52 protein-coding genes, 5 tRNA genes and 1 pseudogene are annotated in these 55440 nt (G+C 41.4%); 32 read left to right on the top strand and 26 right to left on the bottom strand.

Annotation, left to right across the window (positions count from 1 at the left end; genetic code table 11):
- The 3 genes and pseudogenes from JU57_RS12015 to ccoG form a co-directional block, all read left to right on the top strand.
- A pseudogene (locus JU57_RS12015) lies at window positions 1-181 on the top strand (IS982 family transposase); the annotation flags it as partial.
- 109 nt (window positions 182-290) lie between these two features.
- Window positions 291-989 carry a recombinase family protein gene (locus tag JU57_RS12010; protein WP_051906843.1) on the top strand — a complete coding sequence of 233 codons (699 nt, stop codon included), beginning with the start codon at window positions 291-293 and terminating at the stop codon, window positions 987-989.
- The gene (gene ccoG, locus JU57_RS12005) at window positions 979-2346 is read left to right on the top strand and encodes a cytochrome c oxidase accessory protein CcoG (protein WP_037961439.1); all 1368 of its coding nucleotides are present in this window, start codon (window positions 979-981) and stop codon (window positions 2344-2346) included. The genes JU57_RS12010 and ccoG overlap by 11 nt, the downstream gene beginning before the upstream one ends.
- Before the next feature lie 146 nt (window positions 2347-2492).
- On the opposite strand, the gene rplT is transcribed toward ccoG, so the two are convergent.
- The 7 genes from rplT to glmM form a co-directional block, all read right to left on the bottom strand.
- Window positions 2493-2846 carry a 50S ribosomal protein L20 gene (gene rplT, locus JU57_RS12000; protein ID WP_037961431.1) on the bottom strand — a complete coding sequence of 118 codons (354 nt, stop codon included), beginning with the start codon at window positions 2844-2846 and terminating at the stop codon, window positions 2493-2495.
- 114 nt (window positions 2847-2960) lie between these two features.
- The gene (gene rpmI, locus JU57_RS11995; RefSeq protein WP_037961427.1) at window positions 2961-3155 is read right to left on the bottom strand and encodes a 50S ribosomal protein L35; all 195 of its coding nucleotides are present in this window, start codon (window positions 3153-3155) and stop codon (window positions 2961-2963) included.
- Between the two features lie 127 nt (window positions 3156-3282).
- Window positions 3283-3798, bottom strand: a complete 516-nt coding sequence (infC, locus tag JU57_RS11990; RefSeq protein WP_037961424.1) for a translation initiation factor IF-3 — start codon at window positions 3796-3798, stop codon at window positions 3283-3285.
- The gene (thrS, locus tag JU57_RS11985; protein WP_037961422.1) at window positions 3795-5612 is read right to left on the bottom strand and encodes a threonine--tRNA ligase; all 1818 of its coding nucleotides are present in this window, start codon (window positions 5610-5612) and stop codon (window positions 3795-3797) included. Before thrS ends, infC begins: the two co-directional genes overlap by 4 nt.
- Before the next feature lie 52 nt (window positions 5613-5664).
- A tRNA-Val gene (locus JU57_RS11980) sits at window positions 5665-5740 on the bottom strand.
- A gap of 79 nt (window positions 5741-5819) precedes the next feature.
- Complete coding sequence (lspA, locus tag JU57_RS11975) at window positions 5820-6269, bottom strand: signal peptidase II (RefSeq protein ID WP_037961419.1); 450 nt, start codon at window positions 6267-6269, stop codon at window positions 5820-5822.
- Window positions 6262-7602, bottom strand: a complete 1341-nt coding sequence (gene glmM / locus JU57_RS11970; RefSeq protein ID WP_037961416.1) for a phosphoglucosamine mutase — start codon at window positions 7600-7602, stop codon at window positions 6262-6264. Before glmM ends, lspA begins: the two co-directional genes overlap by 8 nt.
- A gap of 121 nt (window positions 7603-7723) precedes the next feature.
- Between glmM and JU57_RS11965 the strand changes: the two genes are divergently transcribed.
- From JU57_RS11965 to prfA, 4 genes are all read left to right on the top strand, one after another.
- Window positions 7724-8101 carry a DUF6394 family protein gene (locus JU57_RS11965; protein ID WP_037961414.1) on the top strand — a complete coding sequence of 126 codons (378 nt, stop codon included), beginning with the start codon at window positions 7724-7726 and terminating at the stop codon, window positions 8099-8101.
- Between the two features lie 9 nt (window positions 8102-8110).
- Window positions 8111-9811, top strand: a complete 1701-nt coding sequence (locus tag JU57_RS11960; protein WP_037961411.1) for an NAD-binding protein — start codon at window positions 8111-8113, stop codon at window positions 9809-9811.
- 125 nt (window positions 9812-9936) lie between these two features.
- On the top strand, window positions 9937-10212 hold the full coding sequence (rpsT, locus tag JU57_RS11955; protein ID WP_025343336.1) for a 30S ribosomal protein S20: 276 nt from the start codon (window positions 9937-9939) through the stop codon (window positions 10210-10212).
- A 36-nt stretch (window positions 10213-10248) separates the two neighbouring features.
- Window positions 10249-11316, top strand: a complete 1068-nt coding sequence (gene prfA, locus JU57_RS11950; protein WP_037961408.1) for a peptide chain release factor 1 — start codon at window positions 10249-10251, stop codon at window positions 11314-11316.
- A 3-nt stretch (window positions 11317-11319) separates the two neighbouring features.
- Here the strand turns inward: prfA and JU57_RS11945 are convergent, their stop codons facing one another.
- From JU57_RS11945 to coaE, 3 genes are read right to left on the bottom strand one after another with little or no spacing between them, the layout of a single operon-like run.
- Window positions 11320-12039 (bottom strand): glucosaminidase domain-containing protein, encoded by a 720-nt coding sequence (locus tag JU57_RS11945; protein ID WP_037961406.1) that lies wholly within the window; start codon window positions 12037-12039, stop codon window positions 11320-11322.
- 4 nt (window positions 12040-12043) lie between these two features.
- Window positions 12044-12787 carry a diaminopimelate epimerase gene (gene dapF, locus JU57_RS11940; RefSeq protein WP_037961404.1) on the bottom strand — a complete coding sequence of 248 codons (744 nt, stop codon included), beginning with the start codon at window positions 12785-12787 and terminating at the stop codon, window positions 12044-12046.
- Complete coding sequence (gene coaE, locus JU57_RS11935) at window positions 12768-13373, bottom strand: dephospho-CoA kinase (RefSeq protein ID WP_037961401.1); 606 nt, start codon at window positions 13371-13373, stop codon at window positions 12768-12770. Before coaE ends, dapF begins: the two co-directional genes overlap by 20 nt.
- Window positions 13374-13467: 94 nt before the next feature.
- Between coaE and purM the strand changes: the two genes are divergently transcribed.
- Both purM and JU57_RS11925 read left to right on the top strand, forming a co-directional pair.
- Window positions 13468-14463: a phosphoribosylformylglycinamidine cyclo-ligase gene (gene purM, locus JU57_RS11930; protein WP_037961398.1), complete on the top strand. Its 996-nt coding sequence runs from the start codon at window positions 13468-13470 to the stop codon at window positions 14461-14463.
- Complete coding sequence (locus JU57_RS11925) at window positions 14463-15248, top strand: YdcF family protein (RefSeq protein ID WP_037961395.1); 786 nt, start codon at window positions 14463-14465, stop codon at window positions 15246-15248. The genes purM and JU57_RS11925 overlap by 1 nt, the downstream gene beginning before the upstream one ends.
- Window positions 15249-15263: 15 nt before the next feature.
- Here the strand turns inward: JU57_RS11925 and JU57_RS11920 are convergent, their stop codons facing one another.
- The 7 genes from JU57_RS11920 to rsmA are packed head-to-tail and all read right to left on the bottom strand — an operon-like array spanning window position 15264 to window position 23094.
- Entirely contained in the window at window positions 15264-15542 is a 279-nt protein-coding gene (locus JU57_RS11920) for an EscU/YscU/HrcU family type III secretion system export apparatus switch protein (protein ID WP_025343329.1), read from the bottom strand.
- Complete coding sequence (locus JU57_RS11915) at window positions 15539-17248, bottom strand: flagellar hook-length control protein FliK (protein WP_037961392.1); 1710 nt, start codon at window positions 17246-17248, stop codon at window positions 15539-15541. The genes JU57_RS11920 and JU57_RS11915 overlap by 4 nt, the downstream gene beginning before the upstream one ends.
- 42 nt (window positions 17249-17290) lie before the next feature.
- Window positions 17291-18493, bottom strand: coding sequence for a replication-associated recombination protein A (locus JU57_RS11910; RefSeq protein ID WP_037961389.1), 1203 nt, complete (start codon window positions 18491-18493; stop codon window positions 17291-17293).
- Window positions 18483-19292, bottom strand: coding sequence for a pseudouridine synthase (locus JU57_RS11905; protein ID WP_037961387.1), 810 nt, complete (start codon window positions 19290-19292; stop codon window positions 18483-18485). The genes JU57_RS11910 and JU57_RS11905 overlap by 11 nt, the downstream gene beginning before the upstream one ends.
- Window position 19293: 1 nt before the next feature.
- Window positions 19294-20259 (bottom strand): KpsF/GutQ family sugar-phosphate isomerase, encoded by a 966-nt coding sequence (locus tag JU57_RS11900; protein WP_037961385.1) that lies wholly within the window; start codon window positions 20257-20259, stop codon window positions 19294-19296.
- 8 nt (window positions 20260-20267) lie between these two features.
- Entirely contained in the window at window positions 20268-22283 is a 2016-nt protein-coding gene (locus JU57_RS11895; RefSeq protein WP_037961383.1) for a ribonuclease J, read from the bottom strand.
- A complete protein-coding gene (gene rsmA, locus JU57_RS11890; RefSeq protein WP_037961382.1) occupies window positions 22249-23094 on the bottom strand; it encodes a 16S rRNA (adenine(1518)-N(6)/adenine(1519)-N(6))-dimethyltransferase RsmA in 846 nt (281 codons plus the stop codon). The genes JU57_RS11895 and rsmA overlap by 35 nt, the downstream gene beginning before the upstream one ends.
- Before the next feature lie 147 nt (window positions 23095-23241).
- On the opposite strand from rsmA, the gene hisF reads away from it, so the two are divergent.
- From hisF to rlmN, 3 genes are all read left to right on the top strand, one after another.
- A complete protein-coding gene (gene hisF, locus JU57_RS11885) occupies window positions 23242-24000 on the top strand; it encodes an imidazole glycerol phosphate synthase subunit HisF (RefSeq protein ID WP_037961379.1) in 759 nt (252 codons plus the stop codon).
- On the top strand, window positions 23997-24545 hold the full coding sequence (locus JU57_RS11880) for a purine-nucleoside phosphorylase (RefSeq protein WP_037961376.1): 549 nt from the start codon (window positions 23997-23999) through the stop codon (window positions 24543-24545). The genes hisF and JU57_RS11880 overlap by 4 nt, the downstream gene beginning before the upstream one ends.
- 129 nt (window positions 24546-24674) lie before the next feature.
- Window positions 24675-25751, top strand: a complete 1077-nt coding sequence (gene rlmN / locus JU57_RS11875) for a 23S rRNA (adenine(2503)-C(2))-methyltransferase RlmN (RefSeq protein ID WP_037961373.1) — start codon at window positions 24675-24677, stop codon at window positions 25749-25751.
- Window positions 25752-25898: 147 nt separating this feature from the next.
- On the opposite strand, the gene JU57_RS11870 is transcribed toward rlmN, so the two are convergent.
- Both JU57_RS11870 and JU57_RS11865 read right to left on the bottom strand, forming a co-directional pair.
- A complete protein-coding gene (locus JU57_RS11870; protein ID WP_037961370.1) occupies window positions 25899-26513 on the bottom strand; it encodes a fumarylacetoacetate hydrolase family protein in 615 nt (204 codons plus the stop codon).
- A gap of 2 nt (window positions 26514-26515) precedes the next feature.
- Window positions 26516-27424: an RluA family pseudouridine synthase gene (locus JU57_RS11865; RefSeq protein WP_051906841.1), complete on the bottom strand. Its 909-nt coding sequence runs from the start codon at window positions 27422-27424 to the stop codon at window positions 26516-26518.
- Between the two features lie 117 nt (window positions 27425-27541).
- On the opposite strand from JU57_RS11865, the gene purB reads away from it, so the two are divergent.
- The 6 genes from purB (at window position 27542) to JU57_RS11840 (ending at window position 35106) form a co-directional block, all read left to right on the top strand.
- Window positions 27542-28870 (top strand): adenylosuccinate lyase, encoded by a 1329-nt coding sequence (purB, locus tag JU57_RS11860; protein WP_037961368.1) that lies wholly within the window; start codon window positions 27542-27544, stop codon window positions 28868-28870.
- Complete coding sequence (locus JU57_RS11855; protein WP_037961366.1) at window positions 28870-31236, top strand: ribonucleoside-diphosphate reductase subunit alpha; 2367 nt, start codon at window positions 28870-28872, stop codon at window positions 31234-31236. The genes purB and JU57_RS11855 overlap by 1 nt, the downstream gene beginning before the upstream one ends.
- A gap of 28 nt (window positions 31237-31264) precedes the next feature.
- Window positions 31265-31966, top strand: coding sequence for an aspartate/glutamate racemase family protein (locus tag JU57_RS11850; protein ID WP_037961363.1), 702 nt, complete (start codon window positions 31265-31267; stop codon window positions 31964-31966).
- Window positions 31967-32172: 206 nt separating this feature from the next.
- Window positions 32173-34278, top strand: a complete 2106-nt coding sequence (locus JU57_RS11845) for a ribonucleoside triphosphate reductase (protein WP_037961360.1) — start codon at window positions 32173-32175, stop codon at window positions 34276-34278.
- Complete coding sequence (locus tag JU57_RS14155; RefSeq protein WP_025343313.1) at window positions 34275-34439, top strand: anaerobic ribonucleoside-triphosphate reductase; 165 nt, start codon at window positions 34275-34277, stop codon at window positions 34437-34439. The genes JU57_RS11845 and JU57_RS14155 overlap by 4 nt, the downstream gene beginning before the upstream one ends.
- The gene (locus JU57_RS11840; protein ID WP_294877307.1) at window positions 34417-35106 is read left to right on the top strand and encodes an anaerobic ribonucleoside-triphosphate reductase activating protein; all 690 of its coding nucleotides are present in this window, start codon (window positions 34417-34419) and stop codon (window positions 35104-35106) included. Before JU57_RS14155 ends, JU57_RS11840 begins: the two co-directional genes overlap by 23 nt.
- Here JU57_RS11840 and JU57_RS11835 read toward each other — a convergent pair.
- The gene (locus JU57_RS11835) at window positions 35087-36436 is read right to left on the bottom strand and encodes a tetratricopeptide repeat-containing glycosyltransferase family protein (RefSeq protein WP_051906839.1); all 1350 of its coding nucleotides are present in this window, start codon (window positions 36434-36436) and stop codon (window positions 35087-35089) included. The two genes, JU57_RS11840 and JU57_RS11835, sit on opposite strands and share 20 nt — an antisense overlap.
- Window positions 36437-36633: 197 nt before the next feature.
- Here JU57_RS11835 and JU57_RS11830 point away from each other — a divergent pair, with 197 nt between their 5' ends.
- From JU57_RS11830 to JU57_RS11820, 3 genes are read left to right on the top strand one after another with little or no spacing between them, the layout of a single operon-like run.
- On the top strand, window positions 36634-37656 hold the full coding sequence (locus tag JU57_RS11830; RefSeq protein ID WP_037961357.1) for a ribonucleotide-diphosphate reductase subunit beta: 1023 nt from the start codon (window positions 36634-36636) through the stop codon (window positions 37654-37656).
- Window positions 37646-38401, top strand: coding sequence for a carbon-nitrogen hydrolase family protein (locus JU57_RS11825; RefSeq protein WP_037961354.1), 756 nt, complete (start codon window positions 37646-37648; stop codon window positions 38399-38401). Before JU57_RS11830 ends, JU57_RS11825 begins: the two co-directional genes overlap by 11 nt.
- Entirely contained in the window at window positions 38379-39038 is a 660-nt protein-coding gene (locus JU57_RS11820; protein ID WP_037961351.1) for a protein-L-isoaspartate(D-aspartate) O-methyltransferase, read from the top strand. Before JU57_RS11825 ends, JU57_RS11820 begins: the two co-directional genes overlap by 23 nt.
- A gap of 9 nt (window positions 39039-39047) precedes the next feature.
- Here the strand turns inward: JU57_RS11820 and recJ are convergent, their stop codons facing one another.
- From recJ to galU, 3 genes are all read right to left on the bottom strand, one after another.
- The gene (gene recJ / locus JU57_RS11815) at window positions 39048-40631 is read right to left on the bottom strand and encodes a single-stranded-DNA-specific exonuclease RecJ (RefSeq protein WP_294877285.1); all 1584 of its coding nucleotides are present in this window, start codon (window positions 40629-40631) and stop codon (window positions 39048-39050) included.
- Window positions 40624-42264, bottom strand: a complete 1641-nt coding sequence (locus tag JU57_RS11810) for a CTP synthase (protein WP_037961348.1) — start codon at window positions 42262-42264, stop codon at window positions 40624-40626. The genes recJ and JU57_RS11810 overlap by 8 nt, the downstream gene beginning before the upstream one ends.
- Before the next feature lie 150 nt (window positions 42265-42414).
- Window positions 42415-43284 (bottom strand): UTP--glucose-1-phosphate uridylyltransferase GalU, encoded by an 870-nt coding sequence (gene galU / locus JU57_RS11805; RefSeq protein WP_294877282.1) that lies wholly within the window; start codon window positions 43282-43284, stop codon window positions 42415-42417.
- Window positions 43285-43457: 173 nt separating this feature from the next.
- Here galU and JU57_RS11800 point away from each other — a divergent pair, with 173 nt between their 5' ends.
- The 7 genes from JU57_RS11800 to JU57_RS11770 all read left to right on the top strand — a co-directional run bounded on the left by JU57_RS11800 (window position 43458) and on the right by JU57_RS11770 (window position 52048).
- Entirely contained in the window at window positions 43458-45128 is a 1671-nt protein-coding gene (locus tag JU57_RS11800; RefSeq protein ID WP_037961346.1) for a methyl-accepting chemotaxis protein, read from the top strand.
- Window positions 45129-45553: 425 nt separating this feature from the next.
- Entirely contained in the window at window positions 45554-46306 is a 753-nt protein-coding gene (locus JU57_RS11795) for a class I SAM-dependent methyltransferase (protein WP_037961344.1), read from the top strand.
- Window positions 46294-47325 (top strand): ABC transporter substrate-binding protein, encoded by a 1032-nt coding sequence (locus tag JU57_RS11790; protein WP_037961343.1) that lies wholly within the window; start codon window positions 46294-46296, stop codon window positions 47323-47325. Before JU57_RS11795 ends, JU57_RS11790 begins: the two co-directional genes overlap by 13 nt.
- Window positions 47322-48362, top strand: coding sequence for an iron ABC transporter permease (locus tag JU57_RS11785; RefSeq protein WP_037961341.1), 1041 nt, complete (start codon window positions 47322-47324; stop codon window positions 48360-48362). The genes JU57_RS11790 and JU57_RS11785 overlap by 4 nt, the downstream gene beginning before the upstream one ends.
- A complete protein-coding gene (locus tag JU57_RS11780) occupies window positions 48359-49198 on the top strand; it encodes an ABC transporter ATP-binding protein (protein WP_051906837.1) in 840 nt (279 codons plus the stop codon). Before JU57_RS11785 ends, JU57_RS11780 begins: the two co-directional genes overlap by 4 nt.
- Before the next feature lie 103 nt (window positions 49199-49301).
- A complete protein-coding gene (locus tag JU57_RS11775) occupies window positions 49302-51521 on the top strand; it encodes a TonB-dependent receptor (RefSeq protein ID WP_294877278.1) in 2220 nt (739 codons plus the stop codon).
- Complete coding sequence (locus JU57_RS11770; protein ID WP_037961338.1) at window positions 51521-52048, top strand: FmdE family protein; 528 nt, start codon at window positions 51521-51523, stop codon at window positions 52046-52048. Before JU57_RS11775 ends, JU57_RS11770 begins: the two co-directional genes overlap by 1 nt.
- A 20-nt stretch (window positions 52049-52068) precedes the next feature.
- Here JU57_RS11770 and JU57_RS11765 read toward each other — a convergent pair whose 3' ends face one another.
- Genes JU57_RS11765 through ilvD form a run of 3 tightly spaced genes read right to left on the bottom strand, consistent with a single transcriptional unit; the run spans window position 52069 to window position 54605 of the window.
- A complete protein-coding gene (locus tag JU57_RS11765; protein WP_037961334.1) occupies window positions 52069-52275 on the bottom strand; it encodes a hypothetical protein in 207 nt (68 codons plus the stop codon).
- 9 nt (window positions 52276-52284) lie between these two features.
- On the bottom strand, window positions 52285-52923 hold the full coding sequence (locus tag JU57_RS11760) for a MarC family protein (RefSeq protein WP_037961332.1): 639 nt from the start codon (window positions 52921-52923) through the stop codon (window positions 52285-52287).
- Complete coding sequence (ilvD, locus tag JU57_RS11755; RefSeq protein ID WP_037961329.1) at window positions 52923-54605, bottom strand: dihydroxy-acid dehydratase; 1683 nt, start codon at window positions 54603-54605, stop codon at window positions 52923-52925. The genes JU57_RS11760 and ilvD overlap by 1 nt, the downstream gene beginning before the upstream one ends.
- Window positions 54606-54733: 128 nt before the next feature.
- Between ilvD and JU57_RS11750 the strand changes: the two genes are divergently transcribed.
- The 4 genes from JU57_RS11750 to JU57_RS11735 all read left to right on the top strand — a co-directional run bounded on the left by JU57_RS11750 (window position 54734) and on the right by JU57_RS11735 (window position 55141).
- Window positions 54734-54808 (top strand) — tRNA-Gly (locus JU57_RS11750).
- A gap of 29 nt (window positions 54809-54837) precedes the next feature.
- Window positions 54838-54924 (top strand) — tRNA-Leu (locus tag JU57_RS11745).
- A gap of 21 nt (window positions 54925-54945) precedes the next feature.
- Window positions 54946-55019, top strand: a tRNA-Cys gene (locus JU57_RS11740).
- Window positions 55020-55053: 34 nt separating this feature from the next.
- A tRNA-Ser gene (locus JU57_RS11735) sits at window positions 55054-55141 on the top strand.
- Window positions 55142-55440 lie beyond the last annotated feature (299 nt).

The raw sequence follows: 55440 nt of genomic DNA, 5'->3' as shown, positions 1-55440 counted from the left end.
GCGTAGAATCAGAAAAGGCGTTGAAACGGCCTTTTCTATGATAACAGCTAAATTTGGTAAAGTCATTAAGGCTACAACCATTGGTGGCTTTTTAACCAAGCTCAAACTTTTCATCACCGCTTATGCTATCAATTGCTTTTTGAAGCTTGCTGATGACAAAAAAGCTCTACTGTTTAACTAGCAGTTTGGGTTTTTATAAATAATGACGTAGAAATTCAATTTTATATTGACTTTCTACGTCAATGTCTGTATACTTTCGCTTATACTAATGATAAAAAGGTGACATTTTTATGAATATTGTCCTTTTAAAAAATAGAAGCGATGACGCACCCATCATCGTTCAGCAAAAACAGATCATGAAATACGCTCATCACCACGATCTCAAAATCGATACCACAGAGATTGAAAACTCCGACCCTACGTTGGAGCTGGAAGAGCGTAAAGAGTTTAAAGGTTTTTTACGATCTCTTTCCAAAAATGATCATATTATCATTTTTGATCTATCAACCTTTTCCAACAATATAGAAGAATTGATTAAAGTCTTTGAGTGTTTACTGACACGCTCTATATCGGTACACATTGCCGATGCCAATGTCTGTATTCATGTGGATGCTAAACCGTTGATGCTTCTAGAACTTCTGGTCAAGCAGAGAGAACTCAATCAAACACTGGATAAAGAGAAGACACAAGGACGACCAAAAGGACGTATGTCCAAATCTAAATTTGATATGTACCGTCCTCAAGTAATTGAATTACTTGAAAATCGCACCTCCATTAGCGAAATTGCAAAAATCTTACATGTAAGTCGTACTTCATTAAAAGATTATGTGAACTCACGAGGGCTGAAAGAAATTGTCAAAGCAAAAATAACCCTACTTCAATCATCTCGTAAACCACCACTTAGCCCTGCAAAATCGCCCATTGCAAAAGAGTGCTCGCTTATCAAGCAACCCATAGATCAACTCGAAGGAATACACGATGAATTGTAATAGCGATTGTTCAACTCAACCTACGTATTATAGATTGAAACGCTATATTAGTTTTGGCATCATTACACTTATTGCGCTAATCTTGCCATTTATTACTGTAGAAGGAAAGCACTTTTTCTTACTCAGTTTTGATAAAAAGCAGCTGCATCTTCTTTTCACTGCATTTGATATGCAGGAACTTTATTTGATGCCATTTGTCTTAATACTCTTTTTCTTGAGTATTTTCTTTATTACCACTCTTGGAGGACGCGTATGGTGCGGTTGGGCCTGTCCTCAAACAAGTTTTAGAATTATATTTAGGGATCTTATCCAAACAAAGCTCTTAGGAATTCATAAAAGCATTAAAAACAAACAACAAAAACCTGAAGGACAGCTCGTTAAACGCACTTTAGCCGTTATGATTTGGGCGTGTCTAGCCTTGTTGGCAGCATCCAACTTTTTATGGTATTTCATTCCGCCTGAAGATTTTTTTGTTTATCTACAAGATCCTCTTGAGCATACCGTGGTTTATGGATTTTTAATAGGTATAGCACTTTTTTTGATCTACGATATTGTCTCTTTAAAAGAGAATTTTTGTGTCTATATTTGTCCTTATTCACGTATCCAATCCGCTCTTTTTGATGAGAACACCCTTCAAACCATTTATGATGAAAAGCGTGGCGGAATGATTTATGATGAAAAAGGGCATAAACTCGGAAGTAAACCTCCTTTAGCAACCGATGATTGTACAGGATGTGAAGCGTGCGTGCGCGTTTGTCCAACCCATATTGATATTCGCAAAGGAATGCAATTAGAGTGTATCAACTGTTTAGAGTGTGCTGATGCATGTACTCCCATTATGGAGAAATTGGGAAAACCATCCTTGATTACATGGACCAGCTCAAATGCCGCTGAGAAGGGCGTGAAAACACACTATTTCCGCTTTCGAACCATTGCCTATATGGTAGCACTCAGTATTGCGCTTATCGGCTTATTTGCTATGGGAACGCAAAAAGAGTACATGCTCTTAAATATCAACCGTACCAGCCAACTTTATAAAATGGCAGACGATGGCAAAACCGTTGAAAATGTCTATACCTTCTTGTTTCAAAATACGGATTCAAAAGACCATCTTTATTATTTCGATATTTCCAATGATGATATAAAAATCGAAAAGCCCAGTGAACCTTTTTTACTCAAAGCCGGTGAGAAAATTAAAAAAGTTGTGATTCTTGTTTCCGTGCCTAAAGAGCTTAAAGTAGAAGGAGAAGATCTTCCTATTACAGTAAAAGCCTTTGCCGTTGATGCCAAAGAAACTATCATGGTAGAGCGCCACACGATTTTTATCTATCCTAAAAAGAGTGATGTTCAACCGTAAGTAAATCTATGTGTGTAAGGAGACTTTTCCTTACACACTCTTTTAATACTGCAATAGCTATTTATTTCTCAATTATCATAACAAAAAAGTGAGGGTGAAAAAGGAGGGGCTAGATGATGGATAAACCACCATCTAGTGTGTAAGTATTAAAGCGCTGCTTTTGCTTGTTTTACAACGGTTGCAAAGGCTTCAGGGTCATTCATCGCCATATCTGCAAGAATCTTTCTGTCTAAATCAATATTTGCTTTGTTTAGAGCATTGATGAAGCGTGAGTAGCTAATGTCGTTAAGTCTGCATGCTGCGTTGATACGTGTGATCCAAAGTCTTCTAAAATCTCTTTTCTTTTGTCTTCTATCACGGAATGCGTAAACTAAACTTCTTTCAATTTGTTCTTTCGCTTTTCTAAAGTGTTTTCTTCTTCCACTAAAGAAGCCTCTTGCCATCTTTAAAATTTTCTTGTGACGTCTTCTTCTGACGATACCTGTTTTTACTCTTGCCATGGTGTCTCCTTGACCAAATAAATCAATGTCGGTGTCCCGCTGGGGAACTTGCCCTCATAACGAGGGGAACATTACATGTAGGGTGAATGACTCTTGTCAAAAACTCTTTTGAATTTATGCTTTACAAAGCATTAATTTAACGGACTTCTCATCGCGTGCATCAACAGATTTAGCAACTTTCAAACCACGCATTCTTTTCGTTGGTTTTTTAGTAAGAATATGACTTCTAAAGGCTGCGCCTCTTTTGATCCTATTTTTACCAGCTCTAAAACGTTTGGCTGCACCGCGTACCGTTTTCATTTTCGGCATGCTTACTCCTTGTGATTATTCTAAAATCTAATGAGGAAATATCCCCCCCTAGCATTAGAAAACGGCTATAATAGCTTAATTTTCCTTAGAGGGGATTAAAAGAGTGAAAGATTACGATGAACTGGAGTTATTTTTTAGGAGTCACCAGCATATTAATATAGCGTCCTTCAAGCTTTGGAGCTTTCTCGCGCTCGGCGATGTCTTCTATCAGTGGCCAAAGGCTCTCTAAAACCTGCTCACCAATCTCTGGATTAGACATCTCACGACCTTTGAGGAAAACCCTAAAACGAACATGTTTGCCCTCTTCTAGAAATTCTCTAGCATGCTTGACTTTATAGTTAATATCATTAGCAGCAATTTTTACAGAAAGTTTGATCTCTTTGATCTCAATAATTTTCTGATTTTTGCGTGCCTCTTTTAACTTCTTTTCTTGTTGATACTTAAACTTACCATAGTTCATAATTTTACAAACCGGTGGTTTTGCATCAGGTGCAATTAAAACGAGATCTAATCCTAGCTCGTCTGCTTTCGCAAGAGCTTCATTTCTGGTAATGATACCATATTGTGTGCCATCATCGCCAACACATCTTACCTCAGCTGCCCTGATTTCGTCGTTTAGTATAACGTCTTTGTCTTTACTCAAAAGTGTACCTCACTAAGTTTATCCTTCATATTTGATATTAATGCTTCTTTTGTCAAATTATACTGTGTCCTCTCGCGTCTGTCTCTTACGGCAACGCTTTGTCCTTCAACTTCGGCATCGCCAATCACTAAAATCATCGGTACACGCATGGTTTCAGCGTTACGAATACGCTTATTGAGACTCTCATTTTTAGAAGAGACCTCAACATCAATGCCCTCTGCTATCAAAGCATTGGCTAATGTTTTAGCATACTCTAAATGCGCATCTGAAATAGGTACAATCACCGCTTGAATTGGTGCGATAAAGAATGGAAATTCTCCAGACGTGTGCTCAATCAAAATACCAATAAACCGCTCAAACGAACCTAAAATCGCTCGATGCAGCATGACAGGACGTGCATGTTCGTTATTCGCATCGACATATGAAATATCAAAACGCTCCGGCAAGTTAAAATCAACTTGGATAGTACCACATTGCCATTTACGTTTGAGTGCATCGGTAATTTTAATGTCAATTTTAGGACCGTAGAACGCTCCACCACCTTCATCAATGCCATAATGGATGCCATTTTCATCGAGTGCTTTTTTAAGCCCTTCGGTTGCAGCTATCCAGTATTTTTCATCGCCGATTGATTTTTCAGGACGTGTGGAGATTTCCATCTCATACTTAAATCCAAATGTTTTCATAATAGAATCGACAAAACTTAAAATTTCTAAAACATTCTCTTTAATTTGATCGGGTGTACAGAAAATATGCGCATCATCTTGGGTAAATTCACGAACCCTAAAGAGCCCATGTAAAACACCACTTTTTTCATGACGATGTACCACACCGTATTCAAAAAACTTAAGAGGTAAGTCACGGTAACTTCTTACTTCACTTTGGAACACTTTAATATGTCCTAAGCAGTTCATCGGTTTAATGCCGTACTCAGCCTCATCAATCACGGTAAAATACATATTTTCACCGTAATTTTGGTAGTGACCGCTTATTTTCCATGCGTCTGATTTTAAAATCTCAGGACCTCGTACTGGCAAGTAACCACGTTGACGGTGTGCTTTAAAGAGAAGTTGTTCTAGTTTGCTTCTTAATTTTCCACCATTAGGCAACCAAATAGGAAGACCAGCACCCACTTCATCATCAAAGGTAAAGAGTTTAAGTTCATTACCAATTTTACGGTGATCGCGTTTTTTTGCCTCTTCTATCATCGTGACATAATCTTTGAGACTCTCTTTATCTGCAAATGCTATTCCGTAGATACGTGTCAACATCTCACGTTTTTCATCACCGCCAAGGTAAGCCCCTGCAACTTTGATGAGTTTAAAAAATCTAAGATATTTGGTATTGGGAACGTGAGGGCCACGGCATAAATCTTCAAAATCCCCTTGCTTATAAATGGAAACTTCGCCATCAGGAATTCGAAGCAACACTTCTTGCTTAAGATCATCGTGTTCAAAATGTTTCATAACAGCCACTTTAGTCGTATAAATCTTTTCAATGGGTAACTTGGCATTAGCAAGTTCCGTCATCTTTTTTTCAATCTCTTTAAGATCAGCATCGCCGATCTTTTCATTGACACGAAAATCATAGTAAAAACCGTCTTCAATGACAGGTCCAACAAAAAATTGTGCATCTTTGTACAACGCTTTAATCGCTTGAGCCATTAAGTGCGCACAGGAGTGACGGATCACTTCAAGGGCATCTTTAGAGTTGTCAAATAAGATTTTGTCTTCGTAAGTCTTTGAGGAAGCAGTAGCAGTTTGGGTGTCGATGACAAGAGCGCCTTCTTTGTAGGCTATAACATCATTCATCATAATCAGATCCTTTTACTTGTATGAACTCCCAAACAGACGGGAGAACAAAAAATGGTGGTCGCGAGAGGATTCGAACCTCCGACCACTACCTTGTCGAGGTAGTGCTCTACCAACTGAGCTACGCGGCCACACAATTTAAGAGCTGAGATTATACCAAAAAAAAACGAAAATGCAACGTTTTTTATGAAAAAATCTTTACATGTAAGATTAAAACACTTTTTTAGACGCTCTCCATGAGCGGTATAAAATCAAAACCACCCCTACGTCGATCATGACATCAGCAAAATTAAACACCGCAAATTCAAAGCCATAATGCCAAAAGAAATAATCAACCACACCACCATGAATAAACCGATCAAAAATATTACTCAGCGCAGCTCCTGCGATAATTCCAATAGGAAGCGCGTACAGACGAAGTATCTCTTTATGAAAAAGTAGGTACATCCCTAGTCCACCCACTAACACTAACTGGATGTATTTAAGGTACTCTTCCAAAAAAGCAAACATCGAAAAGGCAACGCCTTTATTATAGGTTAGAATTAAAGAAAAAAATTCTCCCTGCCAGCGAAAGCCTTCTAAAAAAAACATTTTTATCCATTGATCCGTGAAAAAAATGAAACACCCTACTCCTAAAACAACGATCCCTGCTCTATTCATTTAAGGCACTTTTAAAAAATTTAACGGTTTTTTCCATCTGTTCTTCGAGTGTTTTTTCATCTTGACCTTCCAGTAAAATGCGCAGTAAATTTTCAGTTCCCGAGTAGCGAATCAGCACTCTGATTTTTTTACTTTCCAATTCTGAGACAAGGGCTGTGTATCCTTTGAGTTCGTTCAGAGGAATTTTATTGTCAATTTTAATATTTTGTTGTAACTGTGGATAAAGCTCAAAAGGATTGAGCAGTTGGCTCACTTTTTTCTTTTCTGTGAGCATACAGTGCATAACAGAAAGTGCTGCAACTAACGCATCTCCCGTTTTGGCAAAATCAGAGAGAATAATGTGCCCACTTTGCTCGCCTCCAAAGTTAATTTTTTCTCTGTACAAGGTCTCTAGAACATTTTTATCGCCCACATCACATCGGTACGTTTTAATCCCTGCTTTTTTCAAATAATCCTCTAACGCTTGGTTACTCATAACCGTAACACACACGCCTTTGTTAGCCAGCCTATTTTGGCTTTGCAAAAAGGTTGCGATCTTCCCTAAAAGCTTGTCGCCGTGAATAGGATTTCCATTTTCATCCACAACCACTAGTCTATCGGCGTCACCATCAAAGGCAAATCCCACATCCGCTCGCAAGCGTCTCACCTCTTCGCCTAACTCTTCAGGATGCAAAGCACCGCAATTAAGATTGATATTGCTTCCATTAGGATCATCGTGGATCATAATCACATCCGCACCCAGTTCATTGAAAATCGTAGGAGCCACTTTATACGCTGCACCATTGGCAGTATCAAGCACAATGCGCAGCCCTTTAAGGGTTAAGTTTTTTGGAAAAGAATTTTTGATCTGCACGATATAGCGTCCAATCACATCATCGACTCGTTTAGATCGTCCGATGTCAAATTCGATTTTTTGATTGGCTTCAATGAGCGCATCGTCAAAATAGATCTTCTCAATCGCCGCTTCTTCTACCTCACCAAGTTTATTACCTAAAGAGTCAAAAAATTTGATGCCGTTATCAAAATAAGGATTGTGCGATGCACTAATCATAATACCTGCGTCACAACGCATATCTTCGGTTAAAAAGGCAATGGCAGGTGTTGGCATAGGCCCAATTTGTCTGACATCGTATCCCACAGCCGTTAAGCCTGAGACAATCGCATTTTCGATCATATACCCACTGCGTCTGGTATCTTTTCCCACTAAGATTTTATTGGTAATGGAGTTTTTACGAAAATAGATCCCTGCTGCCATAGCCAATCGCATTGCCATAAAAGCACTCAGTTTTTTACCTGCTTTACCTCGTACACCATCGGTTCCAAAAAGTTTCATTGTTTTTCCTGTTTTCTCTTTACATGTAAAATGATACGCAAATTGTAACAAAACTTTTTTAATCTTTACATGTAAAGGGTATAATGGTACTTTAGTACCCTAACACCACGAGGAGAGATGAATGAATTTAGACAAAGTGATCTCTGGATTCTTTATTATTTTAGCCATGACGCTCAACTTTGGATTTTTTTACGGCGATTTGGGCGATCTGGAATTACACAGTAAATATGAACTTTTTGCCGCATTGATTGTCAACATTATCGCTACAACACTTAAAATTGGTGATAAAACGCAATTAGGCTCGGTACTCTTGGCCACCAGTTTGGTCGCCGATATTCAACTCATTGCTTCCGCAACGATTTGGACGGTTGCAACGTATGCTTACAGCATTGATCGTGAAGTGACCTCTATCATTATCAGCTTAAGTGGTGGTGCGTTGCTTGCCAATATTACCAGCGTACTGCTCTACATCGGTGATACGCTCAAATCTAAGCGCTAGAGACAATACGTGAAACACAGCTCACTCTGGCTCATTTTACAAAGAATGCGCACCCCTTTTTTGGTGATTATTTTCACATATACCCTTTCCATCATTGGTCTTTTGCTGATTGACGGGGTTGATAATGAGGGGAATGTGTATCATCTCACTATTTTTGATGCTTTTTATTTTATCAGTTACACCGCTACAACCATTGGCTTTGGGGAAACACCGTTTGTTTTTACCTATCCACAACGCATTTGGGTCTCGATGTCGATCTTCTTTACCGTAACAGGATGGTTTTACAGTGTGGGAACGCTCATCGCGCTCTTGCAAAATAAACTTTTTTTAGAAGAGTTTGAAAAAGCCAAATTTACACGTAAAGTGGCGTATCTCAAAGAGAAGTATATTATTATCTTAGGCTATAACAGCATTACAAGTGAAATTATTAAGAAAGCTAATGAATATGGTCTTCGTTCGGTTGTGATTGAAAAAGAGGAGCAAAAGAGAGATCATCTGCTTTTGGAAAATTTTACACCGCCAGTTTTTTGCCTCAATGCCGATGCGTACAACCCAGAAGCACTTGAGTGCGCAGGGATTAAGTCGCCTTATTGCCGCGCGATTGTGAGTCTCTTTGAAAACGATGCCCTCAATCTTCGCATCGCATTAACATCGAAAGTGCTCAACCCCGCTATCTTTATGGCAATCAAATCAACCACTAAAAATCAAACGGAAAATCTGATGGATGTGGGAGTTCAAATCATTGAAAACCCTTTTGAAATTATTGCAGAGCACATCCATATGGCAATCAATACACCCCATAAACTGCGACTGGTGCGCTGGATTTATGGTCTTAGCACTCTTTTCGATCCTCTTTTAAGTTTGCCTCGCGGTAAATACATTGTTTGCGGGTACGGGCGAATGGGGAAAAGTATTTATGAAGTCCTCAAACAAAATGATTTTGAGATTGCTTTTGCCGAAATTGATCCTCAAAAGATGTCCCATCCTCATACTGCCCTTCACGACCAACCGAAGATTCTGATTGGCGATGGTGACGATAAAGAGATCCTCAAACAACTGGGCATTGATAGCTGTGTCGCCATTATTGCAGGAACCGATGATGACACCAATAACCTTTCGATCTTAGCGACTGCCAAAAAACTGAATCCTCATATTATTACGATAGCGCGCGAAAATGAGCTCGAAGATTTTTCCATTTTTGAAAATTCCAATATTGATACGATCTTTATTCCTGCCAAAGTACTGATTAACAAAACGATAAATGCCATCTTAAATCCTACCTTGGATCTTTTCATTAAACATATTCATCGTTTAAACGAAGATGAGGTGATGAGCTTAACCAAAAAACTTTTAGAGATCAATTTGCATCCTCTGCTGTTTACCCTTAAAATCGATGAGGCGCAAGCACCGATGCTCACTCAAAACCTTCAAACAGTGACATTAAATCTCTCGTTGCTTAAACGATCGCTCAAAAACAGAAATTTTAATAACAACCTCATTCCTCTCATGCGTGTGCGACATAAAGAGGTTGAGATACTGCCTGATTGGGAAAGTTCTTTACAAAGAAATGACCTCTTTTTATTTGCAGGCGATGCTAATGCGCAAGATCATTTAGAGTACATTGCCAATAATTTTTATGAATTTCACTATGCTTATTATGGAGAAGAGAAGAGTTTTTTAAATAAACTCTGGCGAAAAAAGCCTCTTTAGGCTTAAAACCTCTAAAATGGACAAAAAGATTGCTCTTTTTATTTTAAAACGTCCTTAAAATAAGTTCTATTTAATATTTATTTTTATATAATCTACGCCTAAATTTAAAAACGAAAGGCTTATCTATGGCAAACCACAAGTCAGCAGAAAAGCGTATTAGACAAACGAAAAAACGCACTGAAAGAAATAGATTTTATAAAACTAGAATCAAAAATCTAACCCGTGCTGTCAGAGAAGCTGTTGAGGCAGGTGATCAAGCAGCCGCTGAAGTTGCGTTGAAAAATGTGAATAAAAACTTTCACTCTTATGCAGGCAAAGGTATTTTAACTAAAAATACAGCTGCACGTCGTGTCAGCAGATTGTCACAACTCGTTAATACGCTAGGTAGTGTTGCTGCATAACGTGCGGCAACTCCCTCTTTATTTTAGTCTCTTCTCATGCTGAAAGATAAATTACTCCCATTTCTTGAACGTTACAACGAGCTCTCAACACTTTTAAGTGATCCTAATATCGCAACCGATATTAAAAAAATGACCGCACTTTCCAAAGAGCAGTCAGGATTAGAGAAAATCAAAGATAAAACATTGGAATATCTTTCAACGCTAGAGCAAATTGAGGAGAATAAACTTCTTTTTGATGATGAAGAACTCGGTGAACTCGCAAAAGAGGAGCTGAGAGTTCTTGAACCTCGCAAAGAGGAGATTGAAGAGGAGATTAAACTTCTTTTACTCCCCACAGACCCTAACGATGATCGCAATATCTTTTTGGAAATTCGAGCAGGCACGGGTGGCGATGAAGCGGCTATTTTTTCGGCTGATCTTTTCAAATCGTATCTTCGCTATGCTGAAAATCGTGGTTGGAAAGTGGAAGTGGTCTCTTTAAGCGAAGGTGTCCTCAACGGCTATAAAGAGGTTATTGCGCTTATTAAAGGGCAGGGTGCTTTTTCACGCCTCAAATACGAAGGTGGTGTACACCGAGTTCAAAGGGTTCCATTAACAGAATCTCAGGGCAGGGTACATACTTCAGCAGTCACCGTTGCTGTTATGCCAGAAGTGGACGATGTTGAGATTGAGATACTGGAAAAAGACCTCAAAATTGATGTTATGAGATCCTCTGGAAATGGTGGTCAATCGGTTAATACGACCGATAGTGCTGTCAGAATCACGCACTTACCCACAGGCCTTGTTGTTGTCAATCAAGATGGTAAATCTCAACACAAAAATAAAGATGCTGCGATGAAAATTCTTAAAGCAAAACTTTACGATATGCAGATGCAAGAGCGTAATGCCAAAGAGAGTGAAGCACGAAAAATTCAAGTCGGTTCAGGTGACAGAAGTGCCAGAATTCGTACCTACAACTATCCGCAAAACCGTATTACAGACCACAGAGTAGGGCTTACCTTGTACCGTTTGGATGCCATTATGGAAGGTGGTTTGTACGATGAGGTTATTGACCCGATTATTACCCACTATCAGACAGAGCTTATGAAAGAAGCCAATCTCTAACGTCTATTTATCGTAGATCAAGAGATTGTTTTGCTCAATCATCTCTTTGATCATTTTGTTATACTCTTCTTTCAATTCAGAATAATTCACCATCGTCTTAGCCGCATCTATCCCCGTATACGCTTTTCCGCTGTTACGAGCAATGAGTCTTCTTTCACGAAAGAGGCTATAGGCATCATTGGTATTGAGATTGAGCATATAGGCGTTAACGGATTTTTGAAGCGAACCAAAAATACGAATCATATGTGTTTTACCAATCATTCGATTTTGAGGCATCAAACCAACACCCGAATAGGTCCAGTGACCAAAAAGGTTGTTCGCTTCTCTAGCAAATCGGCTCTTTCCCCAACCACTCTCAAGAGAAGCTTGCGCAAGGGCTAATGAGGTAGGAATAACATCAATGCGTTTGAAGTATTCATCCCTATCAAAGAGCGATTCTATGCCGTATTTATTGCGCAAAGAGATCAAATAGCCTACATTTTGCTGATTAAGCCCCCGAAACGCATCAGGCATCGCTTTGGCAAAAAAGTTGGTAATAAACTCTCGCTCTTTGCGAATCTCTTCATTGCTTCTATCCACAAGAATTTTCATCTGGCGAATAAATTCCTCTTTTTGTTTAGCATTGTCTTCAATCTGATAATACTCTGAAGATAAGCCTCCTGAATGAAGTACACTTTGCAAAAGCAAACACGAGGCGATCAAAAAAGAAGAAAATACTTTCACGAAATTAGAGTTCCAACACCGTTTCAAAGACTTTTTGAACGCTACCTTTGAAAAAAAGTTTTTGATCTACAATACGCAAACTGAGCTTATCCCCACTGATAGGGTAAATCGTAGCACTCGTCCCCACTAATTTTTGACGGTATGCACTGTAAAAACATGCCGCCATGCCCGTACCACACGCCAAAGTCTCATCTTCAACTCCACGCTCATACGTTCTTACATGTAAGGCATTTTTTTCAAGTGTGGCGTAATTGACATTGGCATTGTATTTGTAACGCATTTGACGTGCAATGACTTTGTCAAAACAGTCCATATCCTCAACGAATGTCACCAAATGAGGCACTCCTGTATCGCAAAAATGCCACGTGAGTCCATTTTCTTCGAAAGATTCACTGAGTACTTTGGGCGTGGTTAACTCTGTTTCGACCAGATCATTTTCGACCACGGAAGTGATCACACCGGCTCCCGTTAAAAAGCGCATCGAAGCGTTTGCCAGCTGGTTCGTAAACGCATAATGCGCACACGCACGCGTACCATTGCCACACATCGAAGCGATGCTGCCATCGTTGTTGTAAAATTGCCATTTAAAATCGTATTCAGCGTGCGGAAGCAGTACAATCAACCCATCCGCACCCACACCTTTTTGTCTATCGCAGAGCTGTTGGGCGAGTTTGCTTCGATCCACCTCAACGAAGGTATGAAAAATAATAAAATCATTGCCATTCGCGTTATATTTTACAATGTGCATAGGTTCCTCGTACAAATGTGATAAATTTTTCGATTTCACTCTCTAAGAATTTCATATCAAAGGAGTTATTAATCAGAAAATCGGCTAAGATCTTCTTCTCTTCAATGCTAATTTGAGCATCAATGCGTTTTTGCGCCTCTTCTTTGGTAAAGTTTTCCCGCACCATTAACCGTTTGCGCTGAACCTCAACAGGCGCATACACAACAGCGACCAGCCTGCATGAATAGCCATCACTCTCAAAATAGAGCGGAATATCGATGATATAAGGCTTTTGTTTCGCTTCTAAAAGGTCACAACGTCTGAAAATCTCTTGCCGAATCAACGGATGCAAAAAGGCATTGAGCTTTTCGCGCTCTTTTTTATCATTAAAAATCAGTGCTCCAAGTGCTTTACGATCAATCGCTCCTTCACACATGACACGATCTCCAAAAAGGGCTTCTACCTCTTTTACATGTAAAGGTAAAATCTCTTTCGCGATCACGTCTGCATCGATCACGTCAAAACCATGTGACTTTAGCATTGACGAGACCGTACTTTTGCCAGTGGCAATCCCACCTGTTAAAATAATCGCATGTTCATACGCCATAGAATCCTAACACCTTTTGCTATTTTTATAACGATTTTAACATACTTTTGTTAAAATCTATTAAACAATAAATAACCTCACTAAAGGCATATCCATGAGCACTGTCAGCTACAAAGACGCTGGTGTTGATATAGACGCGGGAAACCAATTTGTCGAAAATATTAAACCACTCGTCAAGTCCACTTTTGATAAAAATGTTATCGGAGGCATTGGCTCTTTTGCAGGTGCTTATGAACTCCCTTCTGGGTATCAAAAACCTGTTATTTTAGGGGCAACCGATGGCGTTGGAACCAAACTCAAACTGGCGATCGATTCAGGGATTTATGACACCGTAGGGATCGACTTAGTAGCAATGTGTGCCAATGATCTTATCTGTAACTTTGGCACACCTCTTTTTTTCCTCGATTACTATGCGATGAGTAAATTGGAAATCGATGCTGCTGTGAACATTGTCAAAGGTATTGCGCAAGGGTGTATTCAAGCGGAGTGTTCTCTCATTGGTGGTGAAACGGCTGAGATGCCGGGAATGTATCATAGTAAAGATTTTGATCTTGCAGGTTTTGCGGTGGGAATCGCTGAAAAAGATGAGATGAACCGTCTTCCTCACGTCAAAGCGGGTGATATTTTAATCGCTCTTCCAAGTTCAGGCGTTCACTCTAACGGTTTTTCACTCGTTCGAAAACTCTTCTTTGACAAACTAGGCTACACCTTTGAGACAGAGTTTGATGGCAAACCACTTATCGAGACACTCTTAACCCCAACGCGTATTTATGTCAAACTTTTTAAAGCGCTTAAATCTAAGATCAACGCACTTGCACACATCACCGGCGGTGGCATCGTTGAAAACCTTCCGCGCGTTCTGCCTGAGGGTCTACGAGCGCATGTCTACAAATCCAAAATCAAAACACTTCCCATTTTTGACTTTATGGGTCAATATGTCGAAGAGAGTGAGATGCACCGCACGTTCAATATGGGCGTAGGCATGATCCTCGTGGTCAGTCCTGAGAATGTCGATGATGTCCTTGCCAACAGTGATGGTTATGTCATCGGGGAACTTAAAACTGGCGAACGTAGTGCCATTATGCTCTAATGAGTAACGTTTACCTCTTCTCAAAGCTTTTTACATACCTGGTTTTACCACCAGGTATTTTTATTATCCTCTTTTTAGTTGCCGCATTCTATGCCAAACGTTTTCGTCTTTTCTTTGTAGCCAATGCTGTCATTTTTTATCTTTTGAGCAACGTTTATGTCGCCGATTGGCTTTTAAAACCTTTAGAAGAACCTTTTAACCAAAGCATCACAAAAGCACCTGTAGACGCGGTGATCGTCCTTGGAGGAGGGCACACGCAAGGAGTTGCCAATTTACCGCTGAGCAGTGATGCTTATAAGCGTATGATGTGGGGATTAATGGTTGCGAAGTCGAACAATGTGCCACTTTTATTCAGCGGTGGCGGTATGCAAAAAGCGTATTTGGAAAGCGATGCCTTTTTGGATAGCCTTAAAGAGCTCAAGCTCTACCTCGAAATCCCAACACCCACCTCTAAAAGCTTGGGATCCAAAGAGTTCTCTTTACATGTAGAAGATAAAAGTCTCGATACCTACCAAAATGCGCAATTTTGTAAAGTTGCGTTTGAAAAAGTAGGACTGGCTACGCCTACCATTTACCTTGTAACCTCTGCGTATCATATGAGGCGATCCATCCGCCTGTATGAGCACTTTGGCTTCAACGTCATTCCTGCAGCGACGAACTTTAAAATCAATCATAAAGCGAAAGATACCTGGGATTATCTGCCCAATGCACACTCCTTTTACAAAAGCTACATTGCACTGCATGAATATGTGGGGTTGTTGAGTTTAAAATTTCGAGGAATTTAGGCTTACATGTAAAGACTATTTGCGTTTATCGCCCGTAATTTTATAGATAAAACTAAAGACTTCTGCCACGGCTTTATACAGCATGGGCGGGATCTCTTTATTGAGTTCAATTTTTGAGAGCAACTCCACCAAGTCGGCATCTTTTTTGATAAAGATGTCATGCTCTTGTGCTAGTTTGATGATATTGTTTGCCACTTCGCCTTTACCCGAAGCGACAACACGAGGAGCGCCTTTTTTCTCTCGGTCGTATTTGAGGGCAACCGCTTTTTGAGGTTTAGGGGAGGGTGTATTCATATTTTTATATTAATCCCAAATTGAAGTTTTTCACCGCTAAAATAGTCGTTTTTGACAACACTAACATCTTTATACTCCAACATTTTCACCGTTCCTGTAATAAGTCCCACCTCATTGAGCGCGCGTTTGAGTTTCGTAAGTTGCTGTGTAATCTTCTCTCCCAACTCTTTTTTCTGCGATGCAATGGTAATGTCAATATACTTCTCACCTGAAAGCACCAGCATCATATTAAGCTTGCCATAGGATTCAAGATCCAGATCAATTTGGCAATGAAACTTCTCATCACTGCTTTGCTTCATCATCATGGAACCACCTTTGAGCCCATCCCAACTAAAAGGAATATACAGGTGCGTCGAACTACTCACGTAAGAGACTAACTGATGGTACTCGATTTGCGTTAGCAGGCGATTGGTAATCTCTAGGGCTTCTTTGTTTTGCCCCGATGCTTGAAGATGATCGCTCAGTTTCGTTAAAACGCCTTTCATATCACTCAGCAACTCCACATCTGTAGGATCAAGTGAGAGTTTTTGAGCAATCGTTTTGCCCACAAAAAGCTCTGGTTTAATCAGCGCATGAATCTTTTGTTCTAATGCACTACTTTTATCAAGAAAATCTGCTTGCTGAACTGTTTTACTGTCTAAGATTTCAATCTGTTGTTTAATGCGATTTGCCACCATTTGGAGCGCTTCTTCCACGGTTTCAGGAGGCATTGAACTTTTGCTCTCTTGCACTGTTTTTGTAGCTAAAATGACCTCTTCTAAGCCTTCGGTTAAAGGTAAAGGGGCTGCCTCCGTGGAAGGCTCTTTTAAAAGGGTCTCTTTTTTGAGGAGTTGATCGATTTGAGGCTGCAATTCATCCAGTTGCAATGCCCCAAGGTTTTCTTTGAGCATCTCTAAAAGAACTTTCACTTGGGTTGTGAAATGCTCTTCCACTTTCATATTGGTAGCATAATTCTCGACTTTAGAATGGATTAAATCCATCTGAGCAATCGCATAATTAAGTTTTTGAACGTTTTGATAAACACTTTTAAATGTTGCAACCCCTTCACCTGCAATTTCTTGCTTTACACTTTGGCGAAAAAGATCCAACAGACTTTTCAGGCTTGTTTGCGCTTCTTTAGAGGAGAGATCCTGTGACGTATTCAGACGATCCATAATGGTTGTTATCTCTTTTGCAAGGGGAGAAATGGCTTTACTGGTTCCCTCAAGATGGGTTTGAAGCTCAGAGAGAAGTGTTTGAATGCTCTCCTGCACCCCTTTTTGAGTCACAATGTTCGCCAACTTTGATTCAAAAAAAACACCTGAGTTTTGTACTTGTGTTTGGAGTATCTTAGTATCAATCTGATCGATGCTCTTAGAAAAAATCTGTAAAAGCGCCAAAGGTTGCGCGATGGTTGAATCCATTTTAACAATAGAGCTTAGATTTTTAATGTCTTCGGCAAAATTTCCCATATTTTTAAAAAGTTGATTGTTTTGTAAAATCTCAAAAATGGTACTTTTCGATTTGGCTTCACTCACAGCAGATCCAAGCAGTTGACCAATGACCTCTTGTGCATTACTCGGCGTTGTGGTGCTTTTTTGAGCGGTAAGCGATAAGGGAATATTCGCAGTGTCTTGGATAATCTTTGTGGCATTCTCTTTGGCTGTCGCTTTTGGATCGAGCGTTTGGAGCTGATTGGCAAGCAGTGACGTCGTTGAAATGTCCATTAAAACACCTTTATGCCACACACTATCATAGTCCGTGCCTTTTTATGATTGTTTTGTATCTTTTGTCTTAATTTTCACAAGCCACTCAGAAAGCGTTTTCTCATACCCTATCGGCAAATTATCATAAAAATGAAGAGGCTTTTCCAAATAGTTTTGTTCTACCCAGCCACCAAAATCATGCGGATAGAGATACCCTTTGGGAGAAGGACTTTTAAGATGTGCTGGAACTTTGAGAGCTTTTTCATTTTTGACGTAGGCTAACGCATTATTGATTGCCATATAAGCACTGTTAGACTTGGGGCTACACGCTAGATAAATCAGACATTGCGATAAAATGATACGCGCTTCAGGATAACCAATCTTACTCACGCTGGTAAGCGTACTAGAAGCCAAATTAAGCGCGTTCGGATTGGCATTGCCAATATCTTCACTTGCAAGGATAACAAGCCGTCTAGCGATGAAATCAGGACTCTCTCCGCCATCAATCAAACGCGCAAGATAATAAAGCGCAGCATCTACATCAGAGCCTCTCACACTTTTAATCATCGCGCTGATTAAGTTATAGTGTGTGTTATCGGAGCTTACACCATCTTTAAGCGCACTAGGGCGCAGCATTTTAAGGGTTTCAAGCGTTACATGTAAATCTACTTTGAGCGCAAATTCGAGTAAATTCAAGAGTGCCCTACTGTCACCTGCACTTGAACTGATTAAATATGCTATAGCATCATCATCAATCTCAAACGTAACTTTTTCACGAACATGTTCGATAATAGCTTTGAGATCACCCTCTTCAAGCGGATAAAATTCAAAGAGCATCATGCGCGAGCGTATGCCAGAACTAAGAACAAAGTAGGGGTTTTCGGTTGATGCACCAATGACAATTGCTTCATGATTTTCCATAGGAAGTAAGAGTACTTCTTGTTGGGTTTTAGAGAGACGATGAATCTCGTCGATGAAAATAAGTGGTTTTTGAAGCGCTCCACGGTGTTGTGAAAGGATCTTGCGAATCTCTTCGACTTTAACACTCGTCGCATCTAATTCGTAAAAAGGAAGTCCTAACTCGTTAGCCACAATACGGGCTAACGTTGTTTTTCCCACACCAGCAGGACCAAAGAAAAGCGAATGGCTCATGGAACCAGATTTAAGAAGCTTACGAAAAGGGCTACGTTCACCACTAAGATGTTTTTGCCCGGCTAAATCTTCAATCGCTTGAGGACGAAAGAAGAGAGCGAAGTTATTGATCATCATCCTCTTCAATCTCGTTGACTTTCTCTTTACCTTTTTTCATATACTCAAGATAGTCCCTCAGCGCTGAGTATTCACTCCCCGTGAAATAACGATGTTTCCCAGGTTTGAGCATGCCTAAATCGATTTTGCCATAGCTCACGCGTTTGAGATCCACAACATCAACATCAAAATAGCCAAAAAAGCGTCTAAGCTCTCTGTTTTTACCTTCGTTAATCATCACTTTAATCGTTGAGAATGTTGGGCTGTTTTTAATAATGCGGTACGAGAGAAATGGTGCAAAATCCATAGAATGAATTTCACTGTGCGAATGTCCACCCTTACGGGCATCTTCAAGATAAAGACCTTCTTGCATCGCTTTTTCCATCGCAGGGGTAATCATCCCATTGATTTTCACATAATAAACACGTTCTAAATCACCATGCATTAATGCCGAAACAACAGAGGGGGAATCGCACAAAAGTAATAACCCTTCGCTCGCAAAATCGAGTCTTCCTACACTGAGATAATGTCCAAATTGTGGTGGTAATGTATCGTATATGGTCTTACGACCACGATCATCTTTTTTGCTCACTAACTCACCTTTTTGTTTGTGATACGCAATCACAGAATAACCGTGTTTTTCAAAAAGGGCTCTACCACCCAGTTCGATCTTATTTTTAAAACTCACCTGTGTTGAGAGATCTTGTACAACGACACCATCGACTTTGACATTCCCTGCCTTGATGAGTTCATCCGCCTCACGCCTTGAGTAGTGCGTGTTGTGCGAAATCATTTTATTGAGTCTCATTAATTCCATATTATTTTATTCCTGCTTCCACTAAGTGGTGGATATGTAATACCCCTTTTAGCACGCCATCTGTATCGGTAATGGCTAAAAGTTGTATTTTGTGTTGTTCAATGAAAGCTAATGCCTCACTGGCTAAAAGCGTCTCGTCATCTAGTTTTTTTGGATTTTTAGAAGCATACTCGTATGCCGTTGCATCCATGTTAAAATCATCTCGCATCAATGCTCTACGTAAATCTCCGTCGCTTAAGATGGCTAACAATTTGTTATCTTTATCGGTTATGAGAACATTGCCCAGTCTGCCTTCGCTCATCGTGATGATGGCATCTTTAAGCCTCGTTGTCTCGTGTGCGATCGGAAGGTCCTCTATTAGCATTAAGTCTTTTACTTTAACAAACAGGCGCTTACCTAAACTTCCTCCTGGATGAAAGGATGCAAAATCCTCTTTTTGAAAGTTTTTCTTCTTCATCAAACAAACTGCTAACGCGTCACCCAATGCAAGCGTGAGTGTTGTTGAGCACGTAGGTGCTGCATCAAGAGGACATGCCTCTTTTTCTACATGTAAAGGGATAAAAATGTCGCTGTAACGCCCAAGGGAAGAGTCACATGAGCGTGCCATTCCGATAAGAGGAATCTCAAAACGCTTGATGTGAGGTAATATCTTGATCAGCTCTTCACTCTCACCACTGTAACTAATCGCGAGCACCGCATCGTCTTTGCCAACCATGCCAAGATCACCGTGCATCGCTTCGGTAGGATGGAGGAAAAAGCTACTGGTTCCTGTACTGGCAAGCGTTGCAGCAATTTTAGCACCAATCAGTCCACTTTTACCTACACCGGTCACAATCAGTTTGCCTTTGATGTTCGCAATTAAATTTGTTGCTTCACTCATCTCTTTACCAATCATTTCAGCAGCACTGAGTAGCTCTTTTGCTTCAAGCTCCAATACTTCTTTCGCTATTGCTTTAAAATCTTGCATGTGCTTTCCTACATCATAAAGATCGTTGGAACGATCGTTGGGTATTTTTTCATCTGTCTGTAAATATGTTTGCGCACCACTTGACGTACTTCATTTTCAAGGGCGCGTGTATTTTCAAGTAGCTCTTTTTTAGCATTCACAATAAACTGATCAATCACACCTTCCATTTCAATGGAAAACGCTTTATCATCTCGATCAGGAACCAACCCATAGCTAATAATTTTTGGCTTAGAAATCAGTTTATGATCACTCTTATCGATCTGAACCACTAACATAACCAAACCAGAATCAGCTAATTTTTGACGATCAATCACAACATCATCCGCGATCTGTTCATTAATTTGATTGTCAATAAACACTTTGCCTGTTTTAACGGTTTTAATCTTTTTGATGTACTTTGCACTCACTTCAACTTGATCACCATCGCTCATCAGTACGATATTGCGCTCTGGAATACCACATTGCATCGCTGTCTCTTTATGCTTCGTGATGTGATTGTATTCACCATGAACAGGAAGGAAAAAGCGTGGCTTAACCAGACGTAAAATAAGCTTTTGTTCCTCTTGCGCAGCATGCCCACTCACGTGTATCTCACTGAAATCTTGATACGCTACATTAGCCCCACTTTTGAGTAAAAAGTTAAGAACCTTTGAAACACTGCCTTCGTTGCCTGGGATCGCTTTTGCAGAGATAATGATCTGATCGGTTGGCTTAATTTTAACATGTCGATGTTCATCCGTAGCCATTCGGTACAGTGCACTCATTGTCTCACCTTGGCTTCCAGTGGTAACAATCAAGACATCTTTATCAGGGTATTTATTGACCTCATGTGGATCAATAAAGATACTTTTATCCAATTCTATATATCCAAGATCAATCGCCGTAAAGAGATTTCGCTCCATGGAGCGACCAATAACAGAGACTTTTCTACCGTATTTTAAACCGTAATCAATCGCTTGATAAACTCTGTGAATATTGGAAGAGAAGGTGGACATAATCACGCGACCTTTTGCCTTGGAAAAGAGAGAATCAAATGTTTTTCCAACGGTACTCTCACTACGCGTAATGCCCTCTTTATAAGAGTTGGTACTATCACTCATCAAACAAAGAACCCCTTTTTCACCGTATGCAGCAAAGCGGTTAAGATCCGTGACAAACCCATCAATGGGGGTATGATCGATCTTAAAATCACCCGTATGAATGATGGTTCCAGCCTCTGTGGTAATCGCAAGAGAAGAAGCGTCAATAATGGAGTGTGTAATGTGAATCCACTCGATTTCAAACTCACCAATTTTATAGATTTTGCGTTTTTCAACCGGTCTAAAATACTTTTTGTGCGCTTTAAGACCGTGTTCGTCAAATTTATTGGCGATCATGCCCAGAGGCAATGGCGTCGCATAAAGTGGAAATTGCATCTCTTTAAATAAATAAGCCAGTGCACCAATATGATCTTCATGGGCATGTGAAATAATAATTCCTGCTATTTTTTTCTTAATTTGGCGCAGATAACTAAAATCGGGTATTAAGATATCTACACCGTGCATATCTTCACTGGGGAAACTCATACCAACATCAAGGACAATGGCTGATGTCTCAGTCTCAAAAACGCAGATGTTTCCGCCGATTTCACCTAATCCGCCAAGAGGCGTAATTTTGATCTTTCCTTTAGAAGTTTGGTCAAGCAAATTTGAGCGATTTAATCTCTCTTTGTGCATTTTTTGATTGGCTTCAATCGCCTTTTTCATATCTCGTTGCCAAGGCTCATTTCCTTCAATAGACGCTGCTGTTGAAGGTTTATTGCTTTTGCGTCTTCTATTATTGCGTGGTTTTTTCTCACTAGGCTCACCAGAAGCATCTTTGGGTGCATTTGTGTTTGTGTTTGAGTTTGAGTTTGGGTTAGCGTTCACCTGATTTCTGTTAGTGTGGTGGTGCGTTTGTTTAGAGTGTCCTGAGGGTTTTAGAGTCGTTTCTCTAGGCTTCTCGTTACTGTTATTCTGTTGTTGCGTTACTTCGTTTTCTTGCATCATTCAACCTTAAATGTTTAAATAGTAGATGATGAGACAAGACGCTTATTTCATGGGGACGAATCGTTATTGGAAGATCAAACATCTGCATCAAATCGTGCACAGACTGCTTATCAAACTCGGAAGAAATATTTTTCAACCAAGTTTTTCGTGGACTTTGAAAAGAACAGCGCAAATATTTTTTAAATTTTTGCAATTGCTCTTTGGTTTCAAAAATACCCGAAAAGGCTCCTTCAACAAACTCTTTGTGTTTATCAATTTTGAGAATAGAAGAGACGACTTTAGGTTGTGGATCAAACGATGTTGGATCCACATCAAAAAGTAATTTTGCAGTACCAATACTTTGGGTTAAAATCGCTAAAGAAGTAAACTCTTTGGTTTTGGGAGCTGCTGCAAATTTCTCTGCAACCTCTTTTTGAACCATCACCTCCATTGATTTACAATAAGGATCTTCTAAAGCTTCCAAAATAATGGTTGTCGCAATATAATAGGGTAAATTCGCCACCAAATCATAGGGCTCGTTGAGCAATGACCCTTTTTCGTATTGGTTTAAAACATTGGCGTGGACCAATGTCAGACTCCCCTGATCTATCTCTTTTGAGAATTTCTTTCTCAAATAAACGCACAAGTCTTCATCGACCTCGTATGCTACTAAAGGCTTAACCTTCAGCAGTTCTTGCGTCAAATCACCTAAGCCAGGCCCTATTTCAACGAGTTTTTGATCGTTTCGGGGCATCGCTTGGATGATTTTACTTAAAACACTACTATCTTTTAAAAAATTTTGGCCAAATTTTTTTTTTGCCTCTATCAATTTGTACCCTGTTTTTAAAATTTAGCCAATTGTAACTAACTTTTACTTATAAAAGAGTTATAGTCTTAATTAATCTTAGTATTCAGAAGTTTTTTTTAATTCTTTCGCTATCATTTGTGCCTATATTTACCTAGAAAAGAGAGTCTTATGGAGCATTTTGCTAAGCGTATTATCCCTTGCCTTGATGTCAAAAATGGACGCGTTGTTAAGGGTGTTAATTTTGTTGGACTCAAAGATGCAGGTGATCCTATTGAAATAGCCAAACGCTACAATGAAGAAGGTGCAGATGAGCTCACATTTTTGGATATTACAGCGAGTCATGAAGGTCGTGGGACAATTGTTGATATTGTTGAAAAAGTCGCGCGCGAAGTTTTTATCCCCCTGACCGTTGGTGGAGGGATACGAACACTGGATGATATTTACAGCCTTTTACATGTAGGCTGTGATAAAGTCAGTATTAACTCTCCAGCCATTGCTAATCCTCATTTTATAGATGAATCGTCTAAACGATTTGGGTCTCAATGTATTGTTGTAGCGATTGATGCTAAGCGCACAGGTGATTCGTGGCATGTCTTCATCAATGGAGGAAGAATCGATACAGGTCTTGATGCGCTTGCTTGGGCGAAAGAGGCTCAAGAGAGGGGAGCAGGTGAGATACTCTTAACCTCCATGGATTGTGATGGTGCAAAAAATGGTTATGACATTCCACTCACATCACAAATGAGTGCGATGCTTGATATTCCTGTGATTGCCAGTGGTGGTGCAGGGACGATGGAACATATCAAAGATGCGTTTTTAAATGGTGCTGATGCAGCGCTCGCTGCTTCTATATTTCACTTTAAAGAGATTGATATTATGGATCTTAAACGTTACCTCAGAAATGAGGGGATTGCAGTACGGTTATGATTCTCTGCGCTGGGCGAAATGAAACATTTGATTTTGCAAGGCCTATTGGCGTTGGACTAATAGAGAGTGCCATTAACCTTACGAAACTTGTTCTTGAAGAAAAACCTGCTTTTTTGTTTTTTGTAGGTACTGCAGGAAGTTATGGAAACCATCAGCCACTTGAACTTATTTACAGCCATCGTGCGGCCAATATTGAACTTGGCTATTTACAAAATCAGTGTTACACTCCTTTAGAAAACCAAATTGAAGCAGAGAATATCTATGTTTCACGTGGAACAAATCATCCGTCCCCTATTATCAATTCCAGTAATTACATTACAACCGATCCAACATTAGCTCGTAAAATGGTTCAAAAAAATATTGAGTTAGAGAATATGGAGTTCTTTTCAATTGTCAGTGTCGCTAACCAATTCAAAATTCCTTGTTCTGGATTTTTTGTTATTACAAACTATTGCGACCAAAATGCGCACCGTGATTTTATGAAAAACCATGCGAAAGCAAAAGCATTCATTACTTTACATGTAAAAAAAATGTGCATCTTGTAAAACAAGATCTAAGCACGACATACTTGGGCTTTCTGCCGAAGAAAACTAAGCGTTAGCGTAGCATTGGAAGCTTACTTCAAATGCGTGTTCAAAGTTCAGAAAGAACTAAAATAAAAAATTTGAGGTATTATGGAAAAACAAAATATATTCGACCTTTCTAAAGAAGAGTTATCGGAAGTTATAAAACCTGCTTTTAGAGCGAAGCAAATTTATCAATGGCTGTATCAAAAATATGTTACTTCTTTTGATGAGATGAAAAATCTACCCAAAGAGCTTAAAGAGCAACTCAACGCAACGTACTATCTTGATCCACTCACAATCGCAAAAGTTGAAGAGAGCAGGGATGGAAGTAAGAAGTATCTCTTTTCACTTAAAGATGGAAATACTGTAGAATCTGTTCTTTTACCCACGAAGCAAGAGCAAACGGATGAAGAGGGAAAATTACTTCACCATACACGCTACACCATTTGCATTTCTTCGCAAGTCGGATGCAAAATAGGCTGTGCCTTTTGCCTTACAGGGAAAAGTGGCTTTAAACGCAATCTAACCGCTGGTGAAATAACATCTCAAATTTTAATGATTAAAAGAGATAACGCTATAGCCGAAAACAGACGTGTCAACATTGTTTATATGGGAATGGGTGAACCACTAGACAACCTTACTAACGTGAGCAAAGCGGTGCGTATTTTTAACGATCTTGATGGTCTATCTATCTCCCCTCGTAGGCAAACCATTTCGACCAGTGGACTGAGTACCCAAATCGAAAAACTTGGCTTGATGGATTTAGGCGTACTGTTAGCTATCTCGCTTCATGCCGTGGATGATGATCTAAGACAAAAACTAATGCCAATCAATAAAGCCTATAATATTGAGTCCATCATCAACGCGGTTAAAGCATTCCCCATAGACGCACGTAAACGCGTCATGTTTGAATACTTAGTGATGAAAGGGGTAAACGATGACCAAAAGAGCGCAAAGAAGCTGGTGAAGCTCCTACATGGCATAAAATCGAAAGTTAATCTCATCTATTTTAACCCACATCTTGGAAGTGAATTTGGACGACCATCCGAGAAAGATATGATTGCCTTTCAACAGTACCTTGTCGACCATGGTGTACTCTGTACGATTCGCCAATCCAAAGGATTAGATATTAGCGCTGCCTGTGGTCAATTAAAAGATAAGGAGCAAAAAAATGGCAATGCTTGATCTTTTTCAACTTGGATTTTTAATTATCGTCGTTATTGTAGGAGTAGGAGGATTGATAACCGTCCTCTTTAAAAAAGAGAAGTAATGGCTTTACATGTAAAGTATATTTTAGAATAGCGCTTAGGAAAATCCTAAGCGCTATTGATTCTATTTTGCGGTCCACTCCTGAGAAATAATCTCTTTATCAGCAATAAAAATCTTACCAACGAACAGATCCCCTTTGATATAACTCCCTACCCCTTTTGGTGTCCCACTCATTACAATATCATTATCAATCAGTGTTGAAAAGGAGTTAATCTCAGTAATAACAGACAAAGGTTTGTGAATCATCAAATCAATATTTCCTTCTTGTACTAACACACCGTTAATCCATAATTGCATCGAGAGTTTGTTGACATCCGATTCATCAATACTGACAAACGAACTCATAACAGCAGCGCCATCAAAAGCCTTTGCACGCTCCCACGGCAACCCTTTTGCTTTAAGCTCACTCTGAAGTTCGCGGTTAGTCAAATCAAGTCCAAAAGCAACTGCACAAATCTTTCCTTGCTTAATTAAAAAAGAGATTTCACCTTCATAATGCAGTGGTGTTTGCACACCTGTTATCAGCTCACTGCTGAGTGCTGTGTTAGGTTTCATAAAAAGAACCATTGAGGTTGGCACCTCATTGTTTAACTCTTTAATATGTTCAACGTAATTTCGACCAATACAGACAACCTTGCTTGGCGCAACGCGTATACCATCAAGAACAACTGTTTTCATCTCTAACCTTTCATCAATGTGTAAAATTCAATTTTAGCATCAAACTGTGATGCTATCTTATAAGAAATTCCTTTATATTCAAATGCTAAGGTTTGCGCATGCAAAAGAAGGCGTGGACTGTGTGTTAGAGCAATTTGCTCATCCATATTCATTGTACCGTCCAAAAAACGCTCAGCATCTTCTTCTTCAACACCATAAATGGGATCGCCGACAATATGATGTTTCACGTGGAACAAATGAACCCTGATTTGATGTTGGCGACCTGTATAAGGAATCGCCTCAACCAATGTGGCATTTTTATCCTCAAAGTAGTGCAATGGTGTAATTTTTGTTTGAGAAATTTTCCCTCTCTCATCCACATGAACTTTTAAGCGAATTTGACTGGTCGCAACATCACGTTTGAGTCTTTCATCGATCATCAGCACATCATCCATTTTCCCATGCACCAACGCCACATAACTCTTTTGAACATGACGTGTCGCAAAAAGACGTTTGAGTTCAATTTCAGCTTGTTTATGTTTACCAACCAAAACCAAACCGCTCGTGCTTTTGTCAATGCGGTGCGCGGCATTGGCATCTTTACCGTACAATGATTTTATTTCATCATTCAGTGTATATCCATCACTGCGCTTTCGTGGGTGCATCATCACACCACTGGGCTTTTCAAATACCGCAAAATCTTCTGTCTCAAAAACAGGCACCAATCCTCTGGATTCACCTTCAAAAACGACCACACTAATATTACCTACGATAACTGTTGATTTTTTCAGAAGCTGTTCGCCTTCGACAAAAACACGTCGTTTGTCAATCATCTTTTGCGCTTCACCCATACGAATATCAAAGATATCCATTAAGAAACGAAAGGCTAGTGTTGGTTTTTCAAGAACAAACTTTTTCAAAGTATACGCCAAAATTCAACCCTTTTTTAGTCCGATATTGTTACAATAAATCATTACATAAAACACGCAATAATAGATAAATTCACCGTATTTTATCACAGAAAAATCACAAACAGACAAGGAATGAGAATGGTAGAGCGCTACGCACGAGAAGAGATGAAAAAGCATTGGACAATTGAGGCAAAATACGACGCATGGCTCAGAGTCGAAAAAGCCGCAACCAAAGCATGGAATAAATTAGGGCTCATTCCAGATGTCGATTGTGAGAAGATCGTTAAGAACGCAAAGTTTAATATTGACCGTATTGATGAAATTGAAAAAGTGACCCGTCATGATGTGATTGCTTTTTTAACCAGTGTTGCAGATAGCCTAGGCGAAGAGAGCAGATGGGTGCATTATGGCATGACTAGCTCAGATTGTATCGACACTGCCGTTGCCCTTCAGATGCGTGACTCTTTACATGTAATCATTGACGATGTCAAAATATTGATGGAATCATTGAAAACGAGAGCCATGGAACACAAGATGACCTTGATGGTCGGACGAAGTCATGGTATTCATGGTGAACCCATTACTTTTGGTTTAGTGCTTGCTATTTGGTATGAAGAGATCAAACGAAGTCTCAAAAATCTTGAAAATGTGATGGAAGTCATTTCGGTAGGACAGATCAGTGGTGCGATGGGCAATATGGCGCATTCACCCATTGAGCTTGAAGAGTATGTATGTGAAGACCTTGGACTCACACCTGCTCCTGTTTCCAACCAAGTCATTCAACGTGATCGTTATGCGGCACTGATGAATGCTCTTGCACTTTTAGCTTCCAGTTGTGAGAAAATTGCCGTTGCGGTACGTCACTATCAACGCACCGAAGTGTATGAATGCGAAGAGTTTTTTGAAAAAGGACAAAAAGGAAGCTCTGCCATGCCTCACAAGCGCAATCCTGTCCTTAGCGAGAACATTACGGGTCTTTGCCGTATGATTCGCTCTTTCGCGATCCCAGCTATGGAAAACGTCGCATTATGGCACGAGAGAGACATCAGTCACAGCTCAGTCGAGCGTTTTATACTTCCAGATGGTTTCATAACCACGGATTTTATGCTCAGTCGCCTTAACAGTGTTATCTCCAAACTCGTCGTTTACCCAGAAAATATGATGCGCAACCTCAATCTCACGGGTGGTCTTGTTTTTTCCCAACGCATTTTACTTGAACTCCCCCTTAAAAATGTATCGCGTGAAGATGCGTATAAAATTGTTCAACGCAATGCGATGAAAGTCTGGGAAGATCTTCAGCATGGAAAACCTGCACTTAACAGCGATGGAGAAAGTTTGTATCTTCAAAACTTACTAGGCGATGAAGATTTAAGAGCCAAACTGAGTGAAACAGAAATCAGAGAGTGTTTTGACTATAGCTACTATACAAAAAATGTCGATAAAATCTTTCAAAGGGTGTTCAAATAATGTTAACCGTCCAAAAGCGTAATGGTCGCATTGAGCCACTAGACATCTCTAAAATTCAAAAATATACCAGCTCTGCTATCAAAGGTTTGGATAACGTCTCTCAGAGCGAACTCGAGGTCGATGCCAAGATTCAATTTCGCGATCAAATCACCACGGAAGAGATTCAAAAGACATTGATCAAAACGGCGGTGGACAAGATCGATATTGATCGCCCAAATTGGACTTTTGTTGCGGCGCGTCTGTTTCTGTATGATCTCTACCATAAAGTCAATGGCTTTACAGGGTATGGAAGCTTTGCTGAGTATCTGGATCGTGGAGAGAAAGAGGGACGTATTGCACTTGGGATGAAAGCCAAATACGATCTTAAAGACCTTGAAGCGCACCTCAAGCCTGAACGTGATCTTCAATTTACCTATCTGGGGATAAAAACCCTTCACGATCGTTATTTGATCAAAAACAGACAAGGAAGACCGATTGAATTGCCACAGCATATGTTTATGGCAATTGCCATGTTTTTGGCGCAAAATGAGCTGAACTCTCAAGATTGGGCAAAAAAGTTTTACGATGTCATTAGTAAATTTGAAGTGATGCTTGCAACCCCTACACTCTCCAATGCACGTACAACACGTCATCAACTCAGTTCATGCTACATCGGAAGTACCCCTGATAACATCGAAGGTATATTTGACTCTTACAAAGAGATGTCGCTACTGAGTAAATTTGGCGGGGGCATTGGTTGGGATTGGAATTTGGTTCGTTCCATGGGTGGCATGATCGATGGGCATAAAAATGCTGCAGGTGGCGTGATACCCTTTCTTAAAATCACCAATGACATCGCCATTGCCGTTGATCAACTAGGAACCCGGAAAGGTGCCATTGCGGTTTATTTAGAGCCATGGCATATGGATATTTCTGACTTCTTAGACTTGAAGAAAAACTCAGGCGAAGAGAGACGTCGCGCACACGATCTTTTCCCCGCACTCTGGATCAATGATCTCTTTATGAAACGCGTGGAAGCCAATGCGATGTGGACACTGTTTGATCCTGCTGAAGCGGGCGATCTTGCGGAAGTCTATGGTGAAGAGTTTGAGCGTCGTTACACTGCGTATGAGCAAAACGATGCCATTTCCAAAGAGTATGTGCCAGCTAAAGAGTTGTGGAAAAAGATACTGACCAGTTATTTTGAGAGCGGAAGCCCATTCCTCTGTTTCAAAGACAATGCCAATCGTGCCAACCCTAACGATCATACAGGCATCATTCGAAGCTCCAACCTATGCACCGAGATCTTTCAAAATACGGCACCCAATCATTACAAAATCAAAATTGTGTACAATGACCAGAGCATTGATACCTATGAAGAGAGCGATTTAGTCACGGTGGATAGTGGTGTGACCAAAGAGGCGAAAAAAGTAACGGCTCTAGATAGCATCAATGGCAAAGATATTTTCATTGTTGAAAAAGAGATGGTGGAGGGCAAAACGGCTGTGTGTAACCTTGCCAGTGTCAATCTCTCATTGATTCATACCAAAGAAGATATTGAGAGAACCGTTCCAATTGCCATTCGAATGCTTGATAACGTCATTGATCTCAACTTCTATCCGCATGCCAAAGTCAAACACACGAACCTCAAATCACGCGCCATTGGTTTGGGCGTCATGGGTGAAGCACAAATGCTGGCGGAACAACACATCGCGTGGGGAAGTTATGAGCACTTTAGCAAAATCGATGAAGTGATGGAAGCGGTGAGTTACAACGCTATTCTTGCCTCTTCCAATCTTGCGATTGAAAAAGGAATGTACCCCGAATTTGAAGGCTCAAAATGGAGCCGAGGCATTTTCCCCATCGACACCGCCAATGAAGAGGCGAAAAAACTAGTGGATCGCGGTGGACTTTTTGGTTACATGTACGACTGGGACAGTTTGAGAGAAAAAGTGAAAAAGAATGGTATGCGCAATGGCTATTTGATGGCAGTCGCACCAACAAGCTCTATCTCCATTTTAGTCGGCACCACACAAACGATCGAACCTGTGTATAAACGCAAATGGTTTGAAGAGAATCTCTCAGGTATGATTCCGGTGGTCGTTCCAAATCTAAGTCCTGATACGTGGAATTTTTACACGCCTGCGTATGAACTGGATCAAAGAGTGCTCATCAAAGCAGGTGCTATTCGTCAAAAATGGATCGATCAAGGACAAAGCCTTAACATTTTCATTACCCTTGATAAAGCCAGTGGAAAGTACCTCAATGACATCTATATGCTTGGATGGAAACTCGGCATTAAATCGACCTATTACCTTCGTTCTCAATCGCCTGAGAATAAACTCGAAGTAGCGGATCGTAGCATTGAGTGCGAGGGTTGTCAGTAACAAAACGCTTTACATGTAAAGGTTAAAAATGAAAACAATAGGATTGATCGGTGGCATGAGTTGGGAGTCCACACAGAGTTATTACACACTTTTAAACGAGGGTGTAAAAACAAAACTGGGGGGACTGCATAGTGCTAAGATCATCCTTCATTCCGTTGATTTTGCACCGATTGCACGCTTTCAAAGCGAAGAAAAATGGAAAGAGGCTGCTGAGATCCTCCAAGAAGCAGCACTTTCACTGGAACGCGCAGGAGTAGATTTTATACTCCTCTGCACCAATACAATGCACAAAATCCTTCCACTTATCACACCGCATGTCAAAACACCTTTTTTACACATAGCAGAAGCAACTGCAAACGCGCTGCATGCACAAGGTGCGCGTAAAGCTATTTTGCTTGGAACCAAGTTTACGATGCAAGAGATGTTTTACACAGAGGTTTTAAATGCTCATCAAATTGATGTGGTTATCCCCGATGTTACGTCAATTGAGAAGATCAATCGCATCATTTTTGAAGAGCTTTGTATTGGTAAAATTGAAACAGCCTCCAAAGAGATATTTTTAAAGATCATCAATGAGCTTAAATGTCATGATGAACAGATCGATGCAGTGATTTTAGGATGCACAGAAATTGGTCTTTTACTGGATCAAAAAAGCGCTCATTTACCGCTATTTGATACAACTGTTTTACATGTAAACGCAGCGCTCAAGCGCGCACTTGGCAGATTATAACTTATAATAAAAATTAATTTTAAATTTTAATATTTTAAAGCATAAAGTTAAGATTAATCCCTTTAATTAGGGACTATACACGTTAATAAAACTAATTAAAAAAGCTTTACTTATCACCTGTGACATAAGTGTTTCAGGTTAATTATTAAGTTTCTTTAAATTTTATACTTACTATAATCTTCTCTACTTTTAAATCTAGGATAACCATGCTAACCAAAGTTCTCAAACGCGACGGTACCACCGAAGAATTTCAGCCCTATAAGATCGAAGACGCTATCAAAAAGGCCTTTAAAAGTGAAGGTGTCACGTACGATGAAAGCATTTTTAAAGAGATTCAAAAGCGAATCGAGAAGAAACGGGTAGCAGCGGTCGAAGACTTCCAAGATATGATCGAACAAGAGCTTTACAAATCTCGTTATTTTGATGTAATGCGCTCATTCATTCTCTACCGACATACGCACAAGATGCAACGCGAGCACATTTACGGACTGAATGAAGATACGACGTATGTGAATTCTAGCCAAACGATTGAAGAGTACATTGGCAAAAGTGACTGGAGAATTAAAGCAAACTCCAACACCGGCTACTCCAATGCGGGCCTTGTGAACAACACTGCAGGCAAAGTCATCGCTAACTACTGGCTTGATAAAATTTACTCCAAAGAAGAGGGTTTAGCGCACCGAAATGGCGACTACCATATCCATGATTTGGATTGTTTAACGGCGTATTGTGCCGGTTGGAGCCTAAGAGTTTTACTGGATGAAGGCTTTAATGGTGTTCGCGGTCGCGTAGAGAGTCGACCTCCGATGCACTTTAGAGAAGCACTCGGTCAGATGGCAAACTTTTTAGGCATCTTACAAAGTGAATGGGCAGGGGCACAAGCATTTAGCTCGTTCGATACCTACCTAGCGCCATACGCGTTTAAAGATAAAATTTCCTTCAAAGAGATCAAAAAAGCAATTCGCAGCTTTATTTACAATCTCAATGTTCCTGCGCGTTGGGGACAAAGCCCGTTTACCAATATTACGATTGATTGGACCGTTCCAACCGATTTAGCCGATCAAATCCCAACCTCAAGTCAACGCCATCTGTTTAAAGAGATCAACGATGCGGAACTCCTTGAAGAGGCAAAAAAACGCGGTGTGAATTCACTCGAAGCGATGACTTATAAACATTTCCAAAAAGAGATGAATCAGATCAACAAAGCGTACTATGAAGTGATGACCGAGGGCGATAAAACGGGTCAACCCTTTACCTTCCCGATTCCGACCGTTAATATTACCGAAGATTTTGATTGGGATGGAGAAAACACCGAACTTCTTTTTGAAAATACCGCCAAAATAGGCTCTTCCTACTTTCAAAACTTCATAGGAAGCCAATACGTTAGAGATGCTGAGGGAAAACTCGTTGAAAACCCAAAAGCTTACAAACCTGGACATGTGCGCTCGATGTGTTGTCGGTTGCAACTCGATCTTAGAGAGCTGTTAAAACGCGGTGGTGGACTTTTTGGAAGTGCGGAGATGACAGGAAGTATTGGTGTTGTGACCTTAAATATGGCGCGTCTTGGGTACCTCTATAAAGGCAATAAAAAAGAGTTGATGGAGCGATTTGAATACCTGATGGATCTTGCCAAATCAACGTTAGAAAAGAAGCGCGTCTTTGTGCAAGAGATGTACAACCGTGGGCTTTACCCGTATACGGCGCGTTATTTGCCAGGGTTTAACAGCCATTTCTCGACCATTGGAGTCAACGGTATCAACGAGATGATTCGCAATTTTACCGATGACAAACATACCATTGCCGATGAGTATGGAATGGAATTTGCTCACGAAATCTTAGAATTTGTGCGCAACAAAATGGTCACCTATCAAGAAGAGACGGGAAATCTCTACAATCTTGAAGCCACTCCGGCAGAGGGAACAACGTACCGTTTTGCCAAAGAAGATAAAAAACGCTACCCTGAGATCATCCAAGCAGGATCGGGAAAAAATGTCTACTACACCAACTCCTCTCAACTTCCTGCGAATTTTACCGATGATCCTTTTGAGGCATTGGATCTCCAAGATGACCTTCAATGCTCCTACACAGGCGGAACCGTTCTGCATCTTTACATGAAAGAGCGCATTAGTTCCAGTGAAGCGTGCAAAAAGTTGGTTAAAAACGTAATCACCAACTACCGTATGCCATACCTTACGATCACACCGGTTTTTTCGGTGTGTGAGAAGCATGGCTACATCAGTGGTGAGCATGAATTTTGCCCGAAATGCGACGAAGAACTCGTCGAACAATTCAAAAAAGGAGAAGTATCGTGAGTCAAACCGAAATTTTAGAGAAGTTAAAAGAAAAACGTACTAAATGTATCGTTTATACCCGTGTTATGGGCTACCACAGACCCGTAGAGAGTTTTAATGTTGGTAAAACAGGCGAACATCGGGAGCGCATTCAATTTGTTGAAAAATGCTCTTGCCGATAAGGCAATCCACAGCATTACCAAATTTACGACGCTGGATTATCCCCATCATCTAGCGTCGATCTTTTGGTTTGCCAAGTGCAATATGGCATGTCCGTATTGCTACAATCCTCGTATCGTACGCGAAAATGGCACGATTGACCTCGAATATGCCCTACACTTTTTACAATCGCGCCAAGGTCGTCTGGATGGTGTGGTTTTAAGTGGCGGCGAATGTACGCTCTACCCACATCTTGAGCCTTTTTGCGAAGCGATTAAAGCCTTAGGCTATAAGATCAAAATCGACACCAACGGCACCTATCCAGAGCTACTAGAGCGTTTAATCGAGAAAAAGCTGGTGGACTACATCGCCCTTGATTACAAAGCTCCCAAACAGCAGTATGAAACCTTAACGCATCACCGCCATTTTGAGCGCTTTGAACAGAGTCTGAGCATGCTAATTCAACGCTCATTTCCATTTGAAGTACGCACCACACTGCACCCAGATCTGCTGACACCCACTGACATCAATGCGATCATTAAAGATTTACATGTAAAGGGCTATCAAGGCACTTATTACCTCCAAAATTATTTACATGTAAACGAAACGATGGCGCATACAGCTCCACCCACACGCACTTTTGATCAAACAGAGCTTTTAAATCTTATCCCTATTGCCTTTCGAAATTAAGCAGTATTGGGTTGAGCTTTTGGAGCACACTTTCCCAATCTTCCATGTCATCTTGCCTTAAAAGCTGAACCGTAGGATACCAAGGGCTATCATTTCGCTCAAGCATCCACCTCCAATCGGGGGCAAACGGCAAAAGCACTACAGTTTTTTGACCCAAAGCTGCGGCTAAATGCGCAACACTCGTATCGACACTTACCACGAGATTCATCAGAGCACACAGTGCTGCGGTATCGCTAAAATCATGCAGGGTTTCTCCAAAAAAATGGATCGAAGAATTTGCTAAAGCAGCGTGATCAGTTTGTCGTACCTCTTTTTGCAAGCAAACATACTCAAAAGCTTCGGGAAGATGGGGAAGCAATGTTTCCAAGGGAATGCTTCGATAGGCATCACCTTTATTGGTTTCACTACCACTCCAAGCTAACCCAACTTTGGGCTTCAACCCACCCAATCGTTTCTGCCAATTAGCAATTTTTTGAGGATCGGCGACCAAATAACCCTGCTTTGAAGGAATACGCTCCAACGTGGTTTTAAATGCAAAAGGAAGGCTTAAAAGTGAGCAATGGAGATCAAACGGCGGTAAAGCTTCACCTTTTTCCAAAAAACAAGAAACACCGCTTAATTGACGCATCAGTGGCAACAGTGGCTTGGCGACTTCAAAGATAATCGCACAGCCAAGTTTTGCGACCCTTTCGATGTACCTGCAAAACTGAATCGTATCGCCAAAGCCTTGCTCAGTATAAATCAAAAGGGTTTTACCCTCCAACGATTCCTCCCCCTTCCAAGCAGGCTTTGAAAATGCTCTGAGAGTTCTTCGTTTTTCATACAGCGCAAATCCTTCCAAAAAATCACCTCTTGCCAAAAGAATGAGTGATTTATTCAAAAGCGCATTAGTATTATCGGGATTCAAGGCAATGGCTTTTTCATAAAGCGCCATCGCCTCTTCAAGCCTGTTTTGATCTTTGCGAATATTGCCCAAGTTGGTGTAGGCATTGGCATGATCTGGACGCAGAGCGATGGTTTTTTCGTAGAGTTCTGCCGCCTCTTCGCGTCTGTTTTGGACTTTAAACATAACGCCTAAATTGTAATAAACATTGGGATGATTCAGATGCGAGAGAATGGCTTTTTCATACATTTCGATGGCTTCAACAAGCTTCTCTTGTTTTTGAAAAATCGTGCCTAAATTGTAATAAGCGTGCGCATGCGGCTGAATGGCTAAGAGTTTTTCATACAGTTTTTGAGCTTCATCGTCGTGTGAAAGTTTATGAAGTTTTAGCGCTTGTTGCCATAAAGCATCCATTTCCTCGTTATGCGGCTTTGCGTGTTGTTTCATCGTGTGTGACTTTCTCCCAAAAAGTGCGTTAAAAAACTGTATTTATGGGAGTTTAGCATCTTTAAAATGATTTACATGTAAAAGCAACAAAAGAGCAACAAAATCAGTTTGATGTGAGCCAACTAAACCCTCCACTGCCCATAGAATTAAGAAATTTTCGATAAAATAGTTCTTAGATTAACGTATTAGGAATGGCAATGGAGCGCAAGAAAATCTACAACCCAAACTCAGATGAGAGCATCAATGATCGCAGAGTCTTTGGCGGAAATCCACACGGAATTTTAAATTTTACCAAAGCAAAATACACATGGGCACTCAAACTTTGGGACATGATGGAGGCCAATACCTGGTTTCCCAAAGAGGTCGATACCACCAAAGATGTCATCGACTACAACCGCAACCTCACCGATGCCGAAAAACGGATGTACGATCTGGTGTGGTCACAGCTTATCAGCATGGACAGTTTTCAAACCAACAACTTAACCGATAACATTAACCCTTACATTACCGCGCCCGAAATTAACGCATGTCTTTCTCGCCAATCCTATGAAGAGGCGAACCACTCTAAATCGTATGCTGTGATGGTCGAAGCTATTTGTGACAACACCGATTTGATTTACGAGATGGAAAAACACGATGAAGTGTTGCGTCGTAAAAATGACTATATTTCCAGTGTGTACGAAGAGCTTGCAGGTGATGTCACCGATGAAAAACTCGTGCTGGCGATGTTTGCCAACCAAATTTTAGAAGGAATTTATTTTTACTCTGGTTTTACCGCTATTTACGCGCTTGCACGTGCTGGAAGAATGCTTGGCAGTGCGCAGATGATTCGTTTTATTCAACGCGATGAAATTACGCATCTTCTGATCTTTCAAAACATGATTAACTCGGTTCAAAAAGAGCGACCAGAGCTTTTCACCACAGAACTCAAAGCCAAAGTGTACGATATGTTCCAAAAAGCAGGCGATCTTGAAATTGAGTGGGGAAAATACATCACCCAAAATCAAATTATGGGCTTTACCGATGACATCATCGAGACCTACATTCACTACCTCATTGATGACCGTTTAACCGCTGTGGGTTTTGAAAAGCTTTATAACGCCAAACATCCAATCAAATGGGTCGATGACTTCTCAAAATTTAACGACCAAAAAACCAACTTTTTTGAAGGCAATGTCTCCAACTACAGCAAAGGAAGTCTGACGTTCGATGACTTCTAAACCGATGCTCTGCGCTTTACAATTTGCCTATGAAGGCCGAAGCTTTGAGGAGAATTTTGCAACCTTGCAAGCACTTCTCGAGCAAACACCAAAGAAGTGCATCGCGTTAGCGCCGGAGCTCTGTCTAAGCGCCTATAGCTACGATAAAATGAAAGAAGCGGCAGAATTTTCTGCTGCCATACTTCCAACCCTTGCAAAACTTTCTGCATGTAAAACAGTTGGTCTCACCTTAATTGAAAAAACAGAGGCTGGTTATGTGAACAACTTCAAACTGTTTCATCACGGAGCGTTGCTCTTCTCGCGCGCAAAATCAAAGTTATTCACACTAGGCAAAGAGGAGCACTATTTTCAAGCAGGAAACGCTGAAAAGATTGGCATCATCGACGTGGATGGAATAAAAATTGCTGTACTTATCTGCTTTGAACTTCGCTTTCCCAAACTGTGGGAGCAGATCAAAGGGGCAGATCTTATTTTAGTCCCAGCCTACTGGGGCACGCTTCGCAAAAAGCACTTTGAGATACTCACGACCGCACTCGCCATTGCCAATCAAGCCTATGTGCTGTGTGCCAATGGAGCGGATGAGAGTATGGCAAAAGGCAGTGCGATTATCACCCCCTTTGGCGAGGTAACGAGTGATGATAGCGCTACTGAGATACTGCACTCTTTTGATACGAACGAGATCAAAAAAATGCGACGATACCTTGACATAGGATTAAACCATAATGCCGCAAACGGCTCACTTTAAAGAGAAAATAAGTTTTCAAAAACATAAAAAAATGGCAGATGAAATCGCCAAAATATGTCCCATCAGCCCCAACGTGTATGATGCGTTTTGCCAGAGTGAGCGTGAGCTGTTTGTGCCACAAGGTATGAGCATGCACGCTTATAAACTCGACGCTCTGCCGCTGGCTGCAAACCAATGGATCAGCTCGCCTTTGACGGTTGCTAAAATGACCGAAGCGCTCACATGTAAAGGTGCAGACAGTGTTTTGGAGATCGGCTGTGGTAGTGGGTATCAAGCGCTGATTCTCAGTAAAATTATTCGCAGAGTCTTTACGATTGAGCGCATTGAGCGCCTGCTGAAAGAGGCACGTGAGCGTTTTAAACTCTTGGGCATTTCCAACATTCACACCCGCTTTGACGACGGGCAAAATGGGTGGAGAGAATTTGCGCCGTATGATCGCATTTTATTTTCAGCCTCAACGCCTGAGGTGCCCCAAAAACTCTTTGAACAGTTGAAAGTAGGGGGGATTTTGGTCGCACCGATTGAAAAAGGGGATAAACAGATTATTACCCGATATATTAAAACGCAAGAGGGCATACGAAAAGAGACAATCGGCGATTGTCTCTTTGTACCGGTTAAAGATGGTCGTGAGTTTTAGTACATTTTTCTAATATTTTTTCACGATCTGCTTGATAAGAAGCTGAGGCGTCACAAGCCCTCGATAGTCATTGCGCGAAACAGTAAAGAGAATGTCGATGTGATCGCCTTGTTTGGCTTTCATATCGTAATTGAAAAATAGCGCTTCGAGCGCGTTACTTCCCTCTTGCAAAATAAGCTTCAAATGTTGCCCATCTTTGCCAATCAAACGATCGACTTTCACCGCGATATTGCGCAGTAAAAAGCTCGGTTTTGGGTTCTTTTGCCCGTAAGGCTCTTGGTTTTCTAAAATTTCCAATAATTCAAAATCGATCTGATCCGCAGTGATTTCACCTAAAAGATCATTATCCGCTTCCAACGCTTCTTTGTTTAAGAGGCTTGATGCTTGCTCTAAATTGGCACGAAATTGCTCCAGATGTTTGATCTCAATCGAAACGCCTGCCGCTCCTTTATGCCCACCGTAGCCTAGCAATATCGCCTCTTGGGAACGAATCAGCTCTAAAATATCGACATCACCAATACCTCTCGCACTCCCTTTGGCCCTCTCATCGCGAATTGAAAAGACAATCGCAGGCTTTTTGAAGCGTTTAGAAAGCCGTGAGGCGACGATCCCGACGATACCCTCATGCCACTCTTCACCCCACGCCACGATGATATTTTCACCCTCTTTGACGTACGGAAGCGTGGCTTCAAATAAAAGTCGTTCTTCTTCTTTACGCGCTTCATTCAATGAGACGATGTAATCGAGTTTAACCAGTGCGTCATTCACATTTTTGGATTTCAAAAATTCATAGGAAAAAATCGCATCTTCCATACGCCCCGAGCTGTTAATCAGAGGGGCTATCAAAAATGAAATATCATCACCTTCCAAGGTTGCTTTACCAAAATACTGCTTGATCGCTTCAAAGGCGGCACGTTTGGAGCGGTTAAGCTCGACTATCCCTTTTTTGACCATCACGCGGTTCATGCCAACCAGTGCCATCATATCGGCCATAATGGCGATGCAGAGCAGGTCTAAAAAGCTGGAGAGATCATACTCAACGCCCAGTTCTTCTTTAAGCGCTGCGACCAAGTACCACGCTACTTGCGCACCACAAATTTCACAATGCGGAAACGCACAATCGTCTTGCTTAGGGTTAACAATCGCGTACGCATCGGGCAAGATGGAAGGGACACTGTGATGATCGGTGATGATAAGATCAATCCCTTGTTCTTTACAAATGTGTGCCGCTTCAATCGCTGAGATGCCGTTATCAACGGTGATAATCACATGCACATCCAGTTTGGCAACAATATCTGGATTGAGGCCATACCCATCGGTAAAACGGTTGGGGATAATCAACGAGTAATCCACACCCAAATCATCGAAAAATTGGCTTAAAATCACCGAAGAGATCACGCCATCCACATCGTAATCGCCTACAATCGCAATGCGTTCATGATTTTGCATAGCGTGAACAATGCGTTTGGAGGCACGCGCAATATCTTTTAAAGAGGAGGGCTTAGGAATCTCGTTAAGACGGGTACACTCGTCATTCTCGAACCTGCTTTGAAGAATCCGTTTTATCTCCTCTTTGGTCAGCAAACTAGCCATTTTGACGTTGTAACAAAGCCGCTTTCGCAAAACCTAAAATAGTTTTGTTTGGGTTTGTTAAACGTGAGGTAAACTCAGGGTGAAATTGAACGCCCAAAAACCATGGATGCCCTTTAAGTTCTACCGCTTCAATCAAGCCTTCGCTCTCGCCACTGACGATAAGACCCGCTTTTTCAAATGCTTCACGGTACGCAGGGTTGGCTTCATAGCGGTGACGGTGACGCTCACGAATCACTTTAGCGCCATCATAAACGGATCTGAGCAGTGAACCCTCTTTGGTTTCGCACTCATAACCACCCAAACGCATCGTGCCACCTAAGGGACTTTGGAACGTACGAAGCTGTTTTTGACCGCTTGCGTCCATAAATGAGTCGATTAAATAGATAATAGGATTTTTACATGTAGCATCAAATTCTGCTGAATTGGCGTCTTCGATGTGCAGAACATTGCGTGCAAATTCGATCATCGCAAGCTGCATGCCAAGGCAGATTCCAAGGTAAGGAATGTTGTGTTCCCTTGCATAACGAATGGACGCCATTTTACCCACAACACCACGCTCGCCAAAACCACCTGCAACCAAAATGCCATCAACATCGGAGAGTATCTCTTCGCACCCTTTTTCTTCGATCATCTCCGAATCAACCCAGCGAATTTTCACTTTGGCATTGAGATTTGCCCCTGCGTGAATCAACGATTCGGTGAGTGATTTGTACGACTCTTTGAGATCAAGGTATTTGCCAACAAAGGCGATCATCAGCTCATCACGAGGTGCTATGACACGTTTGACCAAAATATCCCACTCATCCATGTGCGGTGTAAGATCACCCAAATTCAGTGCTTCTGAAATCGGTGCTAAAATGTTCTCTTTGAGAAAACTAAGGGGCACTTGATAAATGGTCGTAGCGTCCAGACATTCAATGACGGAATTACGCTCAACACCACACGAAAATGCCAGTTTGTTTTTCAGCTCTTTGGGAAGGGGGTATTCAGAGCGACAGATCAACATATCGGGCGTGATACCGATACGGCGAAGCTCTTGGACGGAGTGTTGGGTTGGTTTGGTTTTAAGCTCGCCTGCGGCTTTAATGAAAGGCACAAGGGTGAGATGAATGTTCATCGCTCTGCGTTTTCCTAGCTCACTTTTGAGGGAGCGAATCGCCTCTAAAAAGGGAAGCCCTTCAATGTCGCCCACGGTTCCACCGATCTCAACGATCAAAATATCTTGACCGCGACCCGCTTCTTTGATGCGATTGGCGATCTCATCGACAATGTGAGGAATGACTTGAATGGTTTTACCAAGGTAATCGCCTCTGCGCTCTTTTTCAATGACCGCAGAATAAACACGCCCTGTGGTAAAGTTGTTGGCTTGGGTAAGATTTTCATCGAGGAAACGCTCATAATGCCCAAGATCAAGATCCGTCTCTGCGCCATCATCGGTGACAAAAACCTCGCCGTGCTCCAGTGGACTCATCGTTCCTGGATCGACGTTGATGTAAGGATCTGCTTTGAGAATGCTGACTTTAAAGCCAACATTTTTTAAAAGTGTGGAGATACTCGCCGCTGCTATGCCTTTACCAAGTGAGCTTAAAACGCCTCCGGTTATGAAAATATACTTCGTTTCGTGATTGGACATACTCTTCCGCCTCATTATTATTTAATGCCTTGATTATAACGAATGTAAGCTAATAAAGGGTTTATTCTTAAGCGGTGAAGAAAAGTGAATCGAAGCGAAAAGCCTCTTCTTATGGGGTCAAGAGGCTTACATGTAAAGATTAAAAAAGCGTTATTTTGCTTTATCGTGGAAGTAATTGGTCGCTTCCACAAAGCCCTCGATAGAACCACAATCAAAGCGTCTTCCTTGGAATTTATACGCGATTACTTTGCCCTGATGTGCGAGTTCCAAAAGTGCATCCGTGATCTGAATTTCGCCACCTTTGCCCGGTTTGGTGTTTTCAATCACATCAAAAATATCGGGCGTTAAAATGTAACGACCAATGATCGCTAAATTGGTTGGCGCATCTTTGGGGTCTGGTTTCTCAACCATGTTGGAGACACGAAGCACGGACTCATTGCCATCGACAATTTTACCATCAATGACACCGTATTTATTCGTCTCTTCTTTAGGCACTTCTTCAATGGCAACAACGCAACAGCGGTATTTTTCATACACTTCAACCATCTGTTTCAAAACAGGGTCTTCATCGTTATTGTCGCATAAGTCATCCGCCAAAATAACCGCAAAGGGTTCATCACCGATGAGTGTTTTACCGGTTAAGATCGCATGACCCAAACCTTTCATCTCGACTTGTCTCGTGTAACTAAAGGTACAATTATCAATCAAATTTCTAATTTCAGTCAGGTAACTCTCTTTGGAGGTTCCTTTGATTTGGTGCTCTAGCTCGTAACTCACATCAAAGTGGTCTTCTATCGCTCGTTTACCACGACCCGTAACAATCGCCATCGTATCGATGCCTGCACTCACGGCTTCTTCAACACCATACTGAATCAAAGGCTTGGTAAGAACCGGCAACATCTCTTTTGGCATCGCTTTGGTGGCAGGTAAAAAGCGTGTTCCATAACCAGCTGCTGGGAAAAGGCATTTTTTGACGGATTTTAAACTATTAATTTTACTGTATTTTGAGATACTCGACACTGTATCGCTCCTGAGGTTTTAAATGTGAAATTTTAGCTTAATTTTGCTCTTTTTTCCATGAGTAGCAAATCTAAACACTTAAAGCCATTTTTTTTCGACTCTTGAGTATTTTTATACTTTTGTCATTTAAATATGTTACGCTCATACATCTTCATTTCATTCCAAGGGGCACCATGCTTCAACGTTACTTTTTCAAAATCAGCGCAGTTATGATCGTCTTAGGCATCGCACTTTTTCTTGTGGCATGGCTTGTAGCAGAGCCTTTTTGGGTTGCATTTCTGGCAGTGATCTCTTTGGGCGTACTTATCATTATGTTCGCTACCATCATCATCCAACCCCTTTCTAACGCCCTTGAACTGCTTTGCAACTTGGATGCAAGGGATAAAACTGTACGCGAGGAGTACCAAAAAAAGTTTTTACATGTAACCGAACAGAACACGTTGCTGAGCACACTGTTTCCTAGAATTTATAAGCTTATAACACTTCTAACCTATTTGAGTGAGAACTACTCACAAAGTGCGGGTAAAAATTCCATTGCAACGGCACAACTCATGTATTCCATTGATGCGATGTCGAAGAAGCTTGAAGAGAAAGCTCACTCCATTGCAGAAATCTCAAACTCAACCCAAAATATTTTTGAACACGTGCATTTAGTCAGCTCTAACGCACAAGAGGCATCTTCGTTTGCAAAGCTCTCCATGAAAGAGAGCCAACAAAGCATTGCGGAACTCAACGATATTATCATCCATATGAAGCGTATCAATACCCAATCGACAGATGCTTCATCTAAAGTCAATGAGCTGAAAGAAAAATCGATCACCATTCAAAATGTGACAACGGTCATTGACGATATTGCCGACCAAACCAATCTTTTAGCCCTCAATGCCGCCATTGAAGCAGCACGCGCAGGGGAACATGGGCGTGGTTTTGCTGTTGTGGCCGATGAAGTGCGCAATCTAGCAGAGCGCACCTCAAAATCCACCAGTGAAGTGACCATTATTGTCAAACAAATTCAGCACGATACCAACGATGTTTTTACGAGCATTGAAACCTTGCGTGATGAAATAGAACGAGCCACCCACACGGTGCAACATGTAGGCGATGAAATCAAACATTTTATCAGTAACGCTGAAAAGATAGAACACCAAATCGATGCCATTGCACAAAGCTCTCATTACAACAGCGATCAACTGCTTTCCATCAAAGAGATGATCTCAAAAATCAGTGAACAATTAGAATCAGGCACAAAAGAGATGAAAACCATCTCAGGTCAAACCCAAGCCATCATCTCAGGAGCAGAAGAAGCCCATGAAAAGCTCAGTGCCTTTGCGATGGATGAATACCATGAAAAAATGTATCAACGTTGCTTAAATGCCAAAACACGTGTGGAAGCGCTTTTTGAAAATGCCATTGAGAGTGGGAAACTCACCCTTGAAGCCATTTTCGATACCCGTTTTAAGCCTATTCCCAATACCAATCCTCAAAAATACACCACCGCATACGATGCGTTTACCGACCAAACCTTCCCCGACATTGTCGATACCTTAATGAAAGAGAATGCGCAAACGCTTTTTTATGCCGTCGCCATGCACTCATCAGGCTATATCTCCACCCACAACGCACGTGCACCGCTGAGTGGCAATTATGAAAAAGATCTCTTTGCCAACCGCTCCAAGCGCATCTTTACCGACAGTGGTGTTAGAGGCGCGAACCATGAAAAGCGTGTGCTGCTTCAAACCTATCGACGGGAAAATGGCGATGTTATGCACGATATTTCGATCCCCATTTACGTCAAAGGGCGCCATTGGGGTGGTTTTAGAATAGGCTACAAACCCAAAGCGTAACCATGCTTATTTACTTATATATAGCTTAATTTATATAGTTAATTAAGCTATTTTCATTCAAATTGAAGTGTAGAAAGGTTACCAATTTTCAATAATTAAAAATATTTTTAGTTATTTTACTTAATATTAAGTTTATATACGTATAATTCCGAAAATATAAAAAAGGAGTTATAACGATGAAAAAGTTAAACGTTGCAAAAGTTGGATTAGTGATGACACTTCTTAACGCTGTTTTATTTGCTCTAGGTTTTGTATATTTGGCACAATCTCAATCATTTTAATACACTCAAAACCTCTTTTTTGATGCACTTTAATGGTTTTTGCCTGTAGGCAAGAACCATCCTCCCTCTTCAGTTATGCTTTAAACTTTTACTGCTAAGATAATAAAAATATTAACTTCGTCTTATTACACAAAGGCATAAAAAATGTTCACTCAAGCCTCTCAGCCACAGATGTGGGATAAAAAAGCTTCGCAGTACGGACGCTTTTCAGACCCAGACCATCGCTTTCAAAAGCAAATTCTCTCTAAAATCGCCGAACGGGGTATTCACTTTACGACCAAAAACGTTTTAGATGTTGGCTGTGGCACGGGTATTTACACACTTCACATCGCCCAAGAAGCGTTACATGTAAACGCGCTTGATTTCTCCCGTGAAATGCTTGCACTCTTAAGCGAAGATGCCAAACAAGCAGACCTTCTTCCCAAACTCACGCTTACATGTAAAACATGGGAAGCGTTTGAAGCACCCAAACCATTTGAGATTCTTTTTTGTTCCATGTCACCTGCATTACGAAGTGATGCGGATTTTCAAAAATTTCATGATCTTGCAAAGGAACACTGTATCTATCTTGGTTGGGCAGGAAAGCGTGAGTCAACACTCTTAGACCCCATCTTTCAAGCCCATGATTTGCCTTTGAAAGCACCTCCTGGTGCAGAAAACCTTAAAGCATGGCTGCATGAGCACACGATTGATTATGAGCGCGAATACATCGAAGAAACCCGTTTACATGTAAAGCCATACGCAGAAGCATTGGCTTCTGTTTTATGGCATCTTGAGATCAATCAAACACCTCCACAATTGGAGTGCATCCAAGACCTTTTGGAACCGCTTCATCACGACAATACCATCACATTTGAAACAACGATAGGAGTTGAACTCATCTCATGGAAAAAATAATCCTTTGCACCCTCATCTTCTTAAGCAGCCTTTGTGCCCAAACGTATACCGATATGCTGGGTCGTCATGTTGAAATCAACCGTGCTTCCACATTGGTTTTTTTAGGGCCTGGTGCCTTGCGTTTGGGTGTTTATTTGGGGCTTGAAGAGCGTCTTGTTGGCATCGAAAAAACAGAAAACGATGTATCCGCCCTTTCTCCTTATCGTACATTTTTAGGGCAAGAGAAGATCGCTAAACTGCCCCTAATAGGACCAGGAGGTCCTGGGAAAATGCCTGATCTTGAAGCCTTGATACAGCTAAAACCCGATCTGATCATCACTTCGTTTGTTGATCAAAATCAGATTGATCTCATTACTTCTAAAACCGCTATTCCCGTTCTTGCCGTGAGTTATGGTGCCTCTTATGGCGGAACCAGCCAAAAAAATCTTGAGGAGATTAAAGCATCGCTCCTTTTACTAGGAGAGGTGACGCACACCCAAGAGCGTGCCCAAACATTGACCGCGTTTATGCACAAGGAGGAGAAAGCGCTTGCAGCGTTGAAACTAAGCCCTCAAACACTCTATGTGGGAGGCATCGGTTACAAAGGCTCGCAGGGAATGACGAGTACGGAAGCCAATTACCCTCCCTTTGAACTCCTTGGACTTAAAAACAGTGTTTTTGCACACTCCGATGCCAAAGGTCATCAATTTATCGAATTGGAAGCCCTTTTAAAAGCTGATCCAGAGATTATTTTTATCGATCTTTTTGGTAAAGCAAACGTTGAGAAGGAGTATGCGGAGAAAAAACCTCTGTTTGATAGCCTTCAAGCGTATCGAAAAAGAAATGTCAAAGAGGTGATTGGGTACAACTACTACAGCACCAATATCGAAAATCTCTTTGTCATTGCATGGCAAGTAGCCCATGCACTTGGAGCGCCTGTGGAGATGAATGCTAAAGCAAACGAGATTTTCAGCGCGTTTTACGGCGAAAAAGCAGACGCATTGCTTGCCAAACTTCCTTACCATTTGAATCAACCATGAGCGTTACAAAAGCGTACCGCGCACGAGCACGTAAGCGCTTTCTTTTAGGAAGTTTCTTACTGATGGGCATTATCGTGCTTACATGGGCAACGCTCATCAGTGGTGCTGGAAGTTTTGTTTTAGCCGATACCGCCAGACTTTTCACGCTAGGAACTACGACCGATAGCTTTTCGATGATCGTTACCTCCATCCGACTTCCAAGAGCCTTAGCGGCGCTCTTGGTGGGGATGCTTTTAGGACTCTCAGGTGCTGCAATGCAAGGCATTTTGCGCAATCCTCTTGCCTCTCCTTTTACCTTAGGCATTTCGCAAGCCGCTGGATTTGGAGCGACATTTGCCATCATTGTCGCTCATCCAGAGAGTTTTACTAACCCGTTAGTGGCAAAATTCAACATCGTTCTTTTCGCTTTTGGCGCAAGTATGCTCTGTACCTTGATGATCGTCTGGATTGGTAAAAAAGTAGGCATGAGCCCCAGTTCGCTTATTTTAGCAGGCGTGGGTTTGGGCTCACTGTTTCATGCAGGAACGATGTTTTTGCAGTATTTTACAACCGAAATTAATGCCGCAGCAACCCTGTTTTGGACATTTGGAGATCTTAGCAAAGCCACCACACTGAATCTTTGGCTGATGGGTGCGATTCTTTTACCATCGCTTCTTTTTTTAGGAATGGTACATTGGAAATTTGACGCCCTTGCTTTTGGCGATGAAAGTGCCTTTAATAAAGGCGTGAATGCACGTACGTTTCGCCCTTTGGTACTTCTTCTCTCCGCACTGTGTACGGCTATTGCCGTTGCATTTTTTGGCATTATTGGCTTCATCGGTTTGATTGCTCCGCATATGGTGCGTCTGATGCTTGGAAGTGCGCATGGCGCATTAATTCCACTCTCGGCACTGTGCGGTGGATTATTACTTTTAGGAGCAGATTTGGCAGCGAGGATGCTCCTGTACCCTTCATTATTGCCAGTGGGAATTCTTACGTCATTTATTGGAGCGCCTTTACTGCTTTACCTGCTTGTCAGCCAAGGAAACATACGATGAACCTCTGCATCGACCATCTTAATTTTCAAGTTAAAAAACGTCATTTACTTGAGAATATCACACTTGAAGCCTTTCCTAATGAAGTTTTAGGACTCATCGGACCAAACGGTGCGGGCAAAAGCACACTGTTAAAACATGTTGCAGGCATTTTACGAAGCCCTGCGCTGAGCATCACACTCGGAGCGTTAGATCTGAGCAGTTTGGACGCCAAAGCACTGGCTTCACATATCGCGTATCTCTCACAGTTCAATGCACCTTCCCATGCAACGGTGTTAGAAGTGTTGGAACTTGGCAGACGGGTTTACAGTGGGATGCGACTCAGCAAGAGCGATAAAGAAAAAATTGAAACCATCGTTGAGCATTTTGAACTCGCGCCTCTATTGGACGAGAAAATTGAGACACTCAGTGGAGGTGAAAGGCAAAAAGTCTTGATCGCAAGTGCGCTGTTGCAAGAGCCCAAAATTCTCCTCTTAGATGAGCCTATCTCCCACCTTGATCCTAAGAATCAGTTGGAAATGCTCTCTGCCGTGCGTCATGTTACCCGTGAAAAAGGGCTGATAACGCTCATCGTTTTGCATGACATCCAACATGCAATCCACTACACCGATGCACTGGTACTGCTCAAACAGGGAAAAATTCTGCATCATGTTCCCACAAAAACCCTAAGTGAATCGATGATTCAAGAGCTTTTTGATGTCGAAGCAAGCTTACATGTAAAAGAGGGACACACCTTTGTCTACTATGGGCATATGCACGATGAGACGCCTCACAAACACTCTCATACCTTGAAAACAAAACCTTCCATGCGCTTTTCAACCTATCAGAATAATCAATAAATCTATTGTAAATATTAATAAAAATTAATTTGTATTACAGCTTAAAAACTCTATAGTAATACGAATTATTTATTAAAATTACTGATTATTTAGGAGTGCTATCGTGATACCTTTTCAAAAAACATCGCTTTCACCTTATATGGCAATCGGTTTGGTTGTCGTTTCACTTCACGCTGTTGAACTTGAAAAAATCGAAATCGAGGCGGATAGGCTGATAACGCCAACGATGCAGGCGAATGAAACCGTCTACACAGGCAGCGAAGTGACGCAAAAAGGAATGGAGCTTCAAGGCACAAAAGCAACCACAAACGTCTACGAAGCGATTGGTCTTTTGCCAGGCATCAGTGTAGAGACACCTGATAGCAGTGGACTTGCCATCGAGCAAAGCAGTGTGCGCGTGCGAGGGGTTAAAAGCTCTATGGGCGCACTCAGCGTTGAAGGTGTGCCCAATTATGGAGGCAATCCCATAGGGCCTAGAAATTATCTTTACGATATGGAAAATATGGAATCGATCTCCGTCTATAAAGGCGGTGTTCCTGCAGATATTGGCACAGGCGTTGGCTCTCGTGGTGGTGCCATTACCTTGCATCCAAGGTGGGCGGAAAAAGAGTTTGGATTTGACGTCACCCAAAGCATTGGCAGTAATGACTACACTAAAAGCTATTTTAGACTTGATAGTGGCATCCTCAATGAAAGTGGCACACGTTTTTCGGGATCCCTTTCGTATGCAGAGGCGGATAAATTTCGAGGGGAGGGCGAACTAGGACCTCGTGTCAATGGAAATGTTTCATTGGTTCAACCCTTAGGCGATAAGGCAACGATTAAACTCTGGTACAACCACAATGATCAAGAACAGCATCTCTACCGTCCACTCACCTATAGCCAAATCAGCAATGGTAACCTCTCTTCAAACTATAAAACAGATTACAATAGCGCCTTAAGCGGTGTTGCATCCAAAGATATTTACTATTATGATTACAACAAAGGTACCTACAAAAACGATGATTTTTTATCGGTTATAACGTACCACCTTGACGACACGTTTGCCCTCAATCTCAAACCGTACTATTCATCGGAAGATACGCAAATTGATCAAGGGGTGACTTCCAATGGAGGCCGCATTCAAAAACGTACGCGCGATATAGAGCGCTATGGCATTTTAAGTGAAATTGAGGCTACATTTGGTGATATAAAAACCGTCTTAGGCTACCACTATGAAAACTCCTCTATGGACATCTCCACCCAAAACTATGCGATCACAAGCTCAGGTCTTTCATATCGTGGCTATGGCGTTGTGGGAACATCGGGAACGACGTATATTAACACACCGTATATGAAAGTTTCAGGAAAACAGGGAGATTTTAACTGGCAAGGTGGCGTCAAATACTTCAAGTTTGAAGACTCAGACAGCTTAGGCTACACCACCAACAGCACAACGTATGCGTTGGAGCGTGCTTCTGATTTGGATCGAGATGCCACGGATTACACCATTGTCCTCCCAACGCTTGGAGCCTCTTACGATGTGGATGCGTCGTGGCAACTCTATGCCAATTATGGCAAAAACTTTATCCGCCCTTACTCTTATATGCCCCTCATGACAACTTGCAACACCTATCGCACGCAGTTTCAAGCAGCAGGTGTAACTGCGCAAGACCTTTTTGATGGTTATGGCATTGAAAAATCCGATAACTTTGATGTAGGAATTCGTTACAAAGCAGATCTCTTTGAGATTTCTCCTACACTCTTTTATGGCAAGCACAAAGATCTTTTAACCACTATTTCCGATAGCAGGGTGCTTTCAGGAGGTAAGCCTATCAATTACCAACAAAACATCGGAAAAGCGACCAGTTATGGGCTCGAAACAGAGATGAATGTTTATATGAGTGATTCCCTAATCCTCTTTGTCAATCCAACGTATAGCCACTTTACCTACGATGAAGACATTACGTATCTAGGGGCAACCATGGCTACAAAAGACAATCAAATCGTGGATACTCCTAAATGGATGGCACGCACAGGTCTTATCTATAAAGTGGGTCCCTTTGAGATCATCCCTACAGCGCGTTATTTGGGTGAACGGTATGGGGATGCCACTAACAATAATAAAGGAGATGCGTGTTGGTTATTTGATGGACAAATTGTCAATACGCAAAAAAACTTTTACGACAAGGCAAAGCTTAAAGTAGCCCTTGAAATCAATAATATCTTTAATAAGAAGTATATTTCAGTGATCAACGCTTCAGACGATACGATGGATGGCGCAGCCAGTTATTACCAAGGTGCACCACGCACCATTATGCTAACAATGGGGGTACATTTCTAATGCAACACTTATGGGAAAAATGTATCGCATTTCACGGGCATGCGTGCCCAGGACTCGCGATTGGCTTTAGGGCAGCAGAGGCGGCACACACGTGGCTTGGAATGGTTGGATTTAGTCAAGATGAAGAGTTGGTCTGTGTCACAGAAAATGATGCGTGTGGTGTTGATGCCATTCAAGTGCTTCTTGGATGCAGCATGGGAAAAGGCAATCTCATCTACAAAGATACGGGCAAACAGGCTTTCAGCTTTTTTGATCGCAAAAATGGCAAAAAAGGACGCATCGTTTTCAAACGACCGCTCAATCCAAACTTTGAACGCCAACAACTCCAAGAGCACATTTTAAGTGCGCCACTGGATGAGCTTTTTGATCTTAAAGAGCCTTCCTTTGAACTTCCAGAACAAGCACGCATGTTTACCTCTGTTGTCTGTGAAAAATGCGGTGAGAGTGCGCCTGAACATAAAATGCGATTAGAAGAGGGCAAAACAGTCTGTCTTGAGTGTGCAAGAGCGTACTCGCGTGGCTGGTAAGCGATAGAAAATCTTAGGTGTTAGGAGCCTTTTGGGCTCTCGCCTAACATTTCGCGCATTTTGCGCTCCATCCGTTTTTCAAAGGCTTCATTCGAAGGTGAATCTTCACAGGCAAATTTCGCTTTCCCGTACAGTACGCATCCACGATCTCCCGGATCACACTCTTTGTGAATAATGTCACAAACGCCTTCCACATCATGCGGACAGCTCCAACCGCCTTGGTTCATGAAAAATCCTTACATGTAATGTTTTGCCAACACACTCACACCACCGACAATAAACTGCACCGCAATGGCTCCCACAATGAGTCCCATCAAACGACTCACGATCTTTTGCCCCGTAATGCCAAGGTAATGACGAATGTAAATGCTGTTTTTAAAGGCAAGATAAACACTGAGCGCCACAATAAGATAGGCTATGACTAACGCTGCAATCGAAGCAACGCCTTCACTATGACCACGTAAAATAATGATCGTTGCAAAAATACCAGGTCCAAAGGTAATAGGCACACCCAGCGGAATCACAGAGAATTCATCATTTTTGATCGCTTCTTCGCGCTCTTCTTCGGTTTGGTTTTTCGACTCCATTGAGCCTTGCACCATTTTAATCGCTGTTAAGAGTAAGATAATGCCGCCCATCACTTTGAGTGAATCAATTTCAATGCCAAACAGATTAAGCAAAAAATTACCTGTTAAAAGGACAACAAAGAAAGCCACGATGATCGTCATTGTGGCTTTAGCAGCAATTTTATTGATATGCTCTTTGGTCGTACTTTGAGGCAGAAGTGAGAGCATAATTGCACTCACTCCCAAAGGATCCACAATCGCCATCATCGTGATGGTATGTTGGAGTAATAAATTAAAAAAATCCGCCATTACGCCTCTTCAGTGCGAAGTACAGCACCACTACTTGCATTGGTAACGAGTTGGCGATACTGTTTCAACCAACTTCCTTGAATGGTTTTCACTTTAGGTTTAAAGGCTGCTTTACGACGTGCCAATTCTGCTTCATCAATCAACGCTTCAATCGTATAAGCATCCACATCGATCTGAATGGTGTCACCATCTTGCACAAGAGCGATAAGTCCACCCTCAGCCGCCTCAGGGCTTACGTGACCAATGCTAAGCCCTCTGGTGGCGCCAGAAAAGCGTCCGTCGGTGATGAGTGCTACATCAGCCCCCAATCCCATACCCATGATTAAACTCGTAGGGGAGAGCATCTCTTGCATACCAGGCCCTCCGCGAGGCCCTTCGTAGCGAATAACCACAACATCGCCTTTTGCAACTTTTCCACCGACGATACCTGCTAGTGCTTCTTGCTGTGAGTCAAAACAGACCGCTTTACCGATAAATTGACGCCCCCCTACGATACCTGCCGTTTTAATAACACACCCTTTTTCAGCCAAGTTACCAAACAAAATTGCAAGTCCACCCACTTTGGAGTAAGGATTTTCAAGCGTGTGAATAATTGCGGTATCTTTGATCTCAGCATTGGCGATGCGCTCACCAATGGTTTCACCTGTCACGGTTAAATTATCTAAATGTAAAATACCATTATCCCGTCTGCTGACCTCTTTCATCACTGCACTTACACCACCCGCACGGTTAATATCTTCCATATGAACGGTTGAAAGAGAAGGCGCAATTTTGGCTATATGTGAAACGTTTTTGCTGATCTCATTAATATCTTTAATCGCAAAGTTAACGCCCGCTTCTTTAGCAATGGCTAACATATGAAGAACGGTGTTAGAGCTTCCACCCATCGCCATATCAACCGCAAACGCATTGCGTACCGCTTTTTCATTCAAAATATTACGAAGTTTAAAGCGATCATCGATGGCAATCTCACAAATACGTTTCGCAGCAGCGCGTAAAAGCACTTCACGCTCAGGGGTAAGAGCTGGAATCGTGCCGTTACCCGGAAGGGCAATACCCATCGCTTCCATTAAGGTATTCATACTATTAGCCGTAAACATACCCGAACATGATCCACCACTTGGACAGGCATTGCACTCAATGTCTTTGAGTTCTGCTTCGTTCATGTCACTTTTTTCAAATTTTCCCACCGCTTCAAATGCCGTCGTTAAATCAATCGGTGTTCCCTCTTTGGTATACCCTTTTTTCATCGGCCCACCGCTCACAAAAACCGTTGGAACATTGACACGAAGCGCACCCATAATCATACCAGGTACAATTTTGTCACAGTTGGGAATACAAATCATCGCGTCCAACATATGCGCGTTCATCATCGTCTCAATCGAATTGGCGATCAACTCACGACTTGGAAGCGAGTAAAGCATCCCATCATGCCCCATCGCGATACCGTCATCTACGCCAATGGTGTTGAATTCAAATGGCACACAACCGTTCTTGCGAATCTCATCTTTAATGATCACGGCATATTCGTGCAAAAAGAAGTGACCGGGGATAATATCAATATAGGAATTAGCTACTCCAATAAATGGTTTGTTAAAGTCTTCATCTTTTAAACCTGTTGCTCGAAATAGACTTCGATGTGGCGCTCGGTTATACCCTTTTTTGACTTGATCACTACGCATCAATCTTCCTTAAAAATTTTCTTAGATTATAGCAAAACCGCTCTAAAAAAGCTTACATGTAAAGAATTTAGCCAGTAGCACTTTACATTACGAAAAAAAACTGCTATACTCTCATCTCTTTTTTAGATGCGGGAATAGCTCAGTGGTAGAGCACGACCTTGCCAAGGTCGGGGTCGCGAGTTCGAACCTCGTTTCCCGCTCCATTTAGTTTAATCTTAAAAAGAAACGCGTTGCCCGGATGGCGAAACTGGTAGACGCAAGGGACTTAAAATCCCTCGCCCGTTTGGGTGTGCCGGTTCAAATCCGGCTCCGGGCACCACCTCGATATAGAGAATACGGTGGCGATATAGCCAAGCGGTAAGGCATGGGCCTGCAAAGCCTTGATCCCCGGTTCAAATCCGGGTGTCGCCTCCACCTTTGTATTATGTATCATCTACAAACTTTCTGTCGGGAGATGGCAGAGCGGCTTAATGCGGCGGTCTTGAAAACCGTTGAGGGTAATACCTCCGGGGGTTCAAATCCCTCTCTCCCGGCCACCAATCCTTAAACTCCCTAAACTACGGACTTCTAAGCTAAACATCAAAATTTTAATCCCACATACTCCCCACAAAATCAACAAAATACCTAGATTTTATAAGAAATTTTATGGCACTTTAATAGCAATTACTGATCTAGAACATGAATTTTATAATGTTCTTCCTCATAGACTTCCACAAGAGAAACTATTACTCCACCATATAAATACATAAATATATAAGGTAATTTTAGCTATAATTCTTTCATGAAAAATGAAAAAATAGATGCAAGAAAGCTGGACACAAAAGCACAACAAGAA

Source organism: Sulfurospirillum sp. SCADC (genome assembly GCF_000743525.1).
Taxonomy (GTDB): Bacteria; Campylobacterota; Campylobacteria; order Campylobacterales; family Sulfurospirillaceae; genus Sulfurospirillum.
The sequence above is the reverse complement of the archived record's forward strand: the minus strand, read 5'-3'. Positions and strand labels throughout refer to the sequence as shown.

Excerpts from the sequence above, each read along its gene's own strand:
- JU57_RS12010 (WP_051906843.1), top strand. The coding sequence starts at position 291 with ATGAATATTGTCCTTTTAAAAAATAGAAGCGATGACGCACCCATCATC.
- ccoG (WP_037961439.1), top strand. The coding sequence starts at position 979 with ATGAATTGTAATAGCGATTGTTCAACTCAACCTACGTATTATAGATTG.
- rplT (WP_037961431.1), bottom strand. The coding sequence starts at position 2,846 with ATGGCAAGAGTAAAAACAGGTATCGTCAGAAGAAGACGTCACAAGAAA.
- rpmI (WP_037961427.1), bottom strand. The coding sequence starts at position 3,155 with ATGCCGAAAATGAAAACGGTACGCGGTGCAGCCAAACGTTTTAGAGCT.
- thrS (WP_037961422.1), bottom strand. The coding sequence starts at position 5,612 with ATGATGAATGATGTTATAGCCTACAAAGAAGGCGCTCTTGTCATCGAC.
- lspA (WP_037961419.1), bottom strand. The coding sequence starts at position 6,269 with ATGAATAGAGCAGGGATCGTTGTTTTAGGAGTAGGGTGTTTCATTTTT.
- glmM (WP_037961416.1), bottom strand. The coding sequence starts at position 7,602 with ATGAAACTTTTTGGAACCGATGGTGTACGAGGTAAAGCAGGTAAAAAA.
- JU57_RS11965 (WP_037961414.1), top strand. The coding sequence starts at position 7,724 with ATGAATTTAGACAAAGTGATCTCTGGATTCTTTATTATTTTAGCCATG.
- rpsT (WP_025343336.1), top strand. The coding sequence starts at position 9,937 with ATGGCAAACCACAAGTCAGCAGAAAAGCGTATTAGACAAACGAAAAAA.
- prfA (WP_037961408.1), top strand. The coding sequence starts at position 10,249 with ATGCTGAAAGATAAATTACTCCCATTTCTTGAACGTTACAACGAGCTC.
- dapF (WP_037961404.1), bottom strand. The coding sequence starts at position 12,787 with ATGCACATTGTAAAATATAACGCGAATGGCAATGATTTTATTATTTTT.
- coaE (WP_037961401.1), bottom strand. The coding sequence starts at position 13,373 with ATGGCGTATGAACATGCGATTATTTTAACAGGTGGGATTGCCACTGGC.
- purM (WP_037961398.1), top strand. The coding sequence starts at position 13,468 with ATGAGCACTGTCAGCTACAAAGACGCTGGTGTTGATATAGACGCGGGA.
- JU57_RS11925 (WP_037961395.1), top strand. The coding sequence starts at position 14,463 with ATGAGTAACGTTTACCTCTTCTCAAAGCTTTTTACATACCTGGTTTTA.
- JU57_RS11920 (WP_025343329.1), bottom strand. The coding sequence starts at position 15,542 with ATGAATACACCCTCCCCTAAACCTCAAAAAGCGGTTGCCCTCAAATAC.
- JU57_RS11915 (WP_037961392.1), bottom strand. The coding sequence starts at position 17,248 with ATGGACATTTCAACGACGTCACTGCTTGCCAATCAGCTCCAAACGCTC.
- JU57_RS11910 (WP_037961389.1), bottom strand. The coding sequence starts at position 18,493 with ATGATCAATAACTTCGCTCTCTTCTTTCGTCCTCAAGCGATTGAAGAT.
- JU57_RS11905 (WP_037961387.1), bottom strand. The coding sequence starts at position 19,292 with ATGGAATTAATGAGACTCAATAAAATGATTTCGCACAACACGCACTAC.
- JU57_RS11900 (WP_037961385.1), bottom strand. The coding sequence starts at position 20,259 with ATGCAAGATTTTAAAGCAATAGCGAAAGAAGTATTGGAGCTTGAAGCA.
- JU57_RS11895 (WP_037961383.1), bottom strand. The coding sequence starts at position 22,283 with ATGCAAGAAAACGAAGTAACGCAACAACAGAATAACAGTAACGAGAAG.
- hisF (WP_037961379.1), top strand. The coding sequence starts at position 23,242 with ATGGAGCATTTTGCTAAGCGTATTATCCCTTGCCTTGATGTCAAAAAT.
- JU57_RS11880 (WP_037961376.1), top strand. The coding sequence starts at position 23,997 with ATGATTCTCTGCGCTGGGCGAAATGAAACATTTGATTTTGCAAGGCCT.
- rlmN (WP_037961373.1), top strand. The coding sequence starts at position 24,675 with ATGGAAAAACAAAATATATTCGACCTTTCTAAAGAAGAGTTATCGGAA.
- JU57_RS11870 (WP_037961370.1), bottom strand. The coding sequence starts at position 26,513 with ATGAAAACAGTTGTTCTTGATGGTATACGCGTTGCGCCAAGCAAGGTT.
- purB (WP_037961368.1), top strand. The coding sequence starts at position 27,542 with ATGGTAGAGCGCTACGCACGAGAAGAGATGAAAAAGCATTGGACAATT.
- JU57_RS11855 (WP_037961366.1), top strand. The coding sequence starts at position 28,870 with ATGTTAACCGTCCAAAAGCGTAATGGTCGCATTGAGCCACTAGACATC.
- JU57_RS11850 (WP_037961363.1), top strand. The coding sequence starts at position 31,265 with ATGAAAACAATAGGATTGATCGGTGGCATGAGTTGGGAGTCCACACAG.
- JU57_RS11845 (WP_037961360.1), top strand. The coding sequence starts at position 32,173 with ATGCTAACCAAAGTTCTCAAACGCGACGGTACCACCGAAGAATTTCAG.
- JU57_RS11835 (WP_051906839.1), bottom strand. The coding sequence starts at position 36,436 with ATGAAACAACACGCAAAGCCGCATAACGAGGAAATGGATGCTTTATGG.
- JU57_RS11830 (WP_037961357.1), top strand. The coding sequence starts at position 36,634 with ATGGAGCGCAAGAAAATCTACAACCCAAACTCAGATGAGAGCATCAAT.
- JU57_RS11825 (WP_037961354.1), top strand. The coding sequence starts at position 37,646 with ATGACTTCTAAACCGATGCTCTGCGCTTTACAATTTGCCTATGAAGGC.
- JU57_RS11820 (WP_037961351.1), top strand. The coding sequence starts at position 38,379 with ATGCCGCAAACGGCTCACTTTAAAGAGAAAATAAGTTTTCAAAAACAT.
- recJ (WP_294877285.1), bottom strand. The coding sequence starts at position 40,631 with ATGGCTAGTTTGCTGACCAAAGAGGAGATAAAACGGATTCTTCAAAGC.
- JU57_RS11810 (WP_037961348.1), bottom strand. The coding sequence starts at position 42,264 with ATGTCCAATCACGAAACGAAGTATATTTTCATAACCGGAGGCGTTTTA.
- JU57_RS11800 (WP_037961346.1), top strand. The coding sequence starts at position 43,458 with ATGCTTCAACGTTACTTTTTCAAAATCAGCGCAGTTATGATCGTCTTA.
- JU57_RS11795 (WP_037961344.1), top strand. The coding sequence starts at position 45,554 with ATGTTCACTCAAGCCTCTCAGCCACAGATGTGGGATAAAAAAGCTTCG.
- JU57_RS11790 (WP_037961343.1), top strand. The coding sequence starts at position 46,294 with ATGGAAAAAATAATCCTTTGCACCCTCATCTTCTTAAGCAGCCTTTGT.
- JU57_RS11785 (WP_037961341.1), top strand. The coding sequence starts at position 47,322 with ATGAGCGTTACAAAAGCGTACCGCGCACGAGCACGTAAGCGCTTTCTT.
- JU57_RS11780 (WP_051906837.1), top strand. The coding sequence starts at position 48,359 with ATGAACCTCTGCATCGACCATCTTAATTTTCAAGTTAAAAAACGTCAT.
- JU57_RS11770 (WP_037961338.1), top strand. The coding sequence starts at position 51,521 with ATGCAACACTTATGGGAAAAATGTATCGCATTTCACGGGCATGCGTGC.
- JU57_RS11765 (WP_037961334.1), bottom strand. The coding sequence starts at position 52,275 with ATGAACCAAGGCGGTTGGAGCTGTCCGCATGATGTGGAAGGCGTTTGT.
- JU57_RS11760 (WP_037961332.1), bottom strand. The coding sequence starts at position 52,923 with ATGGCGGATTTTTTTAATTTATTACTCCAACATACCATCACGATGATG.
- ilvD (WP_037961329.1), bottom strand. The coding sequence starts at position 54,605 with ATGCGTAGTGATCAAGTCAAAAAAGGGTATAACCGAGCGCCACATCGA.